Source organism: Chryseolinea sp. H1M3-3 (genome assembly GCF_029360725.1).
In the GTDB taxonomy this organism is placed as follows: domain Bacteria; phylum Bacteroidota; class Bacteroidia; order Cytophagales; family Cyclobacteriaceae; genus Chryseolinea.
Genome location: NZ_JARKMY010000002.1, coordinates 230,686 through 288,356, shown reverse-complemented (window position 1 = coordinate 288,356; position 57,671 = coordinate 230,686). Strand labels below are relative to the sequence as shown.

The following is a 57,671-nucleotide window of genomic DNA, read 5'->3' as shown; positions in this document are numbered from 1 at the left end:
TTTAACAAGGGTCTGTGGCCAAGCGTCTTTGACCACATTGTAGTACCAATCCCAATGGGGTCCGTACTGGTAGCCGTTTTGAACGACCGTTAACGTAGTGCCTATATCTTCTGGCGTGGTCAGAACCATTAATTCCATGGGCCCGAAAACGGGCCGATAGGGGTTAAAGTAAGCTACGTTCTCAAGTTTCAATTGGCACTCGGGTAAATATTCAGCAACGATTCCTGTAGAAACAAAATCCATGGCATTGTTGGATTGCCAAACCAACGCATAAAGGCCACCTTTCTTTAAGTCGATCAAAGACCGTTCAACACCCCACCAGTTTTTAAGATGGTACTGATTCGTAAAAGCACTGAGCACCATACCCGGTGACTTATTGATGACAATCGAAGATTCGACAAAACGCATTTTTTGATTTACCGGTCGAGGTTTGAGTACTGAAGCAAAATTTAACATTATCGAGGGGTGTTTTACTTCCACGCGGCAATAATCGCTCCCATCACGGTCAATGCGACGATGCTATATCCCGCATTGATTAAGAATAATTTAAATGATTTTCGTTCGAACAAATAATGCGTTCCAACGAATGTTGCAACCCAGCCAAAGCCTGCAAGAAATCCCCAGAGTGCACCCATGAATGGCTTATTCTCGGGCCCCATAAACATGGCCAGGTTCACGGCAGCGATTAATCCCAAGAAGAATGTCAGCCCGAAAATTTTAGCCATGTTGCCTCCTTTCATGCTTTCTTCTGTAAATCCATTTTCACGCATCCAGGCCTTGCCGAAGACTGCAGGAGAATACCAGACTCCGCCAATAAGAAAAGTTGAAAGCGCCGCGACGAAGATGGCAAGAAAGTTTAGCTGAACGTCCATAGTGACTCGTTTGTTGTTGCTATTTTATACTTATGAGAAGCATCCCATCCATTTTTTTATTACACGGGATCTCTTTCACGTCCATCAAATTGCGAACTTTGTTGATACGAAACCTGGCAGCTTTACCGAAGCGGAAAAATTTCATCCTGAACCACCATCATGTCCGATGTAACAAACCAATATTCTCATGATGTCAAATTGAACGATAATCTCATGAGATTAATTGGCATTCCGTTGTTCGGTATGGTGATTCCTAACCTCACCGGGCTCTTCGGAAACCTGAGATTTACAGATGGCTTGTACTGGGGAGGCTATCTCTACTTTATCGCATTAGCTACCCTGATATGGCAAGGCAACCGATACTTGTTATTCAGAACACGGCGGCGTTTTACATGGTTCGACAAGCCAATCGAAAAGTTGATCTTGCTCTGTCTGAACAATGTATTTTACACTTCGCCGCTGACGGTAGCATGGCTTTGCGTGTGGTATCAATGGGCCAACTTTGATAGTATAAAATGGGATACCATTTTAATCGTCACGCTGGTGAACGTGATTTGTGTTTTGTTTGTCACCCATGTTTACGAGACTGTGTTCATGATGAAGGAACAGCAAAGTGAGCAACTAAAAAATGCCCAACTCTTAAGAGCAAAAGCAGAAGCTGAACTTTCTGCGTTAAAAAACCAAATCGATCCTCACTTTATGTTTAACTCTCTCAATACGCTTACCTATCTCATTACAAATGATAGCTCGAAAGCGTCTTCCTTTACGGAAAATTTGGCGGAAGTTTACAGGTATATACTCGCACAAAAGGAACAGAGTTTAGTCTTACTGGAGGACGAACTCTCGTTTACGCATAAATATACAGACCTGCTACACCTTCGTTTTGGTGAGGCCCTGCATATCAGAAAACATTTCAACGGCAGCATTGAAAAAGAATATTTAATTCCTCCGACCTCAGTTTTCGTAGCGTTTGAAAATGCCGTAAAACATAATGAGCTGAGCGAACAATCACCGCTCGAAATAGATATGGATGTTCGCGATGGAAATTTGTTTATTGCCAACACGATCCAGCAAAGACGAACGCTTCAGCGATCCTCCAAAATTGGTCTTAAAAACCTCGAAGAGCGATTTAAGATTCTAACAGGCAAGTGTATCAGCGCCGGCGTCCAGGAAAATAAATTTATAATTTCGATTCCGTTAATCCCTATTCACTCGTGACTATGCGCGTACTTATCATTGAAGACGAACTACCCGCCCGCGCTAAGCTTGAGGACATGATCAAAAAGTTACAACCTGATGCGTCGATCGTTGCAAGACTTGGAAGTGTAAAAGATAGTATTCAATGGTTCAATAGCCATAAACATCCCGATGTGGCGTTTGTAGATATTCAGCTCTCTGACGACTATTCATTTGAGATTTTCAGGATACTTCCAGTGAAATTTCCCGTGATCTTTACCACTGCATACGACAAGTATTTGCTGGAGAGTTTTGAATTTAATTCTATCGATTACCTGTTAAAACCCGTCACCGAAGAGAAGCTAAAACGATCTTTAGAAAAAATAAAAAATTTGCAAAATCATTTTTTACATGGTAACGATTTGAATGTGATTCACCCAGAACAACACAAGCAGCGTATCATTGGAAAAAAGGGAACTGAATTTATTGCTTTTGACACTGACGAAGCCGCCTACTTTTTCACAGAACACAAGATTGTTTTCGTTCGCGATTTCTCCGGCCGGCAACTGATTCTCGATAAGACATTAACCGAGATGGAAGGGATATTAGATAAAGCAAAATTTTTCCGTATCAATCGCAAGTTCATTGCACAGTTGAAAGCCATCGATCGTTTTAAATCAGACAATGGTAAAATACGGATATTTTTAAAACCCGAAATGAAAGAAGAAATTCACGTTAGCAAAGAAACAGCACCCGAGTTTAGATTGTGGATCGGCAGGTAAAAAAAGTTATGTAATTAAGTTAATACCGCTACCCTACCCGCTTCACTTTGTAGCCCTCTTTCTGTAAGATCTGAACGATTTTATCCCGATGATCACCTTGAATAAGAACTTCTCCATCTTTGACAGAGCCCCCAACACCACATTTTGATTTCAACATTTTTCCTAGTTTCTCCAGGTCGTCAGGTGTTCCAATAAAACCAGTCACGAGCGTTACTTGCTTACCTGCCCGCATGCTCTTATCGAGCAACACTTTAAAATTCTGCTGCTGTGGCGGTAGCGTAGAGGAGTGATCAGGTTGCCCATAATTAAATTGAAATTCTGAACTTGTAGAGTAAACTACTCCTTCTCTTTTTTTCCAGTCGTTAGATTTCGCCATAACTACAGCATTAGAATTAATATACCTGTAAAAATCAAAATTAAGCAACTCACTACACTAAGATTGAATCCGACTTCAATATTTTTTCGAAAGAACAGTCCAATGGTTGAAAAAAAAAGCAATGCAATTGGCGCAAAAAGAAAATTGCCATAAATAGATTTTTTAAGTCGGACGGCCAATGTCTCGGATTCTACCTTTCGCGGAACATCAAATAGTCGGGTGGTGGATATATCCACTTCCCGGCCAGTAGCAAAGTGATCTGAAAATTCGTACGGAAGATCAATTGTGTGTCCCCCATCCGTTTTCATTATCCACCACGTTGTAGCATAATTTCGAGAGTATGTTCTGCGCACGTTTGTCTCAATAATTTTATGATGTGCAATTTTTAGCGGTAAGACAAAGTCGACCAAAATCAATAGCGAAAAACCAAAAGAAATTTGAGTAATCCGCTTTGCCCACGGCATATACATCTTCATCAAGTCTTTCAACCGTTCCCGGTCGCTCTTGTGATAAACTTTTGGACGGGTTGCCCGATAAGCGGGGTCGCGGGGTCGCGGCGGCGGTTCTTCATAGGTGGGCTCGGAAAATGAGGACTGAAAACGTTGATCGTACCTGCTCTTCTTCGCTGGATCGCTCAATACATCGTAAGCTTCATTTATATTTTTAAAGATGTTTTCCGCCGCTGGATCGGGATTTTTATCAGGGTGGTATATTACTGCTAGCTTCCTGTATGCGCGCTTTATTTCCTGTTGACTGGCAGCATACGTTACACCTAAAATTTGATAATAATCCATTACCGAAAAATAAAAATAAAAAGCCCAGCTTGTACTGGGCTCTGTCTTTAAAATATTGGTTTATAAATCGCGATTATTTTTTGTGCTGCGTTACAAAGGTAAGCACCGGCCGTTTCGAGTGGCTTACTACATCTTCTGCAATACTGCCAGCCAGCACATGGGCAAACCCTGTACGACCATGGGTTGCCATGGCTATAAGATCGGCATTAATGCTATCTGCAAAATAAATTATACCTTCCTCCTCGCTTACATCATTGAATACATTAATGGTAAAATTCTTTAGTTGCAGCTTCCTGGCAAAATCCTGCATATATTTTTTTACCACCACATCGCGCTGAAAGTTACCGGGCGTGTTAATCCGCACAAGGTGTATTGTTGAATCGTATAGCTTTTGCGTGGTTCGGACAATGCGAGAAAAGACTTCCTCGTCTTTATCCATTGAGGTTGCGTAAACAATGTCTTTAAAATCTTTGCTGGCTGGTTTGGAGTGCATGGTCAACACAGGGCAGTGAGACATCCGAACTACCTTCTCTGTATTTGAACCGATGATCATTTGCTCCAAGTCTGAACGTCCCGCTGTGCCCATTACCACCAAATCAACTTTCTTTTCGGTAATGATCGTGTTCATTCCATGATATGGCGAACCAAGACGAAGCTCCTGTTTTACTTTTACCCCCTCGAATTTTGTATCTTCCACAAGCTTAGCCATTTGTTTTTTGGCTTTTTCAATGAGCTTCATCGTATAGAGTTTTTCTTCCCAACCGCTACCGGCTGTAACCTGACCTTCAACATTCATCGAATTTCCAACAGCCTCTTCAGCCACATGAAGGAAGATCAATTCAGCATTTGCTTTCCTCGCAATGTCTGCAGCTACCTCAGCAGCAATCATCGCAGGTTTAGAAAAATCAGTAGGAACTAAGATTTTTTTCATGGTTGGTAATTATTTTTAACGTATCAAAGTAATCATCTCGAATAAAATTAAAACAAATCCCCAACAATCAAACAGTCAAATGTCATTTTGAAACATGAGAAAACACAGAAGCAGCCCAACCTGACGTTATCGTATTTGAAAAGCATTTGCAAGGTTGATTTTCCAATTCCAAAAAAACTCATAATTGCCTGAGAACTGACATGGTCATGATATCAATAGCCCCTAAGATCGAAAAATTCCTATCCGCAGACCTTGAAGCTGTGCCCGGCTTACAGCCCGAAGGTTGGCCGGATATTTTTCCTTCTATCCAATACTATTGTGCTGCTGATTTTTGCTTCCCATTAAAAGCGACCGTGAATGGAACAACTGCAGGAATGGGGACAGCCATTATTCTGGGGAATACGGCATGGTTAGCACACATTATTGTAAGCCCCCAATATAGAAACGCCGGTATTGGTACCGCACTCACTAAAGCTTTGGTGGAACTTGTACAACATACCCCGTGCAAAACAATTCTACTTATAGCTACTGCGCTCGGAGAACCGGTTTATAAAAAGTTGGGCTTCGAAGTGCAAACACAATATGTATTTTTCGACGAAGGAGCTTTGCCTAAACCAGGCCTCGACGTTCAAGAAATCAAACCGTTTGAAAAACAAAAAGAAAAAGATCTGTTACAACTAGACAGACGCGTTTCAGGCGAGAATAGGAAAAAACTATTAGAACAACATTATGAAAGTTGCCTTGTGTTTCTTGAGGACCGTGCATTAAAAGGTTTTTATATGCCGACATTAGGAGAAGGACTAGTGGTTGCCGATACCCATACCGCCGGATTTGAATTGATGAAGTATAGAACTGCTGAAGCCAAAAAAATTTGTATTCCCGCTGACAATCTTCATGGTGTCGACTTATTAACCAATCATGGTTTTAAAGAGGTTAGAAAAGCATCGCGAATGGTTTTAGGAGAAAAACTTGAATGGCATGGCAGCAAGATATATAGCCGCATTGGTGGAAACCTGGGTTAGAAAAGCTACAAAGCAGCCCTGACGGAACATAAACACCCCAACACGTAAACACATAAACACTTTCCTCTTAAATGTAAACCTGTTGCACGTGCTTGTCGCTTAACTTTGCTGCTGCTAAAGCGACCACGATGCACAACCATAGCCACGATTATCATCCTCATCATCACACGCATGCGTTGGATCTTTCGCAGGTAAATAGATCTTTAATTGTAGGTATCATTCTAAATATACTTTTCGTCGTCGCTGAATTTGCGGCGGGATTTTTCTCAAATTCTCTGGCATTAATTTCAGATGCCGGTCATAATTTAAGTGACGTAGCGAGCCTGGCCCTTGCGTTGTTAGCATTTAAACTTTTGAAAATCAAACCTACGGAGAAGTTTACTTATGGCTATCGCAAAGCCTCTATTCTCATTTCCTTGTTGAACGCGGTTATTTTATTAATTGCCATTGGCAGTATCGGATTCGAATCCCTTCAACGCTTTTTTAATCCTCAACCAGTCGTCGCAAATATTGTGATTTACGTGGCTGCCATTGGAATTGTCATCAATGGAATCTCCGCTTTGCTTTTTTTTAGAGATCGAAAAAAAGATTTGAACCTTAAAGGCGCCTATCTTCACCTGCTGGTGGATGCTTTGGTTTCGATAGGCGTCGTTGCCGGAGGGATTTTGATGAACGTCACCCAATGGCTGTGGCTCGATCCTTTGATCAGTGTCATTATCATGGTCGTTATCCTAACTAGTACCTGGAATCTTTTACGTGATAGTTTATCATTGTCTCTGGATGCTGTACCGGCCAATATTAAGATCGAGCGTATTCGCGAAGCTGCCATGAAACTTTCTGGTATAAACGACATTCATCATATTCATGTTTGGGCAATGAGTACGGCAGAAAATGCAATGACTGCCCACTTGGTTTTCTCCGATTCTGTAACCCACGAAGAGGCATTGGCATTAAAAAATAAATTCAAGCATACCTTGGCACACTTGGGAATTCAGCACGCCACCCTTGAGACGGAAGTTGTGGGCTATGACGACGAAAAACATGATGATAAAAATTGTAAGCGGTAAACGATCAGAAGTTTGAATACGAACAACGGCTTATGACGGACGATCTACCCGCACTAACCTGTTTGATCGATTACGTTTAAATAACGTTTCGCCTTTTTACTGAGGGGAAAGCGATAAACATAATTAAACCTGAAATTACCTGTATTGAGAATAATTTGTCGTTCAATGCTTTCGGTCGCCAAGCGTACGCCGTTCGTAACATAGATCAAACTAATGGCCCATGTCTTGGAATTGTACCCCCCAAACAATCTAAAAAAAGTATTGGGACTAACACCTGTAGTCTTTTTTTGCCCATCCCGATCCGAAATCGTATTCTCACCATAATCCAGACTGATTGAAGCCGAGCCCGTCAGGAAAAAATGCTTTTTAACGACCAGGGTATATGCATACCCAGCATTGGGTCCAAATTCAAAAAAGCGAAGCAATTTAATATTACGGTCAGCTTCTTCACCATTAACGATTGTGGGAATGATCGTGCTGTCGGCGTCTACCTTTCCGCTATATGCTTCCAATCCAAAAATGAATGTTCCAGCAGATTTCTTCTGCCACTCATTCTGAAGAAACGCTGCTCTATAAGAGAACTTTTTGTGATTTAGAATATATTGTACAGATGTACCTATGTACCTGACGCGAAGATCAGGTCTGAAATAATATTCTTTAGCCTTGATGTTTGTACTGTTAGATGATAAGAAGAACCCTCTGTAAAATTGCCCAAATACATCGGTAATAAATTTTCGCCCGTAGGAATGAAATTGCAGATCGAGATATTTGGTTTTTCCCCGTCCCCGGTCCGGGTTCAAGAAACCAAAGCCGTAAGCCAGGTTTAAGGTTGCCCATTTGTAGGTAGCACCCACCCCCATGTTCAGCGTGGTGTTGGGTCGGAAAGTAAGACTATACTTTTCATCTGCGATCGTTAATTCGGTGTACTTCTTCGAAAAATAAAACCGGCTGGTGACTTGATCGGCGTATGAAACATAATAGGTCGAGTCATGCTGCGCACTTGCAATATTACTTATCAAGCTTACGATAATGATTGTTAAATGTAAGGCTATCTTCATGCCTATTCCAGAGTTCAAAAAATGGTATGGTTCGATCCCTAAAAAATTAACATGCCACAGTCAACAATGTTATAAGGGAAAAATTTTTAGTTATTAAAACTAACAAATTATGACTTATGATGCCATTATTTTTTTTTACCCATGATCTTTTCCCGATGCTTTCTACCCCATGATTCTAACTCAACAATTACCTTTTTGAGTGTTTTTCCATAGGGTGTTAGCGAATATTCCACCGTAACAGGGATGGTATCGTATACCGTTCGTTTTACCAATTGGTTAACTTCCAATTCCTTCAATTCTTTCGACAACATCTTAGCGGTGATTCCGGCAATACGTCGCTGCATTTCCTTAAAGCGCAAATCTCCAAATGTTAAAGCGAGTATTATTTGAAGTTTCCATTTACCATTTAATACATCTAATGCATCGCGAACCGGTAGAAGAGCTTTCTCGCATTTACTGTGTTCCATAAGGCGGTTTCATTAAGTAAACCGGTATCCATTGGGATACTGGTATATTTTGGATATCAAATCTATGTAAGCTTGCAGTGTTAAACAATTAAAGATATGAATACAATACTTTGGATCGCCCAATCACTTCTTGCCGCTATGTTTACTTCAGGCGGATTGCTAAAAATTTTTGTGCCGAAAGAAAAGATGATCGCGAAACAGCCCTTTGTTCAGGATTACTCATCAATTCAAATAAGACTCATCGGACTTGCGGAGATTCTTGGCGCTATAGGAATAATCGTACCGTTTGCTACCGGAATCATGCCTATACTTACACCGATCGCGGCCATGGGATTGTGTACTATTATGATATTAGCAATACGCATTCACGTGCAAACAAAAGAAACTGCAAAAGTTGTAATCATTGTGGCTATGGTGATCATAACTTCATTTATCGCTTACGCGAGATTTAATAGTTTATGAATTTGGATCACCATTAAAATTACCTTCCAAATGATGAATGGTCTAAGCCAGACATTGCCAATATTCAGCCGTGCTTTATTCTGCTTTTTACATTGAAAATCCTCTTTTTACAACCATTCTCATAGAATTTTTTTTCAGGTTCCAGGATTAGAATCCTCTAGTAGAAACGGAAAGGATTTCGCAATCTTTACTACCTTTGAACCAACATTCACGTGAGTTTTGTTGTTTGGGATAAATCAAGCTCAATACCCGCCTGATCAATAACAATTAACAACACAACTATGCAGATTACGAAACATAAGGTAGCCGGGATCCATTACACTTTACGAGACAATACAGGTACTGTAATTGACACAAGCGATGGACGGGAACCGCTCTATTATTTACACGGAGCCGGAAATTTAATTATCGGCATGGAGGAAGGTCTTGAAGGAAAATCAAAAGGAGACAAATTTCAATTGAAGATTTCTCCAGACAGGGGCTATGGTGAAAAAGATCCTTCCATGACACAGAAAGTTCCCCGTTCAGCATTCGGAGATCAAGAGGTAAAGAAAGGGATGAAGTTTTCTACAGACCGCGGAGCAGTTGTTACGGTAACTGAAGTCGGTCTTGATTCGATAACTGTCGATGCCAATCATCCGCTTGCAGGCGTTGAATTAAATTTCGCGGTAGAAGTAATGGAAGTTAGAAATGCCACGGAGGAAGAAATAACACACGGACACGTTCATGGTCCAGGTGGTCACCACCATTAATCAATAAGTGCACAAAGCAAAAAGTATTCGTTTATATTTTTTGCTTTATGCATTTACCGTTTTAAAAATCAGGGCAAGGAATCATCAACTTATCTTTCGGGGGTTTTCTCGGATTGCGCATGGGCCAGGTGTAGACCAGGCTGAATTCATGCGCACCGCCGCTACCTGTTCCTAATTTTGAGATAGTATAGTCGAAACTATATCCAATGTTAATCGCGTCTTTAGCGCCGAGTTTTACAAAGCCAAGCAGGAGGACTATAGATTCGTTATTCACAAAATCTCCTACATTTTTAAACGGCACCCCTCTGTACCATGTACCGAGCACGATGGGTTCAGCGGTGAAATAAAGGCCAATATCCATCTGGTCAAATTTTCCCTGGTGTCTGTACTGAAACGCCGGGGCTATACTTCGTTCACCTTTTCTTGCGTAAACACCACTACCTACTGTGTTGGGTCTCAAATAAAACTTGAATCCACCATGCACCGAAAGTTTTACTGGAAGTGGGCTGTCTTCATCAATAATGCTTTGGTTTGGTTGCGTTAAATGCCATCCCGAGACACCCAGCCATGCCGTGCGCGTAAAGAATACACCGCCGAAAGAAATATCCACGAAGGTTTTGCTGAAATTTGTTCTGAAAGTTTCTGCAGTGGGTTGGTCGAGAAAGTTTCCGGTAGTGGGATCGAACTGATCTCCGAAAGTCAGTTTACCAAAATTGATGTCACGGTTATAAAGTGCGACTTGTACACCCGGTCTGAAGCCCAGGTTTTCGTTGATTTGAATTTCATAGGCGTACTGCAAACCAACACTTAATGAGCGCAAACCGGCAAGTCCCTCTGTGTCCCTTGTTATAATGAGACCAACGGAACTGTTATAATCTTCAATAAAATAATCAAAATAAGCCGACAGCGTAGTAAAATTTGCATCTATGGCTGGCCATTGATTTCGGTAATTAATTCCAGCACGCGCCTGGCCTGTCGCGCCGGCCATCGCAGGATTCAAATACAAGGGTGCAGCATAAAACTGAGAAAATTGAGGATCTTGTGCAGTTACCGAACTATCCAGCGCCAGCATCAACACACAAAAGAGCAGGAGTATCCTGTACATTAACATCCGGGTAATTTAAATTACGCAAATAAAGCAAATATAGCCTTTGTCGGAAATCCGTTATAGCTTATCCGTTAATAGTTATTAGTTATTGGTCAAAAGTCAATAGTAAGTCGTCGAAGTTGGATTGTGTCCCAAAGCTGAACATGTAAATTTCAATAGCATCACCATCCAATTGTTTATTACTATCAACTATTCCCTTTTAACCAACTACGAACAACAGACAACGGAATACATAACGGAAAATTTACCCAAATTGTATACTTTACATAAACTTGAGCGTTTTAGATTTGTCCCAGAATAATTCTTGAGAGTATGCTGATCCGTGTTTCGAGTATGAAAATGCTGAGCCCTACATTATTACGGTCCCTTTTATCTTTTCTAATCTTACTTCCTTCCCTTTCACTTGCACAAAGCTACTCCGGTTATAACTGGTATTTTGGAGGAAGTCAGTTTGGCATCCGTTTCAGTCGCTCTGATGGATCGGCAACACTTGTCACCAATCAAGCTCCCGCTTTTGGAAATGGCGGAAGTGCCGTAGCCAGTGATGCAGCCAATGGCGACCTCTTATTTTATACAGATGGCAACAATATTTACGATCGTAGCCATACCGTAATGCCAAATGGGACTGGCCTGGGAGCGAACACGGCGGGTAACCAGCCTGTCGCTATTGCCAAGGTACCCGGCCAAGACAATCAATACTATGTTTTCACAAACTCGGCAAATGGGACTACAGCCGGCTCCATTTCATACAGAATCGTAGACATATCGTTGGGTGGAAATGCAGCATTCCCCCTTCCGCCCGCTGGAGAAGCAACAACAGCAGGAAATACAGCGGTGCCCGGACATGCTTCCACATCGGAAGCAATGATGGTAATACCACATGCTAATGGAGACGATTTCTGGTTGATCACACACGCCAACGGAACACCCGACTATACCGTAACACAATTCACGCCGTCAGGTCCAACAACTACAACAACCTTTACAGGTCTTGGGCTGATTGAAACGGTTGAAAACTTTTCTTACCACCCAGGAACCGGACGCATTGCTGTTTCGCCTCACGAGGGTACCCGCGATGTGGAGATAATAAATTTTGATCCGGCAACGGGTGGGTTAACATTTCAACAGACCGTGCTCAATTCCGGAGTAGCCAGCACCACGAACCCTGCGGTGTACGACACCGAATGGAGTGCTAACGGCCAATATCTTTACATCTCCAGAACAGGCGAAGCTGGTATTCCTGCCGATGTGCTGCAGTATGATCTGAATAATCCTTCCAATACATTGGCGTCTATTCTTCCGGCATCCCCAGCTATTACCAATAGCTATGGATTGCAAATGGGACCCGACAGTACCATTTATCATATTTACCAAACAGCTCCAGGCACGTTTCTGGTCGGACAAATAAGCGATACTGATTCTGTTTCAAACCTGGTGCAATATGATCCTCAACCATTCGGAACACCTCCACCTAATTTCAACGGCACACAATTTCCTTCCTTTGCGCCACGGGATACCGTTGATATGGCCGTTTCTTTTACCTCTGAAGGGCTATGCGCAAATGCACCAACCTCATTTTTTCCAACGGTTTCGCCAACTGCGGACAGCCTGAGATGGGATTTTGGTGATGGGTCATTTTCTAGCGACTGGAGCCCCGTTTATACCTATCAGGCCGGTGGAGCCTTTAATGTATCTGTAACAGCTTTTTTGAATGGCCAAACCGAGACAGCGACTAACATTCTGAATATTACTGACTTCGATACACAGATTAACCTGGTGCAGGACACAACGGCTTGTAGCTGCGAATTGCCCTTCTCCAAAAAGACAAATCCGCCATCTCCTCCTCCAAATCCGTGTACAAGGTTCACCGTTCAGGCTCAGGTGAATGGGAGCGGCACTCCCCAGTTGCAGTGGTATGGACCTTCCGGACTCTTAGCCGGCCAAACTACCAATACCCTTTCGCCCGATTCAGCTGGATATTATTATCTCGTTGCAACAGTGGGTGGCTGTTCTACATATGCGGGCGTAAACATCAAAGAATATACGATACAAGATCAGCGCGCCAACATATGGTACTTTGGAAATAATGCAGGCATTGATTTTAATCCTCTGCCCGATGATCCCGCCAAAGCGATTTCAAATCCCGTCATGAATGCACCGGAGGGCACGGCTACAATCAGTGATCGCAACGGGCAGGTTATTTTCTTCACGGATGGTGATAAAGTATGGGACCGATCGAACACAGAAATCGCTACCGGGATAGGTGGCGAACCAGGGGCATCTCAATCAGCTTTGATTATTCCTGTACCCGGCGACGAAACACTCTTTTACATCTTTACAACGAAGGAAGTCTACGGAACGGGCACTTACGAAGTGCGTTATTCACTTTTTGATTTAAAATTAAACAACGGAACCGGTGGCTTGGTCGAACAGAATGTATTGTTGTTTGCCAGAAGTACGGAACGCCTCACCGGCAATGCGAACTGGCTGATCGCACATGAATATGGTAATAATTCCTTTAGGGCGTATCGTATCACACAACAAGGAATAAGTAATCCCGTGATTTCAAGTATTGGTTCGGACCATGCTTATGCCTATGCCGAGAACGGGCAAGGTTACATGAAGCTCGGATCACAAAATCGCTTAGCCGTAGCGTTATCTACACCAGGTGTTTCGAATGTTGTTGAAGTTTTCGATTTCACCGACTCAACCGGTGTGGTTTCAAATTTCAGAACGGCCAATTTGAATGAGCCGAATGGGCAGGTGTACGGTGTTGAAGTATCGCCTGGTGGAAATAAACTTTTCGCTACTCTTCAAAATGGTGGCACTTCTCGATTAGTAGAATTCGCTTTTGATAGTCTTGGTATCCCGTATCTCAAGAAACCACCCGTTGCACCAGTAACGGAAAAGCTGGGCGCCATACAGGTGGGGCCGGACGGACAACTTTACGTTGCATCAGATGGGCAGCAATATTTAAAAGTGATTCAAGTGGTGGAAGACACAACACAGGTTTCCGTTTTCCAGCCCACGAATTTTGATTTACTCGGAGGGACCAACAGTAACTTAGGCCTTCCTAATTTTATTCAAACCATTGCTGATCCGATTCAAGGTCCTGGCATTTCTGTTTCAGGTGCCTGTATCCGCGATTCGGTGACATTCGCTGGCGCAGCAACCGATCCGATTGACGAATTTTTCTGGCAATTAAGTCAGGCAGGTTCGGTCCTTACGACATCGGATCAGGAGACATTCGCTTATGTTTTCAATACACCAGGGAATTACAGCGTATCCTTACGATTAACCAATCGTTGCGGTTTAGACACCACAATGACCCAGAATTTTATTATAAATGATGTTCCTCCGAATCCCACTGCATCAGTAGTCCTTTGTACAGGCTCTCAGACATTAGATGCTAACCCAGGAAATTTGCCGGGCTTGACCTACGTGTGGTCTACTGGTGATTCAACGGAGACGATCACTGTGAACAGGCAAGCCATTTATAGAGTCACTGTTACTAATGCAGCGGGCTGTGTTACCAATGGCGACATCAGAGCAGTGGATAATCGACCCATTGTAAATCTTGGTAATGATATTACGATATGTCAAAATACACCGATAGCTCCATTGAATGCACAGAATCCTGGTGCAACTTATGCGTGGGAGTATAATGATGTTCCAAATGGAAATACCAGCCGGACACAAAGTGTAAACACTTCGTTAGTAAGTCCTCCTACTTCAGAGTATAAGGTGACTATTACTGATCCTATTACATCTTGTTTTGTAAAGGACTCGGTGGTATATACGATCAATCCATCACCTGTTATCACTCCTCCAGTTGTTGGACATACATCTGATTGTGCACTCAGTGATGGTAGCATTAGTTTTACAATTACCGGACCACCGAGTAGCCTTTTCACGTACTCCATTACTGGTCCTTCAACAGCATCAGATATTGATCAGCCTACCGGGACAAATGTGGCTGCGGGCGGTTTGGATGCTGGTACGTATGGGATTACCGTTGCGGATCAGGTCACCGGATGTGCGTTGATAAATACAGCAACCATTAATGACGGAACCTTTACAGCAACTACTAACCAAGTTGGAACTTGCGATCCGCTTGCAATTCAAGTAACGCCTGCGGGTGGCGTAGTTTATCCTGTTACATACCGCGTGATTAATGCGGCAACAGCACTGCAAGTTGGCAACGGGTCGGTTCCCGCGGGACCCAATTTTAATACGCAGGGGTTACCAAGTGGTAATTATGTTGTTGAAATAACTGCAAACAATGGCTGTAGATTCTCTGCACCTGCGACCCTGACCCAAAATCCTCCGCTGGTCGTAACATTTGATGATACAGACATTTGTAATGGAACGATAACGGCTATTGCTGCAGGAGCAACAACTTTTAATTGGTCGGCTTCAGATGCAGGAAGCTTAACTAATCCTGGCTCGTCAGCCATGGTAACCGTAAATGAAGGTACGTACACGTTGAGGGTAACAACCGATGCGCCTCCCGGTAGCTGTCCAGGTACAGATTCAACAACGGTAACAATAGATAACTTTATCCCTACATTTAGCCAAACAGATGCATGCCAGGATCAGGTAACACTGACAGCGACGCCGGCATCAGGTCCATACACTTACAGATGGTATCGAAATGGTGTGTTGGTTAACGGCGGCGGTGGAAGGCAAATCGTAGCCTATAATCCTTTAGATGACAATGTTCCTTATTACGTACAGGTGGTCAGTTCGCTTAATGGATGTGCCAAAACAACACCACCTGTTCCCGTCCAGGTAGATGGTGAACTTACTGTCTCCCTTGTAACCACAACACCGTGCGAAGGATCGCCATTTACACTAACTGCAACTCCGAATCGATCTGCGTCCTTCCAATGGTCTATTGACGGCGCATTAATTTCCGGTGAGATCGGTCCGACATTAAATGAAAATCGTGCAGGTACCTACACCGTTACTGCAACCAGTGCGAGTTGTACCGCCACTGCCGATCTGGATATTATCCTCGCCCCTGTAACGCCCGGCTTACTGCGAGAAGAAGCATTCATCTGTCCTGACCCAGCAAATCCAAATCCTGAAACCCGGCAGATCGTATTAGATCCAGGCGATTTCACCAGTTATGATTGGTATAGAAACGGCGTGTCCCTTAGCTGGACAGATCCGACGTATACAGCCGCAGAGCCGGGAATATTTTCGGTGAACCTCATTAACGCATTCGGATGCGCGAGCAATGACAAAACTGAAGTATTTGAAGAATGTGATCCGGTCATCGTTGGTCCCAACGCTTTCCGACCTACGAGTAACGTAACAGGTATGGGAGGTGACAAGGTCAATCAGTCCTTCAGGCTTTTCACTTTCTTTATCGACGATGAGGACTTCCAGGTGTTCATTTTTAATCGTTGGGGTGAAATGATTTACCAGTCGCCCGAACGGGATTTCAAATGGAACGGAGGTTATAATAACAACTTAGGTCAATTGTTGCCACCGGGTACGTACTCATATGTTGTACGATATAAAAGCTCATATCGACCAGAAGAAGGTATTCAAGAAAAACGGGGAGGGGTCGTGCTCTTGAGGTAATAATATGTTTAATGGATTGGCGAATTAGAGGATTGGAAAAATTCGGAAGATGGTAGATTATTTCATTCAACTGTTTTGATCTTTCATCGATAATTTTTCCAATCTTTAATACTACAATTTCAATTCAAGACGCTTACACCATAATATAAACACATGAAATCAGCCACCCAAATATTCATTACACTAGTCCTATTGGTGTCGCTGCAAAGCTTCCAGATAATCAAAACCACACTCCACTTAACCGTAAGAGACGAAGTTGGAAACACAGTAGAGGGTGCAACCGTACAGCTATTCGAAACCGAGGAAGATTACAATGCTGAAAAAAATGTTGCTGTAGAAGGTGTGACGGATGCGAAGGGAATCCTGAAGTTGAAAGATCTTAAGGCGATGTCTTACTTTGTTATTGTTCGCAAGGATGATAAGGATAATTCGGGTGGAGGAGAGCGTACCGGTAAGCTGGAGGAGAAACGAATCAACAAGGTAACGATTGTAATACAATAGTTCCTTCCACCTTTTGCGCGTCGTTCGCGTGCCAGTTCTAGCAACATTGTTGAATGGCGTTAAACAACTCACCGACGAACAAATCCAATGAAAAAAAACATACTTATCACAGGCGCCTCCGGAAATTTAGGCAAAGCTACAACTGACCGATTTTTAAAAGATGGTTATAACGTTATAGCAACAGTAACACCCGGGCGACCTTTAAAATATAAACCTGAAGGACTTCAATGGTATGAGGCAGATCTCACAGATGAAAAATCAGTAGAGGGTATTGTCAAGCAAATTATTGCAGACCATTCCACCCTTGACGCAGCATTGTTGTTGGTTGGTGGATATGCTTTTGGAAATATTCAAAATACGGACGGCGCGCAAATAAAAAAAATGATTGAACTGAATTTTGAAACAGCCTATTATGTAGCCAGACCAGTATTCCAACATATGCTTACCCAACCCAAAGGCGGTAAAATAATTCTTGTCGGTTCACGTCCGGCCCTTGTTGCAAAAGATGGAAAGAATTCACTGGGGTATGCGTTATCAAAATCTTTGATTTTCAAATTGGCCGACATCCTGAATGCCGAGGGATCGTCTAGAAATGTAACAACATGTGTTGTGGTTCCGAGTATTATTGATACGGATGAGAACAGGAAAGCAATGCCCGATAAAGACTTCACAACATGGGTAAAGCCAGAACAAATTGCTGATGCCATGGCATTCCTTTGCTCTCCTGAAGGAGAACCATTGCGGGATACAGTGCTTAAAGTTTATAACCGGAGTTGAAGATTACTCAAGATCAAGAAGGAGACCTAAAGCAAATCAAAAGGTAATTTTTATCAGATACCACACCATCACCACGCATGCTATCAATTTCAGCAGTGTACCAAACAGAAAACCTACAAACGATCCCCATGCAGCTTTTAAGGCGCGTTCAGAATTATTGTTAGCAAGCATCTCTCCGATAAAGGCTCCAACAAATGGACCAATGATGATCCCCAAGGGCCCTAACCAAAAACCTGCGATTAAACCTAACGTACACCCCCAAATACCATATTTGCTTCCTCCATACCTTCGGGTGCCATACAACGGAATTACATAATCCAGCACGGTTACCGCCACCGTAATGCCGGCCCATATCCAGAGAAATTTTGCAGTGAAAGGCGGATCCGATCTTAGCTGTTGTAAGAGTAATGCGACGTAACACAAAGGAGGCCCAGGTAGCAAAGGAAGTATGCAACCCATAACTCCAACGATCATAATAATTATCCCAAGCACTAACCAGAATGTATCCATACAATAAGGATGTCAACGAAATTACATAATTTGGGAGATGATTAAATTAAATGCTATCCACCACATTGCTATCATTTGTTCTAACTATGCGGTGTCTAAAAAGTTTTACACCGAGGTATTAGGGTTCAACGTTCAGGCTGAATATTATCGTGAAAAGAGAGACTCGTATAAACTTGATTTAAAATTAGGCGATCGATATTGCATTGAATTGTTTTCCTTCCCAAATCCGCCAGCGCGTACCTCCCGGCCGGAAGCGTGTGGACTAAGACACCTTGCTTTTGAAGTAACAAATCTTGACCTGGCGGTCCGTTGGCTAAATGAAAATAAAGTAGTTACAGAACCTATCCGCACAGATGAGTACACCGGAAAAAGATTCACTTTTTTTGCGGACCCTGATGATTTACCGTTAGAACTTTACGAACAATGACCATGATTAAATACGCGTCGTACCTAAAACACTTTCTGATAAACTTCCCAGAGTTAGAAAGTGAACTACCCTGGAATATTGTGGCCGCCCTTCCAAACACCATACATCAAAAAATGAAATCGCTGCCAGCCGATTATAAAATCAATAACGATGTGGCTATTCATAAAGGCGCCCAGATAGAAGAACACGTTACCTTGAAAGGACCAATCATAATATCAAATGGTTGTTTTATCGGCGCACATGCATACCTCCGAGGTGGTGTATACCTGGGAGACAAATCCGTGATTGGCCCAGGCTGTGAAGTCAAATCAAGTTTAATCATGTCGGGTAGTGCTCTTGCTCATTTTAACTTCGTCGGTGATTCGCTGGTGGGGTCCTATGTTAATATGGAAGCGGGAAGCATCATCGCCAATCATTACAACGAGCGGCTGGATAAAACTATTTTTGTTATGCTTGACAAAAAGAAAATCGAAACCAGCGCTACAAAGTTTGGTGCCCTTGTCGGAGATCACACAAAAATCGGCGCCAATGCTGTTTTATCTCCCGGAACAATTTTAAAACCTCAAAGCATTGTTAAACGCCTGGAATTGATTGAACAGTGTTAGTTGTAAGTAATAAAAAAAGCCCTCGCATCGAAGGCTTTTAATAATGACCGGAAGATAACAGCTTATTAAAACTTAACGGTTTTAACACGACCTTCATTATCAGTAACTTCAAAGGTACAAGCCCCACTTAAATTCTTTACAGTGTATACTTGTGCAAAGTCACCGCTTACACTCTTAACCTCATTATGCAATAGATTATTAGCATTATCAAATATCCTTACAGTCACTTTTTCGCCGCTGGTTTTCACCACAGAGACGATGAACTTTCCTTCGCTTGAAAGCTTAGCGATACGGATATTCTCAACGGGTGCAGCAGGTTGATATACAATTTTTTCTACTTGTTTACCATTTGCATCGGTGAGTTCCACCGTATATTCGCCAAAGCTCATCTGGCTAAAATTTAATGGAAGAATAAACCCATCAGTGTTATTTATCGATTCTGAATACACCAGTTCAGACTTTACATTATATACGTTAATTTTTACTTTGCCAGTAGTTTCATTCTGGTAGATCACTTTAAATACTTCCGTACCTTTTCCATGTAACACCGCTACACCAGCCTTTTTAGGCTCGTCATTTCCAAACGTTGCAACCGCGCTCAATAATAATACTGCTACGAGGTAAATTGATTTTGTTTTCATAATCATTTATAATTTTAATTATGATCAAATATACGGCGTGGTTACGCGCAGAGTCGAAACTTGTAAGGAAAGTGTATTTTAAAAGTGAAACAACGTTTGCATAAAAAGTAAAAAAAAATTTTATCAAATAAGATGGTTTTCAGCCATTAGAAATCGATATCTCTCAAAGAAATTCTAATACAACGTTTGCACTATACTCATGAAGAGAAAGGTGATATCCAAGCGCACAGTCTGCCAAATGACAGCACATTCCGTTGAATAACCGTTTTAGTGGTTAGGTTAAAACTCTTGGACGATTCCCATTTTTTGAGAAAATAATAATCCTAAAAGGTGGTTACCTTTTACCAGTTCACTTTGACTATTTTGACCAAAACTAAAGGCAGCATGCATAGCCATGCTGCCTTCACCTGTGATCATACTACCAGCTGTCCTTCGTAACAAAACTGGTACTTCCACTACTATCTTTTACCATAAAAGTAACTTTGCCATAATAGTCTTTCAGATTATAGATTTTGGCAAAATCCCCGTCAATCTTTTCTTGACTGCTATGCAAAACGATATTTTGATCATTGTAAATCGAAATCAAAATTTCATCGTTTCCCTTATTTGGAATTGATAACATAAATCTGTCGGTCGAACCTTTTAGATGCATTACGTGCAATAATCTTTCTCCTTTAACCGCCTGTTCTTTTCTATAACTAACATACTCGACTTTCTGGCCATTGTCATCGGTTAATTGAAAACGGTAATTACCCTCTGGAAGCTGAGAAAAGTTGTAAGGTCGAACGAAACCGTCGGTGTTTTTAATCTTCTCCGTAAAAACAATTTCATTAACATCATTCAAGATTAAAACTTTAACATTGGTTTGTTCAATACCTTTGTAGAAAAGTTTAATCGTTGATCCATTCTTCAATACCGCCACGCTTGCGCTGGGGTTATCAGAAGCAGTTGCGAGTGTTGCAGCACCCGCGACTAACAACAGTGTCCAAATAAAAAATGACTTTTTCATAATATTTTTTTTTATAGGACTAAACACGACGGATGTCGTCCGGAGGTTTCGAGGAAATTCCTAATGAATTGTTAAAAAAATAACAATAGCCATATAGTTATATGATAAATGAAAAATGCCTTAAACGGTAAGAAAGCCCTGGTGGTTAGTGAAATGCTTAAGATGTTTGGCCAACGATTAAAACCTGCAAAGGTTACCCGTATTTTTTTTTAATTTAAATGAAAGCTGTCTTTAGTTTTTTCCTCCTGTTCCGCAAGATGAATTTGGAAACGAAGGCGACCAAGCAAGAATACTTCGCGCCTGTCCTCATTAATTGTTAAAAACTTATAACGGTCAACAGCATCCAAGTTCAATTCATTTGCAATTTGATATAAATTAAATGGCGTCAGGTTGTGAGCAATATTTCGAAGTTTCAAATATTGGATAAAGAGATCATATAACGCCGGACCAGGAAAGGCGTCCATCATTACTTTCCACAAACGAACATTCCCACCGGGATATAGTTTGGACTTGTATGTTCGTAAAAGCAAATCCATATTAAATATGTCGTCGCACTTTACAATAATATCTGTCTCCCCGCCAGGATATCGTTTTATTATACTTTCCAATTTCATCAATGAGCCGATCTTCCTTTCGTTCACCTCATGACTAAAATAAACACCGAAAGGGATGTCATTAATTTCAGCATCTTGCAGCAATTGCCTATAACGGGGCTCAAAAATATGCAGTGGTACAAGTTCCCCCGGCAATGGCAAAATCGATAAGGGAAACATGGGTATGTGTAGAACATCAGACATATTGTGAATAAACACTGTTTGCCTGATAAAGTTAATAGCTTACAAGAAAATGTGATTTCACGCCAAAACGCTTTTCTAAGGTTTCAGCGCCTGGCAAAAAACTTAGATTGATAATAAATGAAAATCCGGCAACAATTCCGTTGGAATGTTTGATCAATTCAGCCGCAGCACCCGCCGTGCCTCCTGTTGCTAATAAATCATCATGGACGAGCACGCGCCAGCCAGGTTGTACCGCATCAATGTGCATTTCGACTTTTGCCGTTCCGTATTCAAGATCATACTCCTGAGATCTCGTTTCGTAAGGTAGTTTCCCTGCCTTTCTAATTAAGATAAATGGACACCCTAGCTCATAGGCCAAAATAGAACCAAAAATAAAGCCTCGTGCCTCGGTAGAGGCGATCGCGTCAATTTGTTGAGGTTTAAATTCCGTTATCAAAGATGAAACAATCTCCTTTCGCAAAGCCGGGTTTGCTAAAATCGGTGTGATGTCTTTAAATACAATTCCCGGCTTAGGATAGTCTTTCACATCGCGTATTGATCGTTTGATTTTTTCGGAGAGCTGCATAGTTGATTGAGATTGGTTTAGAATAAACACTACATATTGCATCAAATATATGCGTTTTAGTCCGCGTGTAAAGAATCATAAGTTTTGCTTTACAGTACCGATATGTAAAATGGGTTGCAAAATTTTTGTGCCGCAGAGAATACGATCGCTTAACAGAAAAAGCCCTTCCATAAGTTTATAGCTTCTGGAAGGGCTTTAAGAAGTTGTTAAGTAATTATTTGCCGAAAGATTCCACCTTATAATCCAGGTTGGTTCCGAAGACGGGAAAACTAATTTTAAACATGGCATAAAAAGATCTTCCTTCCAGACTCGGCCGGTATCCAATCTCTGCGCCATAGGCCCAACTGAACATTCTGTTGAACCGGCCATCCATACCTACTCGGAAGCCCAGCATTTTAGTTTTTAGGGGACTTACATCATAGGTCTGGGTTCCCGCATTCGGGCTCGATGGATTAGTATCTGTATAAACGACGTTATCAACGTCAACCCAGGGAGACACTATCAGGTCAACGTATGCAGTAAAAATCAAATCATCAATACCTTCTTCAAACTTATCAAAATTTACCGCGACATTTTTGATCCAAGTCATGGATCCACCGGCATATATACTTTTAGAAGAAATATTACTGAATACATCGAGCGATTCATTTCTACCACCAACAAAAATTGTTGTGGGAAGTGAGACGCCTTCAGTAGTTTTCAAATCAGCATTGGTGAGGCCTTGCTTTTCTAAAGCCCGACCCAGGTCAGTTGAGCTGTCCCAAAGAATGCCACCTAACCGGGCGCCGTAAATTTTTCTGACTTTACATGGCACTTCTGCACTCAATGGAACACGTGCCGCCCATCGATGTCCCTTATAGCTATTTTTATAAAGGAACATTTTAGTTTTAGAGCTCTCTTCAAAATCACGGACGTGATACGTTCCGCCTATTTCAAAATAGTTAAAAACTTCTGCCCTGTTTTCAACATCGCTTTTCTTAATCGCAAGATCGCGCGCGAGATCGAAAAATTGCTGGCTATAAGTTTTTCTAAAGTGCGCTCTGAAATCCATTTTATCTTTGTGATAATACACAACTTCAGCACCGAATCCTGCGTTCACGTTCGATGAAAATAATTCACCATAAAGCGGTTGAATACCAACAAAGAGCTTGTTAACTGATGAAGGCTCATCGTATAACTCTTCGTATGTAACTGCCGTTTTATCTTTGCGATCGCCCTGCGCAAAAAGAACAGGTGATAACGCCATGAACGCAGCTATAAAGATTAAAAAACGATGGTTCATAACCAGGTTTAAAGTTGGGGTATATGGATAAAAATAAGCAATTCCAAAGATTAAAATGATTTACACCCGAATACGCGTAGCCAATGGGATGTAATAACTTATCAAAAAATTCCTCAATTATTCTGCTTTTCAATGCGCCTTTTAAGGTCTTCCAACTCCTGCAGTTTGGACGATATGTCAGCCTCCCTCAGTTTCCTTTCGGTGATGTCTTCAAACATGCCCAATACAGCCACAATTTCCCCATGTTTATTCATAATGGGCACTTTTGTAGTCAGTACCCACGATACCTTCCCGTCATTATTGACATTCTTTTCTTCCATATCCACACGTGCTTTTCTGCTGTTCATTACAGCAAGATCATCAGCCCGATAGGCGTCGCCATGCTCTTTCCAGGGCATATCGTAATCTGTGCGACCAACCAGGTCATGGTAAGATTTTAATCCCGCCACTTGTGCGAAAATTTTGTTACATCCCTGAAATCTCAAGTCTTTGCCTTTCCAGAATACCGCCCGTGGAATGTTGTCTATAATCGTCTGCATGGTTTCCTGATCATCACTCAGCTTCTCAACCATCGTTTTAATTCTTCGATTATTAAAAGTTAATGTAACGAGGTCTGCACATGATTTTAGGAACTCTACGTCTTCTTCCGTCCATTCTTTCTGTTCAAAATTCTCACAACAAATGATACCGGTTATCTTACCTTCATTAAAGAAAGGAACTACAAGAACAGATTGGATACCGTGCTTGATAAGGTACTTTTCGGAAAGTTCGCGTGTAGCCGGATGGGTATGCGCATCGATAGCTTTAATTATTTCTTCGCCGGTGATGGCTTCAAAATATCCCGGATAATCTTTTCCAAACCAGTCCGGTTCAACCTCAAATTTTCTACTCGAGTTATCAAAGAGTTTCTCACAGGCAAGCCTTTGTTCCGTACGATTAAATGACCAAACACCACATCGCGATATCGTTAATTGTTTTGTGATGGTGATTGTCATTTTTTCTAGTGCCCCATCCCAATTACCTTCTTGAATATCGGATTTCTTTGACAACTCCATGCTCGCCTGCCTGTTTTTATTGGCGATCTCATTACGTCTCTTTTCGTTGTCCAGCATCGTTTGGATATGCTTTTCTTTACGGCGCATTTCTTCCTGCGTAGCCTCAAGCTCCTCCATATTTTGCCGCATCTCTTCCTCCTGTGCCCTCATTTCCTCAGTCTGTTGCTGAGTTTTCTCCAGCAGAATTCTGGTACTCTCGTTGATACGCACCGTAGAAATTGTTGAAGCAATGCTTTCGGCAAGTTTTTCGACCAACTCAATTTCGTGTGGATCATATTTACCAAAAGTGGCCAACTCGAGAATACCAAAGACTTTACCATTTACCTTCAACGGAACTAACATCAACGCATTCGGAGAAGCACCGCCAAGTGATGAACTTATGGAAATATAATCCTCCGGAACTTCAACCAGATAAATCGTTTCGGCTTCAAGGAAGCTCTGGCCAACCAAACCTTCGCCAATTTCAATATGCTTGGCAAGGAATTTTTTTCGTTCGTAAGCATAACACCCTACCAACTCCAAAAACTTACGACTCGTCTCTTCTTCATTTAAAAGAAAAAGTCCGCCTTGCGTGCTTTTAGTGTATTTAACAACGAACTTGATGATGTGATCGAATAGATCCTGCGTTGTACTATATGATGTTCTCAGCAGTTCCCCAATCTGTGCCAACCCTGAAGTAGACCAGTTGCGTTTTCGATCCTCTTCGGCGTTTGCCTTAAGCTTATCTCTCATGGTGATAAGCGTAGTACCCATCGCGCCGTGATTTACTTCCTGGCTTAAATCGGCGCTGTAATTGCCTGCAGAAATTGCCTCCATGAAATTGGACAACGAATTAGCAGCTTGCTCCTGCCGTTGAGTCGTGACATTTTTTTCCTCCTCCAGATTTTCAGTCTTTTGAAATAATCTGTACTGAACGATTCCGAAGCCCGCCAAAGATATCATAAGAAAAAAGATTGAAATCCAAGACAACGCACTTAGTTGTGTCGCGTTTGCCAGGATTTCGGCGTCGATATAATCCACTAACCGTTCGGATACACGCTGAAAGTCTTTTAAAGATGCGTCCAGTTGAAGGTTCAGAATATCAAACGATTTTGTATCAACGATTTCAGCTGTGCTGTCGGTCGCAGGCGTAATGACTGTAGGTTTTGCTCCCCACCTCGCCTGACTTGCATCTAACAGACTTTGAATATTATAAATGCTTTCTTTTAAAATGGCCCTACCCTCTTCTTCTTCAACTTCTTCAAACTCTCCAAATTCACTTACTTTTCCCTCATACATCGCCTCCATCAACAACTTTCCAGCCGCTAAGGGCGTTTGCACGTCCCTTTCAAAATTTAAGTTGGGATCACCCTTTTTCACTTGCTCTGCCCAAAGATTCGCTTGCGCAATTTGGCTTCGCAGGTGGTCATTTAACTTTACATAAGGAAGACTATGGTCATAAGAATTAATTGCTCCACGTTGAACAAAAATAATCAGGGTAATAATGACAAGACTAACGATGGCAAATGCAAGCGTGAATTTCAACGCACGGTTCCTCATGATCTGATGATGGAAGTTTAAAAAATATGCTAATTGCGAAAATTATAAAGATTCGCCTGAATAATAAAAGTTTGAGTCCTGCAGGTCAATGAGCGGACATAAGATGGACGTAATAAAATCCGGCGATTTAAAATTTTTCGTGGTATGCAAAGAGGTTTGGCATCTAGCTCCCCTCTTCAAATTTAAAAAATAGGCCCAAATGCAGTCTTAAACAGATACTATGACATTTTTCAAAACCTTCTTACTTGCCTGTAAAATCCGGTCTATTATAGAATCATTAATGGCGGTTGAGATAAACATTGCCTCAAATTGCGAGGGCGCCAGGTAAATACCTTCATGAAGCATTCCTTGAAAATAGCTAGCAAAACGTGTTGTGTCGGCAGTTTTAGCTGACTCAAAGTCAAAGACCGGCTGATCGGTAAAAAACAAAGTAAACATTGACCCGACCTGGTTGATCGTGTAGTTAAATCCTTGCTCTTCATACTGCTGCTTAATTCCGGTCACTAGTTTCGTTGTCTGCGAATTCAACTGTTGGTATACGTCGGGATTTTGTTTCAAATATGTCAGCATAGCAAGCCCGGCCGCCATAGCCAAAGGGTTGCCCGAGAGTGTTCCAGCCTGATAGATAGGACCCACAGGTGAGATTGACTCCATGATTTCTTTTCGTCCACCATATGCACCGACAGGCAATCCCCCACCAATAATTTTTCCCAGCGTGGTCATATCCGGTTTCACTCCATACAATTCCTGTGCTCCGCCCAGCGACAACCGAAAGCCTGTCATTACTTCATCAAAGATCAGTATGATGCTGTGTCGATCACAAAGCTTGCGGAGTCCATGCAGATAGCCAGACTGCGGTATTACAGTACCCATATTGCCAACCACCGGTTCAAGGATGATCGCTGCAATTTCATTTTCATTACGTGCAATAATTTCTTCGATAGCCTGCAAATTATTGAAAGGAGCAATGAGTGTATCCTTAGCTGTGCCACTCGTAACGCCTGGGCTATCCGGTGAACCAAATGTGAGCGCACCGCTGCCTGCCGCAATCAAAAAAGAATCTCCATGCCCGTGATAACATCCTTCAATCTTGATAAATTTATCTTTACCTGTAAATCCCCGTGCCACCCTGATGGCAGACATTGTTGCTTCCGTTCCGGAATTTACCATACGCACCTTCTCAACTGAAGGAAGAATCGAACAAATCAATTCTGCCATTTCCACTTCACGAAATGTAGGTGCTCCAAATGACGGAGAATTAACAAGGGCTTCTTTTATCGCTTCTTCAATGATAGGGTGTGCATGGCCCAAAATCATGGGGCCCCATGAGTTAATTAGATCAACATATTCATTTCCGTCCTCATCATAGAGATAAGCACCTTTCGCTCTGCGTATAAACACAGGGTTACCCCCTACCGCGCGAAACGCGCGAACAGGAGAGTTCACACCGCCAGGAATAAATTGTTTTGCCCTATCAAATAAGGATTTACTTTTTGAAAGATCCATGAATGTTGAATTTTCGTATTGACGATAAAAAAATATTTACCGTTTTTCAATAACGGCCATTTTCCCTTCTGAGAATTTGACAAAGGGTACGAGCGCATTACTTCGGCCTTGCTGATAGTTGACACCTTCAGAAAGAAAGCCGGGAACAGGCGCTTTCAATAAAGCCTCCTGAAAATAAACGCCATTCTTTTTCAGCTGATTCCCCAAGATCAATACCAATTCATACCCCATAGCAGCATAGTCGGAAGGAACGCGACCATGCGTTCTCATAAACTTTTTATTAAAGGCAACAGTGGCTGGCCTTCGAGGAATAATAAAATTAGGAGCAGTTAAAACAATAGGAAGTGTTTGAAATTTTTCAAGGTCAATGGCGGATTGATCAACCCACCTTTCAGATCCCAAAACAACAATTTGGTCCCGGCGTGTTTCTATGCTACTGACCACCTTTGCATAAATCAAAGCATCGTCGGAAGCAACGAATATGCTTCCAAGACTATCCTTGTTCAAAGTAAATTGCTTAGGGTATCTGAATTCATCGAACTCCGTTGGCGTGGTTAAAATGTCAAATATCATCTTCGACCCATCCTTCGGAACTTTATGAGCTGCCATAATTTTTAATCCATTCTGATGCGCCGTTTGAATAAAATTCGCCGCGAGCAGAGAATCCCTTTTAGAAGTACCATAAAAGACCATGCAATTCTTTTTCTTTGCATACGCCGCTAAGAACTCTCCGGATTTTTTTCCAAGAGTTTCAATAGTGGGCTGATACAAGAAAGCAAAAGGATTGGCTCCCAAAAGTTCACTGTTATTGTGGACGGGGTTAAATGTATTTATTCCATTGGCCAACGAAAATTCATAAATAGGTTTGGCTTCATCCTGGAAAAATGGGCCAATAATCAAATCTGTATTTCTTATTTCTTCGGTGTTTAGTATAGTTTTTATTTTCTCGGCCTTCCATTCTGTGTCGTAAGCTCTTAGACTTAACTTTATTCCTTGTTTGTCCAATGTATCTACGGCGAGCTTCATGCCTTCATACAGATCCAAGACACTTTGATTCCGCTTGGGTGCCGGTGAGGGATCCAACGTATTTACCATGAAAGGAAGCATTACGGAAACGGCGTATACATCTTTAAAATATGACGCAGGCGCTTCGGCAATAAAATCGCTTTTCTTCAAATTAAATTTTGCAATGAGTCCCTGAAGAAAAGTCTTGTCATCAGGATTGGATTGATCTTTTGCTAACAAAGTGGCCAACGCCCGGGCTATCACTACATCCTTTGGATATTCTTCATGCATCATTTTCAAAGTTTCAACGTCTGCGATGGAGCTGAGGGCAGTTTTCTTGATTGCTTCAAGATCAGGCTGCATTTTCGGATCTTTGATCGTTGAAAATACTTTTAGTCCTTGGAAATAGTCGCGGTCGTCAAAGTGAATTTTTCCAATCCAAAAGTTTGCTTCATCCATTTTATTCCAGGTTGGATGTGTGATCTTAAGCTGGTTCAGGGCATTCTTTGCAACAGCCTTGAATCCCTGATTGTAAGCAGCCAAGGCATAGTAAAAAGAGGCATACGCCGAAAAATTGTTCTTTGCGTCGTATGGCATCAAAGGCTTAAATGTCTCCATGGCAAGATTGTACTTGCCTTCACGGAATAACGTCTTGCCGTTGAAATATTGTTTGTTATAATCAATCTGTCCGAACGTTGATTGCATTGTGAACGCCAACAGACTGCAAACGAAAACTATTTTTCTAACCATACTTGAAGTCAAGTTAGGGATTTATAAGTTGTGATTACAAAACATGCTACTACACGCAAAAGTTATTCCCATTCTATGGTCGCGGGTGGTTTGCTGCTGATATCATATACTACCCGGTTAACACCTTTCACTTTATTAATGATGTCGCTGGAAACGGTGGCCAGAAAATCATACGGTAGATGGGCCCAGTCGGCTGTCATTCCATCCGTGCTAGTAACTGCCCTGAGATTGACGACACGCTCGTACGTTCTCTCATCTCCCATTACTCCGACAGATTGAACTGGCAACAACATGGCTCCAGCCTGCCAGACTTTGTCGTATAACCCATGTTCTTTCAATCCCGATATAAAAATGTTATCAACCTCCTGCAGGATGCGCACTTTATCAGGCGTTATATCGCCCAGGATTCGGATACCCAAACCCGGCCCGGGAAACGGATGCCTACCGAGAATCAATGGATCGATCCCTAACGATTTTCCAATAACACGGACTTCATCTTTGAAAAGTGTGTTGAGGGGCTCCACGACTTTCATCTTCATTTTAGCCGGAAGTCCACCGACATTATGGTGAGATTTTATTGTTTGAGAGGGACCCTTAACAGAAACAGATTCAATAACGTCGGGATAAATGGTTCCTTGACCCAGCCATTTTACATCCTGGATCCTGTGGGCTTCTTCATCAAAAACATCAATAAAAGTTTTGCCTATTGCCTTGCGTTTTGCCTCGGGATCAGTTAAATCTTTTAGTGCGCTATAAAATTTCTCTTTTGATTCTACTCCCTTGATATTTAGCCCCATGTGTTGATATGAATCAAGCACCTGCTGAAACTCATTTTTCCGTAACAACCCATTATCTACAAAGATGCAATGCAAATTCTTCCCGATGGCGCGGTGTATCAATGTTGCTGCCACTGTTGAATCGACTCCGCCGGATAGCGCCATCACCACCTGATCGTTTCCAAGTGTTCTTTTCAAACCCGCTATGGTACTTTCTATAAATTGATCAGGCGTCCAATCCTGTGAACATTCACAAATGTGCAGTACAAAATTCCGCAGCAGGTTTTTCCCTTCTGTTGTATGCGTTACTTCAGGATGAAATTGAATTCCATAAATAGGTTTATGCTTTACTTTGAAAGCCGCAATCGCAACTGACGGGGTGCTGGCAATTATCTCAAACTCGTCTGGGACTTTCGCAATGGTATCTGCATGCGACATCCACACCTGTGTATCCAACGAAATCTCTTTTAACAGTTCGTTATGATGATCGACCGTGGTAAGTCTCGCTCTGCCATATTCACGGGAATGGGATGGTAACACATCTCCACCATGTTGCTGGGCAATAAGCTGGGCTCCGTAACAAACACCCAGAACCGGCACCTTCTCAAAAGGTTTAAGGTCAACTGTGGGAGCTCCGTTATCACGAACCGAACAAGGACTTCCAGATAAAATTACCCCCTTAATATTGGGTGTAATAGCAGGCACTTTGTTAAACGGATGAATTTCACAATAAACATTCAACTCCCGAACCCGACGGGCGATCAATTGAGTATACTGAGAACCAAAATCTAAGATGAGTATCTGTTGTAACATCCCGCAAAGATAACAGAAGCGGGCAGGCATGAACACCTGTCCAATAAAAAATTCTGTTACCTAACAATGAGGAAGTTAGGCTACCATTGCAGCATCATAATACCCAGTTGGAAGCCTACTGTGGAAAAATTTTTGTAGTCGAGTTCATCACTTTTGTTGGTTGAGTAATCATAATGCACAGCGGCCATAACACCCATTCTTCTGCGCTCTCCAATTCTCACCAAAATTCCCGCTTCCGGGCGTGCAAGAAACCCAAATGCCTTGTCGCTATCGGTGTAAATATTATAATATACATTGTATTCGTTACGGTTCACGCCAAGACCTAATCCCACGTACGGGAAAAACCGGTCCTTTTCACCTAGCGGAAAATAATACTGGCTGCTGGCGGTCAAACCATATTGATAGATATAGTTGAAGTAATCGGTAGTAATGGCACCACTTTCGGTTTCAAACGTTTCCTTTGGCTTGTATTGATCATACTGAGCCCAGTTAAAGTCCACGCCGGCTGAAAATCTTCTATCGCGACCAAAAAAGAAGCGATAGCCGATCTTGGCACCACGCCCACTGGCATTATCAATGTATTCTTTACTGGATAATGGAATGTTTCCGTTCCAGTTTATATAAAAAAAATTTTCTTGCGCCTCTGCTCTTACAATCAAAAGCATGAAAGCTATACTAAGGATATATTTAGTTTTCATGAACGAGGTAGTTAGATTGAATAAATGCCTGATCAATTGCCTTCGTAGACTGATCAATTAAATCTATCGTACTGTATACATCGCCCATATAAGCATTCCAGATCACCTTTACTTTATTGTCGGGGGTAACATTTTTCAAATCCACGATTTCCACAACCAAGGCTCCCGTGTTGTAGGCGTAGGTATTCACATATGGGTACGAATAATAGGATCCATATCCATAATAATATGGGTAATAGTAATTAGGATAAACCACTTGCTGGAAAAGGTTAAAATCCTTCACCACATAAACATTCACACCCAAGTCAGGATTTTCATTTCGTCCAACGCGGGTGTATTCGCGGTCGTTCATGTTTGACATTACACGTTCCAAAACTCGGCGAGGATAATAATCATTATCAGCACGCGAGACCAATATGGTATCATTTGGATTTGTATTCGAAACGAAACCGATTGTATCTGTCGGAATCGCATAGGTAGTATAGGCACCGAAGACTGCTTTTGTATCATAATTGGTGGATACTACCAACTCATCAAACAATTTCAGACTATCAGGTTCACTTTGGCAGCCGACCAGGGTCACCACAATTACCAACACAAAAAATAATCTCTTCATAATTTTAGCTATACAGGATAAACGAATTGACTTTCCAGAAAATTGTCAAACAATTTCCCATTCATAAGACACAGGAAAGCGCATTTAGGTTTAAAGCTTTTCCGATAAAATTAAGCCGGCTCCAAAAAGAAGCACAAATATTAACGTAGCTAGAGCCATTTGCTTAAGATACGGATCAAGTTGTGCCGATGGTTTTGTACTGACTGCAACACCATTGATAATAAATAGCGGCGTGCTTAAAAGAAATAACCACTGCCAGATGGCTTGCGAGGTCAAAAACGTGAAGACAATAGCTGATAATATTCCTGCACAAATTAAAAACCAATGGTACCTAATTGCGTTTGTGCGTCCAATCCTGACTGGGATAGAAAATTTTCCGGCATTGCGATCCGATTCAATATCACGAATGTTGTTTACGTTTAATACCCCGATTGAAAAAAATCCACAGCTTAAAGCAGGTAACAATTGGTATCCTGAAATTTCCTTCGTGAAGAGATAATAAGATCCCATTACACCCACAAGTCCAAAAAAAATAAGCACAGAGAAATCTCCAAGTCCCGCATATCCATAAGGTTTTTTCCCAACGGTGTAGGCGATCGCAGCGATGATACTCAGCAGCCCGAGACCAAGAAAAAACAGAATTGCTTTCCAATCCAGTCCGAATGAAACAATAAGCAATGTGACACCACTGGCAAGACAAAGCAGAACAAAAACAATTACTGCTGCCTTCATTTGCTGTGCTGAAATAGCGCCGCTTTGTACAGCGCGCTTCGGACCTTTTCGATCATGGCTATCGGCGCCATGCACGGAATCGCCGTAGTCGTTTGCCAAGTTTGAAAGAATTTGTAAGAGGATTGTGGTTGAAATACAAAGTAAAAAAATATCCCACCGAAAGGCATTAGCTGAAGCTGCGAGAAAACCACCCATCGCAATGCACGAGAGGGCTAGTGGTAAAGTACGAAGACGAAATGCTTGAAGCCAGACTTTTACATTCATACTAGAAGTGTTGAAGTGCGGGGTTCGGAGTGTGGAAGTTTCATACTGGAATGCTCAGCTTATGATTTGAGAAGACCCTAAAACACGAATATAAACATTCGAATAATTATAAAATTTTGACGATGGTGATCTTTTCCTTATTAAAGACGAGCTTGTCGTTTAATTTTAGTCCCATTAATGCTTGGCCTAAAGGAGCACCAGGCGCCACTACCAGAAACTCGTTTTCATTCAACATTACTTTGCCAATTCCGATGCAAAGAAAAATCTTATTTTTATTCGTAATTACTAAACTACCTAATCCAATTTTTTCGTGTTGCGCATCCAACGAAAGGTGATCCAATATGCCTTTCAGTTTAGTTGCTTCATTTAATTGTTGCGCAGCTTTATCCCGTTCAATTTGCGCCATAGCGCGGCCTGTTTCGTACTTATCACCAGCACTGCTTTTACCTTCTTCGTTTGCCGCATGTTGTGCATCATCCATAGCTTGTTTAGCTGTAGAAATCCGCGACTCAACATATTGCACGCAGTAATTGAACAGGTTTTGTTTTAAAGAACTTAAATCCAATTTTCTGATGATCTATTTTGAAATTTCACTCAGAATTTGCGGGTCAAGGGGGTGCATATCGGAAGAATAAAATTTGACTTCGTTTCCATCTTCGTTCACCAGATATTTGCAAAAATTCCAACTCGGGGTTTTGCCGGTTTTTCCTTGAAGCCACTGATATAGCGGATGCTGGTCTTTTCCTTTAACGGAAACCTTACAGAACATCTTAAATGTTACACCATAATTTTTCTGACAAAAAGCCGCGATCTCCTGATCCGACCCGGGTTCCTGCCATAAAAAATTATTAGCAGGAAACCCGAGGACCGTTATCCTATTGCCATATTCCTCATGAAGTTTCTCTAATTCGGAATATTGGGGCGTGTAACCACATTTAGACGCTGTATTGACAACTAAAAGTTTTTTTCCCTTGAAGATATTAAAGTCAACCGTGTTGCCTTCGATATCTTTCATCTGCAAATCATAAAGGTTTCCCACCGGGGCCTGCGTTTTGCCCGATCGTGATAATTTGTTGTATAAAAATGCGACCAGACCCATGCGGTGATTGCGTCAATACTTAAACACCAATTTCATCAAGAATTTCTTTATCCATGGGTTTTACTTTGGATGGATAAAATTTGATCGTACCGTCGGGTTTAACGAGATACTTACAGAAATTCCAGCTGGGCTCCTGGCCGGTTTTTTCTTTCAGGAATTGATATAACGGATGCTGATCACTTCCCTTAACAGAAATTTTTTCAAACATCTGAAAAGTAACACCGTAGTTCTTTTGACAAAACTCGGCAATCTGAAGGCTTGATCCCGGTTCCTGCCCTCCGAAATTGTTAGCCGGAAATCCGAGGATAACAACCTTGCCACCGTATTGATCCTGCATTTGTTGCAGGTCAGCATACTGGGGTGTAAAACCGCACTTAGACGCCACGTTGACAATCAGTAAAGTCTTTCCTTTGTAGTTCGCAAAATCAATCAATTCACCTTCAAGCGAATTCATTTTAAAATCATAAATGGTTGTCATGGGTGAGATGAAGATTAGTAGGGCTAGTAGAAATTTCATTTTATTCTTATTGTTTAATGTTTACATATGATGCAAGATGCGTTTTGCTTATCGCTTACTGTAATGAATCGTTTGTCAACTACAATTCCAAATGCTACATCTTCTCCGGAACCGTTATACCCAGCAACAACATTGCCCGCTTTAAAGTGCCTGCAACGGCTTCGGATAAAGCGATCCGGAATTTTAGTTTTGATGTATCCTCTTCATTGAAAATAGGAATGCTCTGGTAAAATTGGTTGTACTGCTTTGCCAAATCAAAAGCATAGTTCGCAATAACAGACGGAGAATACTCCTTTGCGGCGTCACGAATTTTGTTCTCAAACAGGCTCAATACCTTCAATACATCCCGTTCTGCCGATTCAAGGGAAGTAAGTAATTGCAGATCCGCAACATTCACTGAAATATCAATGCTTTCCGCCTTCCTTATGATGGCCCTGATTCTGGCATGCGTATATTGAATAAACGGTCCGGTGAATCCTTGTAGCTGGATCGATTCGTTTGGATCGAACAACATACGCTTTTTAGGGTCTACTTTAAGCAAAAAAAATTTTAAGGCGCCCAGGCCAATCATGTCAAACAATTTTACAGCATCAGTTTCCGAAACGCCTTCCAGCTTTCCCAACTCCCGTGTTTGTTTCTCTGCCTCTTCAACCATCTCGTTCATAAGATCGTCGGCATCTACCACTGTACCCTCCCGCGATTTCATTTTTCCGCTGGGAAGGTCCACCATACCATACGACAAATGATAACATTTTTTTGCCCAGTCGTAACCAAGTTTGCTAAGGATCAGGAACAAAACCTTAAAGTGATATTCTTGTTCATTGCCAACCGTGTAAATCTGACCGGTGATTTTTGGAAAATCCCTAAATCGTAGTATAGCCGTACCGATGTCCTGTGTCATATAAACAGAAGTGCCGTCAGCCCTGAGCAAAACCTTCTGATCCAGCCCATCGGAAGTCAAATCAACCCATACTGATCCGTCCGGTTTCTTAAAAAATACGCCACGTTCTACGCCTCTCAGGACTTCTTCCTTTCCTAAAAGATAGGTATCCGATTCATAGTACAACTTTTCAAAATCCACACCCATGCGCTTATAGGTAGCGTTAAACCCACTATACACCCAACTATTCATTGTCTTCCAAAGTTGTGTGGTTTCGGGGTCATGCTGCTCCCATTTTCTCAACATATCAACAGCCATTTGCATGATCGGCGCTTGCTTTTCGGCCTCCTCCTGACTAATGCCCTTGTCGGTCAAGTCAGCGATTTGTTCTTTATATGCTCTATCAAAAGCGACATAGTATTTACCCACCAGATGATCGCCCTTAATTCCACTGGTTTCGGGTGTTTCTCCGTTTCCGAAAAGTTTCCATGCTGCCATGGACTTACAGATGTGAATACCCCGGTCGTTGATGATTTGAACTTTATGGACTTTATAACCATTTGCCTTGAAAATTTCAGCAACGCTGTAACCCAGAAAGTTATTTCGGAGGTGACCCAAGTGTAAGGGTTTGTTGGTATTAGGTGAAGAATATTCTACCATAATCTCCAATCCATTAGCAGGAAGATGTCCGTAGTTTTTGTTTCCATAAATGGATTTAAAAACATCGACCCATGCTTTGTCTTCAACCACGAGGTTAAGAAAACCTTTTACCACATTATATTTACTTACAATGCCAGCATGTTGCTGGAGATACTCTCCGAGTATCCTTGCTGTTTCTTCAGGGCTTTTTTTCGAAAGCTTTGTCAATGGAAAACAGACCACGGTATGAGAACCTTCGAACTCCTGGTTGGTCGGCTGAAGTTGAAGATTATCTGTCTGCTGATGAAATAAAGATGAAACAGCCTCTTCAACTTTGGCACGGAGAACTAAATCAAGATTCATGTATTCTTGTAAATCAATTTTAATCGTTGATGAACGTATCGCTGTTAAATGTCTCACCAACGATTCGTCTACCATAAATATGTTGTTGTAAGATTGAAGTAGTGCACAAGTGCCCTCAAAAACACGCTAACTAACTACCACCCCAGCACGTAAGCAAATACCAATGGTGCAACGATCGTCGCGTCACTTTCAATAATGAACTTTGGCGTTTCGATGCTTAATTTCCCCCACGTGATTTTTTCATTAGGCACTGCTCCCGAATAAGAGCCGTAGCTCGTAGTCGAATCGCTTATTTGACAGAAGTAACTCCAAAAAGGAACATTGTCTTTTTCCAAATCCTGGTGCAACATGGGCACGACACAAATAGGAAAATCTCCGGCAATGCCTCCACCTATCTGAAAGAATCCAATGCCGTCCTTGCCTGAATTTTTTATGTACCAGTCTGCTAACCATGTCATGTATTCGATACCGCTCTTCATGGTTGACGCCTTCAATTCACCGGTGAATACATAAGAAGCAAAGATATTTCCCATGGTAGAGTCTTCCCATCCGGGAACAACCATTGGCATATTCTTTTCCGCGGCCGCAATCATCCACGAGTTTTTTGGGTCAATTTCATAGTACTGCTTTAGATCGCCGCTGTTGAGAAGTCTGAACATAAATTCATGCGGGAAAAGACGTTCACCCTTATCCTCAGCAGTTTTCCAAACATTGAAAAGATGTTTCTGCAATTTTCGAAATGCTTCCTCTTCAGGAATGCAGGTATCCGTTACACGGTTCAAATGATTTTTAAGCAAATCCCATTCTTGTTCAGGTGTTAGGTCCCTGTAATTGGGAATGCGTTTATAATGTGAATGAGCCACCAGGTTCATGATATCTTCTTCGAGGTTCGCACCAGTACATGAAATGATTTGTACTTTGTTCTGACGAATCATTTCAGCAAAGCTAATTCCCAGCTCACCGGTACTCATTGCACCTGCTAGCGTAACCATCATTTTTTTGCCATCAGCGATGTGCTTTTTATACGATTTAGCTGCGTCTACCAATGCGGCCGCATTGAAGTGTAAATAATGCTTTTCAATAAAGCTAGAAATTGGTCCGTTTTGACTCATGGTCCTCGTAATTGGTTGAATGTTGTATTTCGGGCGAAATTAACTAAAAAGGCGGATGTTTATGTTGTATTTTTATAGACTGGAATTGAGAGAAAAAAAGAACGCATGAGCGGAATTAAATTAAGCTTGCTATTAGGTCTTCAACTATTGGGAATTATCTTTTCACATGGTCAGGATAATGATGGCTTCATATTGGTAAAAAAGGACGGCACCACGGCGATCTATGAGCGCTGGATCACCTTCCCAAATTCAGATCCGCCCATCGAAGCCAGGGAAGTGAAAGGTGAATTTTACTTTTACAACACCATGTTCGCCGGACTTAATCTTATACAAGATCAAAGCAAAATCCAGTTATGGCAGAAACACGTGAGTGAGTTTAAAGTTTACCCGCAATCGGATACCATGACGTGGTTAGAGTACTCGTATCATGATATCCCATGGCCTGTGAGCGATCAGGATCATCTATTGAAGTATACCATAGTAGAAGTGATTCCCGGAAAATCTGTGTTCCTGGCGTTTGAATCGCGGGAAAATAAAACGCTTGCACCAGTCCGCAAAGGTGTTACTCGAATGGAGCTTTCTGGAAGCTGGAAATGGGAACAAATCAGCCCTGGAAAAACAAAAGCCACTTATCGTATTTTGTCGAAGCCCATAGGGATACCGAAATGGTTAACGGATCCCATTATACGCAGCAATATCATGACCACCATTGAAGAATACGTTTCCCTGCTGCAGCCTGAGGCCAGCGCAAAATAATCCCTCGTAAATGCTTTTTAACTCTTAGCCTATGCTGCTACATATTGGTAGCATCCAAAAACTATTCCGCCAAAACTGGCCTGTTCACAATTGATTTTGCAGTCGCCTCAAGAATCTCAAAAGCGCTTTCCGCCATTCTGTTTTCGGTATCCAAGGTAGGATTGACCTCTACGATTTCCCAGGCACAAACTTTTGTATTCTTGGCCAGCTCAGCATTTAATATTTTTGCTTCCTCTACGGTCAATCCGTTGGGAACGGGTGTACCAGTACCGGTTGATATGCGTGAGTCAAGCGTATCCACATCAAAGGAAACATAAATCTGGTCACAGTGATCCAGCATTTGCAATGCTTTCTCTGCAATTTTTGCGGCCCCGAGTTTTTTGATATCCTCGGTTTCAATAAAGTTGATGTTGTATTTATTGATCAGGTAATTTTCTGGCTTCTCCAGATCGCGTACCCCTATATATACGATGTCTTCGGGATATACTTTAGGTCCGGGAATACCGACATTTTTTATTTGCTCCCAATATTCCAAAGTTTCGCCGCGGGGATCATTCACCTTGCACTCCAGATTGTCGATGCCGCATGCCATCGAAAGCGCCATGCCATGCATGTTGCCGGATGGTGTAGTAAAAGGGGTATGGATATCGGCGTGCGCGTCAATCCATATCACGCCTAATCGCACTTTAGGGTCGGCTTTTTTTATACCGGCGATAGTTCCGTAGGCGGTACAATGATCACCTGCTATGATCAGTGGAAAATTTTCTTCCCAAATGGTCTCATAAACTTCGAGGCAAACGCGCTCTTCCATTATCATGACACCGTCAATAAACTTGGCATAAGAATGTTTTGCACCATCAAAGAGCAATTCATTAACATTTTCGACTTCTACCGACTCGTATTGCTTAAAAAAGTCGGAATTTAAATCCAGGCTGGCAATTTTTATTGCTTCAACGCCAAGACTAGCGCCGCGTGTACCAGCTCCAATCTCTGACTTCACTTCTATTATCTTCAACTCTTTCACAAAGAATAAAATTAGTTTTTTGAATAAATGGTTAAAAATGAAACACAGCTTTTCCCACAGCCCTTAGAGGTCGGGCAATGCCTTCGTACCGATAAATTTCGGGACAAATGAAAGGGTGGAAAAACGATTAACCATGCGTTCTACGTGTGTATTGCAAAGATGGCAAATTTATCACAATATTGCACCTCTTTCGCCAGCAGCCTAATTGTTTATTGACTGTTAATAGAATAGAAAGAGGATCAAAAAAAGAAACCTTATTTACCAGAAAAAGTTATTGACGGTTAACTAATGATTAACGTCCAAATGATTCAATGAAGAGTTACCGCGAGCTGATTGAGCAGACCTTCGAGTTTCCACAGCGAGAATTTAAGGTTCGAGACCACGAATTGCTGTTTAATGATGTGCCGTTAATGGATATCATTAAACAATATGGCACCCCCCTGAAACTTACGTATCTACCCAGAATAAGCGAAAATATACGTTTTGTACAGGCTACTTTTAACAATGCCATAGAGCGATTTAAGTACAATGGGAAATATACGTACTGTTATTGTACGAAATCTTCTCATTTCGCCTTTGTCATGGAGGAGGCCTTGAAAAACAAGGATGTTCACATGGAAACGTCTTCTTCCTTTGATATTCCCATTGTGCGTGCCCTGTATGAGAAAGGAAAGATTACGAAGGATACCTATGTGATCTGTAACGGATTCAAAATGCCGTTGTATCGTCAATATATCAGCGAAATGCTGAATGACGGATTTCATAACTGCATACCGATCCTGGATAATTTAGGTGAAATTGACTACTATGAAGAAAATGTCAATGTCCCTTATCGGGTAGGAATCAGGGTTGCAGCTGATGAAGAACCAAAGTTTGAATTTTATACCTCAAGACTCGGAATTCGTTATAACGACATCAACTCTTTTTACAAAGAAAAGATAGCCAGCAGCCAAAAAGCAACACTAAAGATGTTGCACTTTTTCATCAATACCGGAATTAAAGACACTGCTTACTACTGGAGTGAATTAAGCCGTTTTATTTTCAAATACTGCGATTTAAAAAAGATCTGCCCTACGCTGGATTCCATCGATATTGGCGGAGGTTTCCCCATTAAAACTTCGCTTACATTCCATTACGACTATAAGTACATGATCGAACAGATCGTTGAAAATATCAAATGGATTTGTGATAAAAACAATGTGCCTGTTCCCAACATTTTTACTGAGTTTGGCAGCTACACTGTTGGAGAAAGTGGTGCAGTTCTATATTCATTGGTTGATCAAAAACTGCAGAACGACAAAGAGCTGTGGTATATGATTGATGGTTCTTTTATAACGCACCTGCCAGACGCATGGGGGTTAAACCAGAAATACATATTGTTAGCCCTCAATAAATGGGACGATCCGTATCATAAAGTAAACATCGGAGGATTAACCTGCGATAGCATGGATTACTACAATTCCGAGGCCCATACGGGAGAAGTATTCCTTCCGATGATCACAGATGAAGAAAAACTTTACATCGGGTTTTTCCATACAGGTGCTTACCAGGAATCGCTGGGAGGTTATGGGGGCATTCAACACTGCCTTATTCCTGCACCAAAACATGTACTGATCGATCGCAATGAAGATGGGGAGATAACGACCAAACTTTTTGCGGACGAACAGACGAGTGAGAGCATGTTAAAAGTGCTCGGCTACAACAAATAATATCAAAGCCTTAATTTGACGTTGAAGGTCTAACGCGCGCTAAGGCGGTTATTTTACTTCTTTATAACCTGCAGGGATCGCAAAATCTGAAGCTGGTAACGACTGCTTCTTGACTTCCGTGGCTTCCATAATCATGGTCATCTCAGGTTGTTTCATTTCCATTTTCAAAGGAACTCCTTCAATCTTGCTGTAAAATAACGCATGCTGGTTTTTATTACCTGCCTGTTGCTGGGCCAGGCTTTTCATATCAAGTCCCTTGATGTCTTTTGTTGTCCAGAAAAACTGTTGGACTTTACGACCTTGAATCGTTGATTCAGCAATATATTTGGTGCATGTATAGTTTAATATCTTAGCAGTCTCGCCAGTCTTAGTTACTTTAACATCTGAGACTTTTACCGTATCCATCCCTTCTAATGACATGACTGAGTATGTTTTGGCTTCACGGTCAATTCTGTAAGAGGTATTCTTATTTTTCAGATACAATACTTCAAAATTAGCCATCATACCGCCCTCCATTTTAGTAAGGGTATTTTGATCTTTCATCTTGAGTACGAATCCTGTTGGCATCATTGAATTGATGTTCCCCCCTTCCGTCATTTTCAGCATTTGTTCCATTTGTGCCTTCATTTGAGGATTCGACTCCATCATTTGTTTAAATTGAGGATCGTTCATCTTTTCCTTCATGGCTTTAATCTGCGCCTGCGTTTCAGGATCATTCATTTTCTTTTGAGCTTCGTCCATTTGCGCTTTAGTGGCTGCGTCCATCTCTGTGGTGACTTTCCAAATAATAGTTCCTTCGAAATTCTGACTCAGAGCGCCGGCTCCGGTTATAATGACGAGTAATAATGCCAGCAGGATAGTTTTCATGTGTCGCAAAAGTTTAATAAGTACTAGAAACAGAATTGGCACAAAATAAATCACTTCATGCAGAACAACCAGCCGGATACGAATTTTAATTGTACATCCATCAACAGGCAGGTGGAATGATTGATATTAAAAAGAGGCATGCCTCCTTAGGCCCCCAATGATGAGTGCCATTAGCCGCGAGACGTGCTAATAACATAGATTGGATGACTTAGGAAGATAAGACCCGCCGTTCTTATTTGCCGAAGGTGTTATCAAAAAGGTTGTTGCTGAATGCAAAGGAAAAATCTATACGAAGTTCCGGATACGAAACTGTTCTACCCATGTATTGCTGAATATGATAACTTCCATCAAGTTTGATGGCAACATTAGTTAAGGGCCTGTATACCAAACCCGCGGAAGGCTTCCAGAAAATTCCATCGTCAGCAAGACCCGCCTCTTCATCGCCGCCATATGTTTTACTTTGTATTGCTTCCGGATGACGCATCCAATCCAGGAACAAATATGGAACGAATTGACCGACGCTGGTTTGAATATTGTAACCTAACCTGATATACCAGGTCTGCACATCGTACTGAATATTGGTTGCAACATCAGCCGTCGTTAGCTCTTCATTCGGAATGTTTTCATTTGATATTAAAAACCTGTCCCGCTGTGTTGCATTTAATTTCGTATTCTGAATCACTGTCAGCACGGCTTCCGGGTCACGAACTGCACTGTGCGAAGCGATATAGTATTCCGTTTGAATAAGAAGTTTTTTACCCAGTTGTTTTTCTAAGAAAAAACCAACAACTGAAAACCGATCGCCTTTCATCCAGGGTAAGATTCCGCCCCTCGGCGACCCATCTCCTAATGCAACCGTTGAAGTGCTTTTCTCATTACTAATGCTAGAGGAATATCCGGAGAAACCCGTAATTAAGGAATTGGTAAAGGATTTATAACGGAGGTCCCACCCGATGGGTATTACTTGCTTTTGAGCTCCACCTTCGCCATTTTCAGTCATTAACGCATAAGAAATCTCTCGTGTTGAATTGCTGAAATTTCCATGAATCATTGCCGATGTTGTCCGTGTCAAAAACAAATGATCCGTATCAAGCATTTCCGGAGCCTCTATCCCAATAAATGTTGGAATTTGATCGAGCCGTTCATTATACAATCCGAATTTTCGATACATTTTTCCGACACGGATTTGGAATGCCTCCTGGATTGAAAAATTTCCCCACGCATTTCTCACCTCAATATGGTCCTCGCTTCCTGAAAGATTAAAGAGATAACTAATCTTATCAGAGAAATTCCCCTTGCCATAAATATGAAAGTTGCGGACGGGTGCCCATTCCACGGGGTCGGAAACACGCCTCACCGATCCGTCATCAAGGGTAGTAGGATAGGCAAAGGTTTTTTGAAGATTGGAATTAATATAGCCGTAGAGGTAAAAATTCCGATCCACGATTTCCAGCTTGAGAAGGTCTTCAAGTGACATATCGAAAAGATCATCACCATCACTCACGTTCGCAGCAGTGGAGTCAACTTGAGCATTGGCAAAAAAGCCATACAGGCATAAAAAGAACAGGGCCACACATTTCTTCATCACATTACCGGTTGAAAAGGCATACGAAAATATGAGACTGGAATCGAACTGAGATTTTATTCCTTTTGATTTCCTTACACCTGTATACTGGGATAACCTTCTGGCAATTTTTGAACATTGATCATGCTTTGAGGTTTACTTTGATATGATTTTTGGTTACTTTCATTTCAGGTTGCCTTCCGTTTAGTCCTCAATTCACTTCGCCTATGAAATGCATCAAGTTTTCATTAAGCGGACTAACCCATTCGTTTTCCAAGACCTCTCTGTCTCGGCCACCATACTTATGCTTGCAACCTCCGGTTCAGAAGGGTTCAATCGTTCACCCTCTTAAACATAAAGCAGTATGAAAATCTACGACGAAAAACACATTAAGAACATTGTTCTGTTAGGGGCGCCAAAGGCCGGCAAAACTTTGCTGGCCGAGGATATGGTTTTTGAAGCTGGTATCACTCATCGGAGAGGTACCATCGACGGAAAGAATACCGTTTCGGATTTCCATGAAATTGAACAAGAGCGAGGCAACTCTGTATTCGCTTCGTCCATGCACACCGAGTGGAGAGATTACAAAATAAATATTATTGACACACCTGGTTTTGATGATTTCATTGGCGAAATCATCACAGCTGTGCGTGTAGCCGACACGTGCGTTATGGTTATTAACGCACAATATGGAGTGGAAGTAGGCACAGCGTTAATTTGGAATTACATTGACCAATTCCAAAAACCGGTAATCTTTGCCATCAACCAGGTTGATCACCCAAAATCAGATTTTGATTCTTCGCTCGCTGCATTGAAAGAACGGTTCGGCAGCGCCGTAGTGCAAATGCAGTACCCCGTAGATCAAGGCGAGAACTTTAATGCAATCATCGATCTTCTAAAAATGGTGATGTATAAATTTCCAGCAGAAGGTGGCAAACCCGAAAAGCTGCCCATTCCTGAATCCGAAAAAGAACGAGCTGAAAGGCTTCATAATGAATTGGTGGAAAAGGCAGCGGAAAATGATGAGAAGCTAATGGAAAAATATTTTGAGCAGGGTACATTAGATGAAGATGAAATGCGGGAGGGCTTAAAACTCGGCATGATCCATCATGATGTTTTTCCTGTATTTGTCATGTCAGCGAAGAAAAACATGGGAAGCGGACGAATGATGGGCTTTATTGATAATGTCGCACCTGCCCCTATTGAAGCGAAACCTGAAATCAAAAATGACGGGACTGAAATAACGATTGATCCAACCAAGCCCACCGTGTTGTTTGTTTTTAAAACTCACCTTGAACCTAATTTGGGGAAACTTTCATTTTTCAAAGTTATCTCCGGAGAAGTAACTACCAATGCCGAGTTGATCAATCATCAAACGGGTACCATTGAACGGTTTCATCAGCTTTTCATTATGGATGGCAAGACCCGAAACCCTGTGGATAAACTTGTTGCAGGTGATATTGGCGCAACCCTTAAGTTAAAAGATACCTATACCAATCAAACGCTTCATGCAAAAGGGTATGATGTGGCCTTAAAGGAAATTGAATTTCCCAAACCAAGGATACGCACCGCGGTCGTAGCGTTAAGTAAAAACGATGATGAAAAAATTGGTGAAGTCTTGCAAAAAATTCATCAGGAAGATCCGACACTCCAAGTTGAATACTCCAAGGACGTAAAGCAGCTTATTGTATCGGGTCAGGGCGAATTACATCTTGCCGTCTGCAAGTGGTTTTTAGAAAATCATTACAAGCTTCATGTATCGTTTAACTCACCACGGATATCCTATCGGGAAACGATTCGAAAATCAGGAACTGCGTCGTATCGACATAAAAAACAATCGGGGGGCGCCGGACAATTTGCAGAGGTACATTTAAAGATTGAACCCTATTATGAAGGTATGCCCGAACCTACAGAGTTTCCCGTGAGAGGGAAAGAAGTTGTCGATCTCGACTGGGGCGGAAAACTCGTGTTCTACAATTGCATCGTGGGAGGCGTTATCGACGCGCGATTTATTCCCTCGATCCTTAAAGGTATTATGGAAAAAATGGAAGAGGGTCCGATCACAGGCTCTTATGTTCGCGATGTAAGGGTAATGGTGTATGATGGAAAAATGCACCCCGTGGATTCAAATGACATATCGTTTAAGATTGCAGGCATGATGGCTTTTAAAGATGCTTTTATGAAATCAGAACCACAACTGCTTGAACCCATTTATGACCTGGAAATTATGGTACCTGAAGATGTGATGGGTGAAGTGATGGGCGACCTGCAAACGCGAAGGTCACTGATCATGGGAATTGACAGCAAAGGAAGTTTTCAAGTCATCAAAGCTAAAACGCCACTTGCGGAACTAGACAAATACTCTACAACTTTAAGATCATTATCACAAGGACGGGCAAATTTCAATCAACGTTTTGCTGAGTTCAGCACAGTGCCGTACGATCTTCAAAATAAATTAGAGAGACAAGCGCATGAACCTGCACTTGTGTAAGGTAAAGATGAGACCCGACCTGCAATAATTCGGGTTTCATTCTTCATGTTAAAGAGAGGCTTTTAAAGACTTGTCAGGGGAATATTCTCTCAGTTTTAGCCTTAAGTGTGCGTGTGTTTTTAGTTTCTTGTTTGTACTTGTAAGCAAATGAAGGGGCAAAAAAATCTATAAGCTTAAAAATCATATTTTCCAAACCATGAAAACGATTGTTTAAAAGATGACTTTTTATAGATTTGTTATAACCCCGCTATTTCTTTGAGTAACGCGATCGTAATTATTCCGACTTACAAAGAGCGCGAAAATATTCGCGCTATCATCGATACCGTCTTTGGGTTAGCAAAAGACTTTCATATTCTTATTGTGGACGACAGTTCTCCTGATGGAACTCCGGAGATTGTCGAGCAAATGCAAAAAGAATACAACACCGACACTGAAACAAAACTTCATTTAGTTAAACGGCCCGGCAAGCTTGGATTAGGCACTGCCTATATTACAGGCTTTAAATATGCCATGGAGAAGGGGTATGATTATATTTTGGAGATGGATGCAGATTTCTCACACGATCCAAAAGACCTTGTTAATTTATACCTCGCGTGCTCCGAACGTGGAAGCGATGTCGCGATTGGATCGCGTTACGCTACAGGTGTGAATGTTGTGAATTGGCCGATTGGCAGAGTTTTGCTTTCATATTTTGCTAGCAGCTATGTTCGTTTGATTACGAGCATGCCTATTCACGATACAACAGCTGGTTTTGTTTGTTACCGCCGAAAAGTTTTAGAAACGATACCGTTAGACAGTGTAAAGTTTGTTGGCTATGCATTTCAGATCGAAATGAAGTTTTTAGCCTGGAAATTTGGATTTATCTTAAAAGAAATACCCATAATTTTTACTGACCGCACTTTAGGCGAGTCGAAAATGTCTCCTGGAATATTTAAAGAAGCTTTCTTTGGTGTCCTTCAAATGACCATTCAAAGTTGGTTTAAGAAGTATATCCCGTTAGGACAATCTTCTTAAACCAAAATTTTTTAACGGTTACTCCTGATACCCGATAAATGTTACGGGCCCAACGTGTGACTTCACAAGCTCAAGATCAGGCTCAGTGATTTCAGCTTCATAGCCGTCTTCTTTTAGCATGTTCAAAATGTCTTCTGCAGCTTCGCGTTGTTTGTAGATATGATAGTCCTCACGTGCAAAAACGGGATAACGTCCCAATTTCTGTTCGCGATCTACAAAATTGAAACCGCACAAGAACAATTTGCTTGAACTGTGTTGAATTCGAAACAAAGGCATTTGCGGATAAGTTTGTATCCACTCTACCACTTCTTCACGCGTTCCTTGAATGATTTCAGTGAGCTTATAGATTTTCATAACTTCACCTTGGTTGGGTTTATCCAACAACCGAAGATCGAAATTGTGAACATAAGCTGACAAGCCTACACATCCACACAATACCATGAGCGGATTTTGAGCATCACCGTGCAATCTCACATCCAGATTCTTTGCACTAAAAAACGCCTGAAGTCTTCTGTTTCGCTTCTGGATCGTGTTGGTTAGATCTGGCCTAACCGGATTTTTGAATTTTAATTGCATAACAATGTAACATTTCGAATAAGGTGGGCTCCTTATAAGAACAAAAATATAAAATTATTTTAAGTTTAAATGATTATTATCAATCAAAACGGATTGCTTTAATCGGATTTATTCTGGCAATAACCATCGTTGGTAACAATAACACGAATGAAACGATAAGAAACGTGAAAATGTTTAACACACCTACGATCTGCCACTCCCAACTGATTGGAACAAAGCTCATGTAGTAGTCATGTGGGTTTAGTTTTACAAGTCTGAATCGGTATTGAAGATAACATAAACCTAATCCAACAATATTTCCCAGAAGCAAACCTTTTGTTATAAGGTTTATGCCGTTGTAAATGAAAATCGAACGGATAAATTTATTACCACCACCTAAAGCTTTCAGCAACCCGATCATCTGGGTACGTTCCATGACCAGTATCAACACAATGGATACAATATTTACAGATACGACAACAAGTATGATGCCTAATAAGATATTCACCTGTCTGCTTAGCAGATTTAACCATTCAAACACCTGAATGTATTTATCATTCACACTTTCGATGTTGAGATCAAAATCCATTGTCTCGCCGATGGCATAGCCAGCTTCCTCGATATCCGAAGGGTTTTTTAAAAAAATCTCTAAACCGCCGGCAAGACTGTCGGACCAGTCATTAAGTCGTTGAATCATGCGTAAATCACCAAGAATAACGTTACTATCAAAATATTCAGCGAGGTTGGTTTCGTATATACCCGATATCGCAAGTTTTCTGACACGCGGCGGATTCTGAAAAAAGTGAACTGTAATTTCATCTCCAACTTTTGCCTGTAGTTTGTTCGATATAATTCTGCTAATGACTACCTGGTTCGAATAACTGGAATCTGGAAAATCAACAAATTTCCCTTCCACCATATTTTCCTGGAAAGCATTTACATCGTAACTCCTTCCTACGCCCTTAACAATAATACCCAGCACTTCATCATCTCCGGTTTTTACCAACCCTGGCTTGTGGGCATATTCCTGCGCATGTTTGATGAAAGGATATTGCTGCGGATTTTTATACAAGTCAACGTAATAATTCATGGGTTGCTCTTCCCTCGAATAGTTCATGGTATACTTCGTTACCGTGAGGTGACCATTGAAACTGTAAATTTTATTCTTAACAGTTTCCTGAAAACCGCGCATGATCAAAAACGAAACTATAACGGCTGCCAATCCTACACCGACAATGATAATGGCGATGGTATGAATGGATGAGGCAAATCCTTGCTTCTGCTCCCGACTGATTCTTTTGGATATGAAATATGAAAGGTTCAAGGGTTATTGCTAACTTTTCAGCAGTAATGATTCTTCGCAAAATAGGATAACATTAGTGTACAACCAACTCTATGAGGAGTCTAATTTGAACGTAAAAAAGAGACATGCAGAGATTGTTTTTCGTTTTGCTGGTTCTGATAAGCTTCATTCAATGCAGTAATAGTAAAAAATCGCCAACCAAAATTTCGGACCCCACAGCTAAGGAGCCTGGAGCTCCGGTACAAGTCGTGGTAGGCGCTGAACAGCTTGACCTGCTGCTTCCAAAAATTAAAGGCAAGAATGTTGCGTTGGTTGTTAACTATACAGCTACTGTAGGAAATACACATTTGGCGGATACGCTAAAAAGCCGGGGCGTCACTATAAAAAAGATTCTAGCTCCTGAACATGGGTTTCGCGGTAATGCTGCCAATGGCGAACATGTTAAAGACGGATTCGATACAAAAACTGGTCTTGCAGTAATATCGCTCTACGGCAACAACCGAAAGCCTACTGCTGAACAGCTGGCGGATGTCGATGTTATCATTTATGATATCCAGGATGTAGGCGTACGTTTTTTTACGTACATCAGCACCTTGCACTACGTGATGGAGGCCTGCGCAGAAAATGGAAAAAAATTGATTGTGCTTGATAGGCCAAATCCCAATGGAAGTTACATCGATGGTCCGGTGCTTTCGCCTGAACAAAAGTCGTTTGTAGGCATGCATCCGGTTCCAGTAGTTCATGGGATGACCGTGGGCGAGTTTGCACAAATGATTACTGGCGAAGGCTGGTTGGAAGGCAAAAAGAAGTGTGAACTCGAAATAATACCACTCCAGAATTGGAGACATAGCGACGAATATTCGCTGCCACTAAGACCTTCTCCTAACCTTCCCAACGATCAGGCTGTAAAATTATATCCTTCAATTTGTTTTTTTGAAGGTACTGTGTTGAGCTTAGGAAGAGGAACGCAATTTCCTTTTCAAGTGATTGGACATCCAGATCTAAAAAATTTCGACTTTCAATTCACACCCGTTACTATTGAAGGCATGGCAAAAAATCCGCCGCAGGAAAATAAGTTATGCTACGGTTTGGATCTGCGACAAGTTGCAGTACCGAAAAAAATTGAACTACGTTACCTGCTGGACATGTACAAGGCCTTTCCGGATAAAGAAAAATTTTTTATTCCATTTTTTGAACGTCTTGCGGGTAACAAAATCTTGCGCCAGCAAATAAAAGACGGCCTCACTGAAGATCAAATCCGGCAGACATGGCAAAAAGATCTGGATGCGTACAAGGAAATGAGAACCAAATATCTGTTATACGAATAAAAAGTTCGCGTTTCTATTAATACCATTCACGGCCGAACATCAGAGTTCATATGACGAAGGCAGAAAAAGTTAATGACATCTTAAATATCCTGGAAAAACATTTTCCTGATCCCGAAATCCCACTTCATCACAAAGACGCGTATACACTGCTTATCTCGGTTCTTCTATCCGCACAATGTACGGACGTGATGGTGAACAAAACAACGCCGAAGCTTTTTAAACAAGCAGACAATCCCTACGATATGTTGAAGATGAGTGTCGATGAAATCCGTGACATCATCCGGCCCTGTGGATTGTCGCCGATGAAATCAAAAGGAATTCATGGCCTGTCAAAAATTTTAGTTGAAAAATATAATGGTGAAGTTCCCAATACTTTTGAACAACTGGAAGAGCTTCCTGCCGTCGGACACAAAACGGCTTCGGTCGTTTTGACGCAATGGTTTGGTCTGCCCACGTTCCCCGTGGACACCCACATTCATCGCCTAGCCTACCGTTGGGGACTTAGCAAGGGTAAAAGCGTAGAACAAACGGAAAAAGATTTGAAACGCTTAATTCCAAAAGAGAAGTGGAACAAAGCCCACCTTCAAATTATTTACTTTGGGCGAAAATTTTGTCCCGCGCGTAATCACAACTGGCGGGAATGTCCCATCTGTTCAAAATATATGCGAAAGGAACTCCGGGATTAACGACGTTATGCACCGTAGTTTAAATCATGATGGCAGATTTATGTCTTATGAATTATACGGTTCACAATGTATTTTTCTTCCTGGGTCTGTTTTAGAACGGACCTACATCTGTTAATGTGCCAACTATTCTGCATTAACATTGCTATATATCAAAGCCCTATGTGTGATGAATTTTCAATAAATGCTTTACTTCGCAACCTATGCACGATCTTCGAATCATTTTTATGGGCACCCCGGAGTTTGCTGTGCCCAGCCTCGAAATATTGGTAGAGAATAAATACAACGTAGTTGCTGTTGTCACGGCGCCTGATAAGCCGCAAGGCCGTGGTCAAAAAATTACTTATTCTCCCGTTAAAGAATGCGCGTTAAAATATAACATACCTGTTCTACAGCCCGACAAATTAAAAGCACCGGAATTTATATCAGCGCTTAAAAGTTATCAAGCAAATCTGCAGATTGTCGTCGCCTTTCGCATGCTTCCGGAATCGGTTTGGTCGATGCCATCCATCGGAACATTTAATCTGCATGCTTCCCTCCTGCCACAATACAGAGGTGCTGCGCCAATCAATTGGGCGATTATTAACGGTGAAAAAGAGACTGGCGCTACTACTTTTTTTTTGAAACACGAAATTGACACGGGCAGCATAATTTTTCAAGTAAAAGAACCTATCTATGAAGACGACAATGTGGGGACGCTGTATGAACGCTTAATGAAAAAAGGTGCTGAATTAGTATTAAAAACTGTTCGGGCAATCGAACAAAATAATTATCCATTAGTGCCACAGCCTGAACGTGGGGCATTGAAGCATGCACCAAAAATTTTTAAAGAGACGTGCGAGATCCAATGGAATAAAAAAAGTGAAGAGGTACGAAATTTTGTCCGGGGTTTGAGTCCGTATCCTGCCGCCTGGACTCATTTCGGAGAAAAGATTTTTAAGATCTTTAAAGTATCTATTCCACCTGCAACCGATGCTCAATTGTCTACGGAGCCTATTCGGACCGACCATAAAAACTATCTACATATCAGAACTTCTGACGGATGGGTTGCCATTGATGAGCTTCAGCCAGAAGGTAAAAAGAGAATGTCTATTCAGGAATTTTTCCGGGGAAATAAACTTTAACCTGGTGATACATCGCGTGGTCAACTGAGTTTACTAACTTTCGAATTCTTACTTCTCGATATATGATAATCTCAATGATAGCAGCACTTTCCCGAAATCAGGTAATTGGGAAAAATAATGACCTCCCCTGGAAATTGCCCGACGACATGAAATATTTCATGGAAACAACCAAAGGCCATCACACCATTATGGGCCGAAAAAATTATGACTCGATTCCACAAAAGTTTAAACCACTTCCACAGCGAACTAACATCGTAGTAACCCACCAGCAAAATTTTAATGCTCCTGGATGCATTGTCGTTAATTCGGTAGAGAAAGGTTTGCAACTTGCTGAAAGAAGCAATGAATCTGAAGCGTTTATTATTGGGGGCGCAGAAATTTACAAGCTAGGCTTGCCACACGCCAACAGACTCTACCTTACAGAAATTGCAGCTGAGATAGAAGGCGATACTTTTTTCCCAACGTTTGATCGGAATCAATGGAAAGAGACATCTCGAAAGCATCATGATAAAGACGATCGTCACGCTTACAGTTTCGATTTTGTTGTTTATGATAAAAAGTAAAAATCGATGAGACAAAAATTAAATTTAATAACACTCGGCGTAAACGATTTTGGTAGATCCGTTGCCTTCTTCGAAGGACTCGGATGGAAAAAATCTTCGGCAAGCATGGACGGCCTTGCACTTTTTCCCCTGGGAGGAATGGTATTGGCACTCCATCCGAGGCAAGATCTGGCAGATGATGCTACGATAAATGTTGAAGGTTCTGGTTTCTCCGGAATAACAATTTCCTACAATGCGAAGTCTGAGAAAGAAGTTGATGACGTTCTGCAAACAGTAAAAGAATTAGGTGCAACAATCATCAAGCCTGCGCAAAAAGTATATTGGGGTGGATACAGTGGATACTTCAAGGATTTGGATGGGCATCTTTTTGAAGTGGCATACAATCCATTCTGGCCTTTAGACGAGCACGATAATATCGTTTTACCTTAACGTGGCGTCCACACGGCTAAAAAAGACGTCACATTCGCGTATGTCGAATCTTACCGATAAAATCATTTGGATTACCGGCGCATCTTCGGGTATTGGTGAGGCATTAACCTATGAATTCGCCAATCAGAATGCAAAAGTGATTCTGTCCGCGAGAAGAAAAGAAGAGCTGGAACGTGTCAAAGCAAATTGTCCCGTGTCCGTGCAAAACAATATATTCATTTTGCCACTAGATCTCGCCCATACAGCAATGCTTCAAAATATCACTGCGCAAGCGATTCGATTATTTGGTCATATTGATATACTGGTGAACAATGGCGGCGTCGGTCAACGGAGTTTGATTCTTGAAACATCACTCGAAGTTGATAAACAAATCATGGAAGTAAATTTTTTTGGAACGATTACGCTAACTAAATCGTTGCTCCCACACTTTATCCAGCGCCAACAAGGTCATTATGTAACCGTCACCAGCCTTACAGGGAAATTTGGAACACCGTTCCGTTCTGCATACGCAGCATCAAAACATGCACTCCATGGGTTCTTCGATGCACTTCGCGCTGAACACTGGAAGGATAATATTAAGGTTACGATGATCTGTCCGGGTTTTATTCAGACAAACTTGTCCGTTAAAGCGCTAACCGGCGAACGTACTCAAAACGACAAAACGCTGACACACTACAAAAAGAAATCCGCCGAATGGTGCGCCCGAAAAATCGTTGTCGCCATTGAAAGGCAGCAAGAGGAAGTCTACATCGGCGGCAAAGAAGTTTTTGCTGTTTACCTCAAGCGATTTTTTCCTACAGTCTTTTCAAAAATTATTCGTAAAGTGCCTGTGCGATGACTTGAATTTCTCCAAGCCGCTCTTAAGGCCTTGGTTGGCACGTCGTATTGATGACGTCTACCCATTTGGTTGTAAATCAAAATGAATCTGGGACTATTCATTATCTTTATTTACTATGAAGCAACGTGTGGTTTTCCTTTTTTATCATGGCATGGGTCACATTCTTGCGGTGTTAAAAATCGCACGCATTTTAGAAGAAGCGAATTATGAAGTTTACTTTGCCGGAACAGCATTCTTTCAATCGCACGTTCTCACGTTAGGATTCAAATTCTATTTATTGAAAAGTTATCCATTCGGATATGGTTTCGAAAAATGGGTTAACACGGTCGAAAAAAGAAAACACGTGACGCTTGCGTCCCTCCGCGATAGGATCAGCGACCGTTTATACCATGAACGCGAAGTCGATCTGTTCTGGATGATCGAAGAATTAAAGCCAAACACAATTCTCATCGACTCACGCCAAGCTACGGATTTCATTGTCATGTATAATCAGGTTAAAAAACGTGAGATAAGAGTGGGTATTGTCCATCCGATGCTCCCTTTGCATTTTGTTCCCGGCAGGCCGCCATTAAACAGTGATGCATTTCCCAACGACAAGGCAGCTGTAAAAAAAGCCGAACGACAAATGAAATGGAATCAATTCAAAAGTACCTTCAAAAAAAAATTAATATGGCTCGGCTTTGATGAACGCTATATTATTCAGAGGAGATTAAAGAGAAATTCAACACCTGAAAAATATATTTCGAAGCACCGTGGACTATTGAATTTTGCGCTCCGGGAGATTGACCAGTTCATCATTTCACCCAAAGAATTTGATTTTCCCGACTTTGAACCAGAGCCAAATCAACATTATGTAGGCTTCATGACTTTTGAAAATCGTAATGTTGAATTGGAAAAAGATTTTAAAGATTCACTTTCACACATTTTGGCAATCAAAGAAAAGGAGAAGTCAAAGCTCATTTATTGTTCTTTTGGTACAATTGAACCAAAAGAAAAAGTTGTGATGTCCTCTTTTTTGAGAAAGGTGGTCGCCGTCACATCCCAAGAACAGTTTATTCTCATCCTTTCACTAAGGGCTAACGACGAGGACATTAGTGAATTTAAGCTTGCCAAGAATGTTTTTACTTTCAAATCAGTCCCGCAGCTTGAGGTTTTAAAATACAGTGACGTATTTATTACGCACTGCGGGATGAATTCAATTAAAGAGGCTGTCTTGCACGAAGTACCCATGCTCGCATACCCGATTCATCCCGAATTTGATCCTTACGGAAACGCCGCACGCATTGCCTATAATAAGTTGGGCCTTCGAGGGAACGCCATGGCCGACACACCGAATGAAATTCGGTTGAAGATCAAAGAGATCCTGTCGAATCCAATCTATAGAAAAAATATTCAAGCATTGAAAAGACATGACATGCTATACACCGCGTCAAATTTTATGAAGAAATTTCTTTCTATTAAAGCGCCGTCGTAAAAAATAGAATGTCATGATAAACGAAATCTATGTAAAGTCAGTACTTAATAAAACGAAGCGTCGCGATACCTGGTTTTTAGATGACTATACCATCAATCCATACAGCGCTTGCTCATTCAATTGTCTTTACTGCTATATCCGCGGAAGCAAGTATGGCGCGAACATGGAAGAAAAACTTAGCGTAAAAGTAAACGCAGTTGAAATTCTTGAACGCCAATTGCATAATCGCGCGAAAAAGAACCAGCACGGAATTATAGTACTATCATCCGCAACGGATCCGTACTTACCTATTGAAAAAAAATATCAGTTAACCCGACAAATACTGGAAAGAATACACCATTATAAATTTCCCGTTCATATTCTTACCAAGTCCGACCTTGTTGTTCGTGATTTTGACTTATTGGAAAAAATAAATCGCGACGCAATTTTGCCGCATGATTTGCAGCCATTACTCAGCCATAAGGTATTTGTCACATTTTCCTTTTCGACCATTGATAATACGGTTGGAAAAATCTTTGAACCCGGTGCACCACTCCCCGGCAGACGTATAGAAGCCCTAAAAGAAACACTTGCTGCCGGATTTCATAGTGGCGTTAGTCTGATGCCCTTGCTTCCGTACATTACCGATACTGAGGAACACCTGAACGCAATGTTCGCTGCCTTCAGCAACCTCCAAGTCCGATATTTATTTCCCGCATCGATCACGTTGTTTGGCAATAAACCGTCAGACAGTATGACCCTTATGTTTCAGGCCATTCATAAATATTATCCAGCTCTCGAGGAAAAATATATAAAGTTGTTTGCCTATGGGCACCAGCCACCTTCCTGGTATCGAAATGAATTTTATCGAAGGGTTGCGCCCTTGAGAGAAAAATACCATCTGAAAGATAGTATTGGTTCAGCGATATCTCAGAATCCTACGCATCCATCGTAGACCATGTGGAAAATAGTCTTCAATCTAACCCACAATGTGTATTAGCATTCTTTAAGAGGTGTAAAATTGAAATTTTTTATCGCCATATGAAGCGTTTAAGCTTTCGCTAATTTGATTTTCTTACAAGGTGTCTTTGGCATGGCTTTTACCATTCTGTAAAGAAATAATCTCAATCCAATCATCATGAAAAAATTAAAACTAGTTCTCGCTAGCGCACTATGCATGGGTGCTGTTGCCTTGTATGCGCAAGACACGACCGGGGTGTCCGGTTCGCAGGGTAAAGCCGGCGCTGCAAAGCAGGATAAAGCCGGGCCCGGAGTTGGAGCACAATATCAAGATGTAAATCCATCTCAATCGCAAGATTATCGGAAAGACATGACGGTTATGCAGGCGGCTGATGTACCATCATCTTTGCGATCTACATTACAAGGGGAGCAGTACAAAGGCTGGGAAAACAACTCAACCATTTACCGCAGCAAAAACAACGACAGCTATATTGTTGAAATGCGCGAAGGAACCGGTACCAGGATACATCGCTTTGATCAAAATGGAAAACCGGTAAAAGACTATTAACCTACCAAAGAAAGCCAGGCAACTTCTGGCTTTCATTTAGTTTGCAGGACCTTTCAGATCCCAATGATCTTTAACAATAGCTCCGTGTAAATCCTTTTGCAGAGTTCTGACAAAGCGATCCCCTTTAATTTTTCCATCACCAAGTTTTTTACCCACAAACAAAAGGATTGGGTTACCCTCATGATCAGTTTTGAAGGCGATGTCCAAACCTTTAAACTTGCTCTCTATAAATGAATTCGAATCATAGTGTTTCTTTAACTTTCGCTGCAAATCATTACTTAATTTCATCTCAGGTACGATTTTTAATGACGCGTAATTTTAATGCGCTGATGTTATTATAGCACAAATAATTCCAATTACTAATGGCAAATATTGCGTCAGGGCTACTGATGTGTCGGGAAAACAAAAGAGAGATTGAATTTTTTTTAGTTCATCCTGGCGGCCCGTTTTATATTAAAAAGAACGAAGGTGTATGGAGCATTCCCAAAGGCCTTCCCGAAAACGG

At 41.6% G+C, this 57,671-nt stretch carries 56 protein-coding genes and 1 pseudogene (2 of these 57 only partly in view); 25 read left to right on the top strand and 32 right to left on the bottom strand.

What is annotated here, in order from left to right:
- Together P2W71_RS08670 and P2W71_RS08665 are read right to left on the bottom strand one after the other, a co-directional pair.
- Positions 1-408: the 5' portion of an SRPBCC domain-containing protein gene (locus P2W71_RS08670; protein ID WP_276369705.1), read on the bottom strand. Its footprint begins 33 nt before the window's first position; 408 of the gene's 441 nt are visible here — the first part of the coding sequence; it begins with the start codon at positions 406-408; its stop codon lies beyond the left edge, outside the window.
- A 62-nt stretch (positions 409-470) separates the two neighbouring features.
- Positions 471-872, bottom strand: coding sequence for a DUF1761 domain-containing protein (locus P2W71_RS08665; protein ID WP_276369703.1), 402 nt, complete (start codon positions 870-872; stop codon positions 471-473).
- Between the two features lie 213 nt (positions 873-1,085).
- On the opposite strand from P2W71_RS08665, the gene P2W71_RS08660 reads away from it, so the two are divergent.
- Positions 1,086-2,090 carry a sensor histidine kinase gene (locus P2W71_RS08660; protein WP_276369700.1) on the top strand — a complete coding sequence of 335 codons (1,005 nt, stop codon included), beginning with the start codon at positions 1,086-1,088 and terminating at the stop codon, positions 2,088-2,090.
- Between the two features lie 2 nt (positions 2,091-2,092).
- Positions 2,093-2,830 (top strand): LytTR family DNA-binding domain-containing protein, encoded by a 738-nt coding sequence (locus P2W71_RS08655; RefSeq protein ID WP_276369697.1) that lies wholly within the window; start codon positions 2,093-2,095, stop codon positions 2,828-2,830.
- Between the two features lie 28 nt (positions 2,831-2,858).
- Here P2W71_RS08655 and P2W71_RS08650 read toward each other — a convergent pair whose 3' ends face one another.
- The 3 genes and pseudogenes from P2W71_RS08650 to P2W71_RS08640 form a co-directional block, all read right to left on the bottom strand.
- Positions 2,859-3,206 (bottom strand): translation initiation factor, encoded by a 348-nt coding sequence (locus P2W71_RS08650; protein WP_276369694.1) that lies wholly within the window; start codon positions 3,204-3,206, stop codon positions 2,859-2,861.
- A gap of 602 nt (positions 3,207-3,808) precedes the next feature.
- Positions 3,809-4,000, bottom strand: a pseudogene (locus P2W71_RS08645) (DnaJ domain-containing protein); the annotation flags it as partial.
- A gap of 73 nt (positions 4,001-4,073) precedes the next feature.
- A complete protein-coding gene (locus P2W71_RS08640; protein WP_276369691.1) occupies positions 4,074-4,931 on the bottom strand; it encodes a universal stress protein in 858 nt (285 codons plus the stop codon).
- 206 nt (positions 4,932-5,137) lie between these two features.
- Between P2W71_RS08640 and P2W71_RS08635 the strand changes: the two genes are divergently transcribed.
- Both P2W71_RS08635 and P2W71_RS08630 read left to right on the top strand, forming a co-directional pair.
- A complete protein-coding gene (locus P2W71_RS08635; RefSeq protein WP_276369689.1) occupies positions 5,138-5,953 on the top strand; it encodes a GNAT family N-acetyltransferase in 816 nt (271 codons plus the stop codon).
- A gap of 92 nt (positions 5,954-6,045) precedes the next feature.
- Positions 6,046-7,020, top strand: a complete 975-nt coding sequence (locus P2W71_RS08630; protein WP_276369687.1) for a cation diffusion facilitator family transporter — start codon at positions 6,046-6,048, stop codon at positions 7,018-7,020.
- A gap of 53 nt (positions 7,021-7,073) precedes the next feature.
- Here the strand turns inward: P2W71_RS08630 and P2W71_RS08625 are convergent, their stop codons facing one another.
- Positions 7,074-8,078 (bottom strand): DUF4421 domain-containing protein, encoded by a 1,005-nt coding sequence (locus P2W71_RS08625; RefSeq protein ID WP_276369684.1) that lies wholly within the window; start codon positions 8,076-8,078, stop codon positions 7,074-7,076.
- 125 nt (positions 8,079-8,203) lie between these two features.
- Positions 8,204-8,545: a helix-turn-helix domain-containing protein gene (locus tag P2W71_RS08620; protein ID WP_276369681.1), complete on the bottom strand. Its 342-nt coding sequence runs from the start codon at positions 8,543-8,545 to the stop codon at positions 8,204-8,206.
- Between the two features lie 96 nt (positions 8,546-8,641).
- Here P2W71_RS08620 and P2W71_RS08615 point away from each other — a divergent pair, with 96 nt between their 5' ends.
- Positions 8,642-9,007, top strand: a complete 366-nt coding sequence (locus tag P2W71_RS08615; RefSeq protein ID WP_276369678.1) for a DoxX family protein — start codon at positions 8,642-8,644, stop codon at positions 9,005-9,007.
- Between the two features lie 281 nt (positions 9,008-9,288).
- Positions 9,289-9,759 carry a peptidylprolyl isomerase gene (locus tag P2W71_RS08610; protein ID WP_276369674.1) on the top strand — a complete coding sequence of 157 codons (471 nt, stop codon included), beginning with the start codon at positions 9,289-9,291 and terminating at the stop codon, positions 9,757-9,759.
- A 61-nt stretch (positions 9,760-9,820) separates the two neighbouring features.
- On the opposite strand, the gene P2W71_RS08605 is transcribed toward P2W71_RS08610, so the two are convergent.
- A complete protein-coding gene (locus P2W71_RS08605; RefSeq protein WP_276369669.1) occupies positions 9,821-10,864 on the bottom strand; it encodes a type IX secretion system membrane protein PorP/SprF in 1,044 nt (347 codons plus the stop codon).
- Positions 10,865-11,179: 315 nt separating this feature from the next.
- Between P2W71_RS08605 and P2W71_RS08600 the strand changes: the two genes are divergently transcribed.
- The 3 genes from P2W71_RS08600 (at position 11,180) to P2W71_RS08590 (ending at position 17,737) form a co-directional block, all read left to right on the top strand.
- Positions 11,180-16,459: a PKD domain-containing protein gene (locus tag P2W71_RS08600; protein ID WP_276369666.1), complete on the top strand. Its 5,280-nt coding sequence runs from the start codon at positions 11,180-11,182 to the stop codon at positions 16,457-16,459.
- A gap of 153 nt (positions 16,460-16,612) precedes the next feature.
- Complete coding sequence (locus tag P2W71_RS08595; protein ID WP_276369663.1) at positions 16,613-16,960, top strand: carboxypeptidase regulatory-like domain-containing protein; 348 nt, start codon at positions 16,613-16,615, stop codon at positions 16,958-16,960.
- An 87-nt stretch (positions 16,961-17,047) separates the two neighbouring features.
- Positions 17,048-17,737, top strand: coding sequence for an SDR family NAD(P)-dependent oxidoreductase (locus P2W71_RS08590; RefSeq protein ID WP_276369660.1), 690 nt, complete (start codon positions 17,048-17,050; stop codon positions 17,735-17,737).
- Positions 17,738-17,773: 36 nt separating this feature from the next.
- On the opposite strand, the gene P2W71_RS08585 is transcribed toward P2W71_RS08590, so the two are convergent.
- Entirely contained in the window at positions 17,774-18,247 is a 474-nt protein-coding gene (locus P2W71_RS08585) for a DUF456 domain-containing protein (RefSeq protein ID WP_276369658.1), read from the bottom strand.
- Positions 18,248-18,284: 37 nt separating this feature from the next.
- On the opposite strand from P2W71_RS08585, the gene P2W71_RS08580 reads away from it, so the two are divergent.
- Positions 18,285-18,674: a VOC family protein gene (locus P2W71_RS08580; RefSeq protein WP_276369656.1), complete on the top strand. Its 390-nt coding sequence runs from the start codon at positions 18,285-18,287 to the stop codon at positions 18,672-18,674.
- Positions 18,671-19,279, top strand: coding sequence for a DapH/DapD/GlmU-related protein (locus P2W71_RS08575; RefSeq protein WP_276369653.1), 609 nt, complete (start codon positions 18,671-18,673; stop codon positions 19,277-19,279). The genes P2W71_RS08580 and P2W71_RS08575 overlap by 4 nt, the downstream gene beginning before the upstream one ends.
- A 65-nt stretch (positions 19,280-19,344) precedes the next feature.
- On the opposite strand, the gene P2W71_RS08570 is transcribed toward P2W71_RS08575, so the two are convergent.
- The 17 genes from P2W71_RS08570 to P2W71_RS08490 form a co-directional block, all read right to left on the bottom strand.
- Positions 19,345-19,920: a hypothetical protein gene (locus P2W71_RS08570; protein WP_276369651.1), complete on the bottom strand. Its 576-nt coding sequence runs from the start codon at positions 19,918-19,920 to the stop codon at positions 19,345-19,347.
- 418 nt (positions 19,921-20,338) lie between these two features.
- The gene (locus P2W71_RS08565; RefSeq protein ID WP_276369649.1) at positions 20,339-20,929 is read right to left on the bottom strand and encodes a hypothetical protein; all 591 of its coding nucleotides are present in this window, start codon (positions 20,927-20,929) and stop codon (positions 20,339-20,341) included.
- 209 nt (positions 20,930-21,138) lie between these two features.
- The gene (locus P2W71_RS08560; protein ID WP_276369646.1) at positions 21,139-21,702 is read right to left on the bottom strand and encodes a hypothetical protein; all 564 of its coding nucleotides are present in this window, start codon (positions 21,700-21,702) and stop codon (positions 21,139-21,141) included.
- A 55-nt stretch (positions 21,703-21,757) separates the two neighbouring features.
- Positions 21,758-22,291, bottom strand: a complete 534-nt coding sequence (locus P2W71_RS08555; RefSeq protein WP_276369643.1) for an adenine phosphoribosyltransferase — start codon at positions 22,289-22,291, stop codon at positions 21,758-21,760.
- Between the two features lie 214 nt (positions 22,292-22,505).
- Positions 22,506-23,573 carry a hypothetical protein gene (locus P2W71_RS08550; protein WP_276369641.1) on the bottom strand — a complete coding sequence of 356 codons (1,068 nt, stop codon included), beginning with the start codon at positions 23,571-23,573 and terminating at the stop codon, positions 22,506-22,508.
- Positions 23,574-23,686: 113 nt separating this feature from the next.
- Positions 23,687-26,167 (bottom strand): GAF domain-containing protein, encoded by a 2,481-nt coding sequence (locus tag P2W71_RS08545; RefSeq protein WP_276369638.1) that lies wholly within the window; start codon positions 26,165-26,167, stop codon positions 23,687-23,689.
- Positions 26,168-26,374: 207 nt separating this feature from the next.
- On the bottom strand, positions 26,375-27,673 hold the full coding sequence (gene hemL / locus P2W71_RS08540; protein WP_276369635.1) for a glutamate-1-semialdehyde 2,1-aminomutase: 1,299 nt from the start codon (positions 27,671-27,673) through the stop codon (positions 26,375-26,377).
- A 36-nt stretch (positions 27,674-27,709) separates the two neighbouring features.
- Complete coding sequence (locus P2W71_RS08535; protein ID WP_276369633.1) at positions 27,710-29,428, bottom strand: ABC transporter substrate-binding protein; 1,719 nt, start codon at positions 29,426-29,428, stop codon at positions 27,710-27,712.
- Between the two features lie 62 nt (positions 29,429-29,490).
- Positions 29,491-31,017 carry a glutamine-hydrolyzing GMP synthase gene (gene guaA, locus P2W71_RS08530; protein WP_276369630.1) on the bottom strand — a complete coding sequence of 509 codons (1,527 nt, stop codon included), beginning with the start codon at positions 31,015-31,017 and terminating at the stop codon, positions 29,491-29,493.
- 80 nt (positions 31,018-31,097) lie between these two features.
- Entirely contained in the window at positions 31,098-31,715 is a 618-nt protein-coding gene (locus P2W71_RS08525) for an outer membrane beta-barrel protein (protein WP_276369627.1), read from the bottom strand.
- Positions 31,705-32,331 carry a DUF4136 domain-containing protein gene (locus tag P2W71_RS08520; protein ID WP_276369625.1) on the bottom strand — a complete coding sequence of 209 codons (627 nt, stop codon included), beginning with the start codon at positions 32,329-32,331 and terminating at the stop codon, positions 31,705-31,707. Before P2W71_RS08520 ends, P2W71_RS08525 begins: the two co-directional genes overlap by 11 nt.
- A 90-nt stretch (positions 32,332-32,421) precedes the next feature.
- On the bottom strand, positions 32,422-33,327 hold the full coding sequence (locus tag P2W71_RS08515; protein ID WP_276369622.1) for a 1,4-dihydroxy-2-naphthoate polyprenyltransferase: 906 nt from the start codon (positions 33,325-33,327) through the stop codon (positions 32,422-32,424).
- Positions 33,328-33,433: 106 nt separating this feature from the next.
- Entirely contained in the window at positions 33,434-33,808 is a 375-nt protein-coding gene (locus P2W71_RS08510) for a 3-oxoacyl-ACP synthase (protein WP_276369619.1), read from the bottom strand.
- A gap of 96 nt (positions 33,809-33,904) precedes the next feature.
- Positions 33,905-34,366: a glutathione peroxidase gene (locus tag P2W71_RS08505; protein WP_276369616.1), complete on the bottom strand. Its 462-nt coding sequence runs from the start codon at positions 34,364-34,366 to the stop codon at positions 33,905-33,907.
- 79 nt (positions 34,367-34,445) lie between these two features.
- Positions 34,446-34,943, bottom strand: coding sequence for a glutathione peroxidase (locus P2W71_RS08500; RefSeq protein ID WP_276369613.1), 498 nt, complete (start codon positions 34,941-34,943; stop codon positions 34,446-34,448).
- Between the two features lie 94 nt (positions 34,944-35,037).
- Positions 35,038-36,825 carry an arginine--tRNA ligase gene (gene argS, locus P2W71_RS08495; protein ID WP_276371724.1) on the bottom strand — a complete coding sequence of 596 codons (1,788 nt, stop codon included), beginning with the start codon at positions 36,823-36,825 and terminating at the stop codon, positions 35,038-35,040.
- A 134-nt stretch (positions 36,826-36,959) separates the two neighbouring features.
- A complete protein-coding gene (locus P2W71_RS08490; protein ID WP_276369610.1) occupies positions 36,960-37,937 on the bottom strand; it encodes a deoxyhypusine synthase family protein in 978 nt (325 codons plus the stop codon).
- 105 nt (positions 37,938-38,042) lie between these two features.
- Between P2W71_RS08490 and P2W71_RS08485 the strand changes: the two genes are divergently transcribed.
- Complete coding sequence (locus P2W71_RS08485) at positions 38,043-38,693, top strand: hypothetical protein (protein ID WP_276369607.1); 651 nt, start codon at positions 38,043-38,045, stop codon at positions 38,691-38,693.
- A 61-nt stretch (positions 38,694-38,754) separates the two neighbouring features.
- On the opposite strand, the gene rocF is transcribed toward P2W71_RS08485, so the two are convergent.
- Positions 38,755-39,717 (bottom strand): arginase, encoded by a 963-nt coding sequence (gene rocF, locus P2W71_RS08480; RefSeq protein WP_276369604.1) that lies wholly within the window; start codon positions 39,715-39,717, stop codon positions 38,755-38,757.
- Positions 39,718-40,028: 311 nt separating this feature from the next.
- On the opposite strand from rocF, the gene P2W71_RS08475 reads away from it, so the two are divergent.
- Positions 40,029-41,426: an arginine decarboxylase gene (locus P2W71_RS08475; protein WP_276369602.1), complete on the top strand. Its 1,398-nt coding sequence runs from the start codon at positions 40,029-40,031 to the stop codon at positions 41,424-41,426.
- A 48-nt stretch (positions 41,427-41,474) separates the two neighbouring features.
- Here the strand turns inward: P2W71_RS08475 and P2W71_RS08470 are convergent, their stop codons facing one another.
- Positions 41,475-42,293 carry a DUF4412 domain-containing protein gene (locus P2W71_RS08470; protein ID WP_276369599.1) on the bottom strand — a complete coding sequence of 273 codons (819 nt, stop codon included), beginning with the start codon at positions 42,291-42,293 and terminating at the stop codon, positions 41,475-41,477.
- A gap of 232 nt (positions 42,294-42,525) precedes the next feature.
- Entirely contained in the window at positions 42,526-43,878 is a 1,353-nt protein-coding gene (locus tag P2W71_RS08465; protein WP_276369596.1) for a hypothetical protein, read from the bottom strand.
- 343 nt (positions 43,879-44,221) lie between these two features.
- Here P2W71_RS08465 and P2W71_RS08460 point away from each other — a divergent pair, with 343 nt between their 5' ends.
- Together P2W71_RS08460 and P2W71_RS08455 are read left to right on the top strand one after the other, a co-directional pair.
- The gene (locus P2W71_RS08460; RefSeq protein ID WP_276369593.1) at positions 44,222-46,348 is read left to right on the top strand and encodes an elongation factor G; all 2,127 of its coding nucleotides are present in this window, start codon (positions 44,222-44,224) and stop codon (positions 46,346-46,348) included.
- Between the two features lie 255 nt (positions 46,349-46,603).
- Complete coding sequence (locus P2W71_RS08455) at positions 46,604-47,362, top strand: polyprenol monophosphomannose synthase (protein ID WP_276369591.1); 759 nt, start codon at positions 46,604-46,606, stop codon at positions 47,360-47,362.
- An 18-nt stretch (positions 47,363-47,380) separates the two neighbouring features.
- Here the strand turns inward: P2W71_RS08455 and P2W71_RS08450 are convergent, their stop codons facing one another.
- Both P2W71_RS08450 and P2W71_RS08445 read right to left on the bottom strand, forming a co-directional pair.
- The gene (locus tag P2W71_RS08450; protein WP_276369589.1) at positions 47,381-47,938 is read right to left on the bottom strand and encodes a hypothetical protein; all 558 of its coding nucleotides are present in this window, start codon (positions 47,936-47,938) and stop codon (positions 47,381-47,383) included.
- Positions 47,939-48,017: 79 nt separating this feature from the next.
- A complete protein-coding gene (locus tag P2W71_RS08445; RefSeq protein ID WP_276369587.1) occupies positions 48,018-49,241 on the bottom strand; it encodes an ABC transporter permease in 1,224 nt (407 codons plus the stop codon).
- 104 nt (positions 49,242-49,345) lie between these two features.
- Between P2W71_RS08445 and P2W71_RS08440 the strand changes: the two genes are divergently transcribed.
- The 9 genes from P2W71_RS08440 (at position 49,346) to P2W71_RS08400 (ending at position 57,166) form a co-directional block, all read left to right on the top strand.
- Positions 49,346-50,548 carry a DUF1343 domain-containing protein gene (locus tag P2W71_RS08440; protein ID WP_276369585.1) on the top strand — a complete coding sequence of 401 codons (1,203 nt, stop codon included), beginning with the start codon at positions 49,346-49,348 and terminating at the stop codon, positions 50,546-50,548.
- Between the two features lie 50 nt (positions 50,549-50,598).
- Positions 50,599-51,234: an endonuclease III gene (nth, locus tag P2W71_RS08435; RefSeq protein WP_276369583.1), complete on the top strand. Its 636-nt coding sequence runs from the start codon at positions 50,599-50,601 to the stop codon at positions 51,232-51,234.
- Positions 51,235-51,434: 200 nt separating this feature from the next.
- The gene (gene fmt / locus P2W71_RS08430; protein WP_276369581.1) at positions 51,435-52,355 is read left to right on the top strand and encodes a methionyl-tRNA formyltransferase; all 921 of its coding nucleotides are present in this window, start codon (positions 51,435-51,437) and stop codon (positions 52,353-52,355) included.
- 62 nt (positions 52,356-52,417) lie between these two features.
- On the top strand, positions 52,418-52,918 hold the full coding sequence (locus P2W71_RS08425; RefSeq protein ID WP_276369579.1) for a dihydrofolate reductase: 501 nt from the start codon (positions 52,418-52,420) through the stop codon (positions 52,916-52,918).
- Between the two features lie 6 nt (positions 52,919-52,924).
- Positions 52,925-53,347, top strand: a complete 423-nt coding sequence (locus P2W71_RS08420) for a VOC family protein (RefSeq protein WP_276369577.1) — start codon at positions 52,925-52,927, stop codon at positions 53,345-53,347.
- A 40-nt stretch (positions 53,348-53,387) separates the two neighbouring features.
- Positions 53,388-54,185 (top strand): SDR family oxidoreductase, encoded by a 798-nt coding sequence (locus tag P2W71_RS08415; RefSeq protein WP_276369575.1) that lies wholly within the window; start codon positions 53,388-53,390, stop codon positions 54,183-54,185.
- Positions 54,186-54,300: 115 nt separating this feature from the next.
- Positions 54,301-55,659, top strand: coding sequence for a glycosyltransferase (locus P2W71_RS08410; protein WP_276369573.1), 1,359 nt, complete (start codon positions 54,301-54,303; stop codon positions 55,657-55,659).
- A gap of 13 nt (positions 55,660-55,672) precedes the next feature.
- Positions 55,673-56,593, top strand: coding sequence for a radical SAM protein (locus P2W71_RS08405; RefSeq protein WP_276369571.1), 921 nt, complete (start codon positions 55,673-55,675; stop codon positions 56,591-56,593).
- 183 nt (positions 56,594-56,776) lie between these two features.
- On the top strand, positions 56,777-57,166 hold the full coding sequence (locus tag P2W71_RS08400) for a hypothetical protein (RefSeq protein WP_276369569.1): 390 nt from the start codon (positions 56,777-56,779) through the stop codon (positions 57,164-57,166).
- 36 nt (positions 57,167-57,202) lie between these two features.
- Here the strand turns inward: P2W71_RS08400 and P2W71_RS08395 are convergent, their stop codons facing one another.
- A complete protein-coding gene (locus P2W71_RS08395; RefSeq protein ID WP_276369567.1) occupies positions 57,203-57,454 on the bottom strand; it encodes a hypothetical protein in 252 nt (83 codons plus the stop codon).
- 74 nt (positions 57,455-57,528) lie between these two features.
- Between P2W71_RS08395 and P2W71_RS08390 the strand changes: the two genes are divergently transcribed.
- A protein-coding gene (locus P2W71_RS08390; protein ID WP_276369565.1) for an NUDIX domain-containing protein crosses the window boundary here: on the top strand, positions 57,529-57,671 show its start. 334 nt of this gene lie beyond the right edge of the window; 143 of the gene's 477 nt are visible here — the first part of the coding sequence; its start codon is at positions 57,529-57,531; the stop codon falls past the right edge of the window.

Coding starts and splice junctions, on each gene's coding strand:
- P2W71_RS08415 (WP_276369575.1), top strand. CDS start 53,388: ATGTCGAATCTTACCGATAAAATCATTTGGATTACCGGCGCATCTTCG.
- P2W71_RS08610 (WP_276369674.1), top strand. CDS start 9,289: ATGCAGATTACGAAACATAAGGTAGCCGGGATCCATTACACTTTACGA.
- P2W71_RS08650 (WP_276369694.1), bottom strand. CDS start 3,206: ATGGCGAAATCTAACGACTGGAAAAAAAGAGAAGGAGTAGTTTACTCT.
- P2W71_RS08485 (WP_276369607.1), top strand. CDS start 38,043: ATGAGCGGAATTAAATTAAGCTTGCTATTAGGTCTTCAACTATTGGGA.
- P2W71_RS08635 (WP_276369689.1), top strand. CDS start 5,138: ATGATATCAATAGCCCCTAAGATCGAAAAATTCCTATCCGCAGACCTT.
- P2W71_RS08605 (WP_276369669.1), bottom strand. CDS start 10,864: ATGTACAGGATACTCCTGCTCTTTTGTGTGTTGATGCTGGCGCTGGAT.
- nth (WP_276369583.1), top strand. CDS start 50,599: ATGACGAAGGCAGAAAAAGTTAATGACATCTTAAATATCCTGGAAAAA.
- P2W71_RS08620 (WP_276369681.1), bottom strand. CDS start 8,545: ATGGAACACAGTAAATGCGAGAAAGCTCTTCTACCGGTTCGCGATGCA.
- P2W71_RS08595 (WP_276369663.1), top strand. CDS start 16,613: ATGAAATCAGCCACCCAAATATTCATTACACTAGTCCTATTGGTGTCG.
- P2W71_RS08560 (WP_276369646.1), bottom strand. CDS start 21,702: ATGTTTCCCTTATCGATTTTGCCATTGCCGGGGGAACTTGTACCACTG.
- hemL (WP_276369635.1), bottom strand. CDS start 27,673: ATGGATCTTTCAAAAAGTAAATCCTTATTTGATAGGGCAAAACAATTT.
- P2W71_RS08660 (WP_276369700.1), top strand. CDS start 1,086: ATGAGATTAATTGGCATTCCGTTGTTCGGTATGGTGATTCCTAACCTC.
- P2W71_RS08460 (WP_276369593.1), top strand. CDS start 44,222: ATGAAAATCTACGACGAAAAACACATTAAGAACATTGTTCTGTTAGGG.
- P2W71_RS08535 (WP_276369633.1), bottom strand. CDS start 29,428: ATGGTTAGAAAAATAGTTTTCGTTTGCAGTCTGTTGGCGTTCACAATG.
- P2W71_RS08420 (WP_276369577.1), top strand. CDS start 52,925: ATGAGACAAAAATTAAATTTAATAACACTCGGCGTAAACGATTTTGGT.
- P2W71_RS08550 (WP_276369641.1), bottom strand. CDS start 23,573: ATGAACCATCGTTTTTTAATCTTTATAGCTGCGTTCATGGCGTTATCA.
- P2W71_RS08425 (WP_276369579.1), top strand. CDS start 52,418: ATGATAATCTCAATGATAGCAGCACTTTCCCGAAATCAGGTAATTGGG.
- fmt (WP_276369581.1), top strand. CDS start 51,435: ATGCACGATCTTCGAATCATTTTTATGGGCACCCCGGAGTTTGCTGTG.
- P2W71_RS08515 (WP_276369622.1), bottom strand. CDS start 33,327: ATGAATGTAAAAGTCTGGCTTCAAGCATTTCGTCTTCGTACTTTACCA.
- P2W71_RS08565 (WP_276369649.1), bottom strand. CDS start 20,929: ATGAAAAAGTCATTTTTTATTTGGACACTGTTGTTAGTCGCGGGTGCT.
- P2W71_RS08580 (WP_276369656.1), top strand. CDS start 18,285: ATGATTAAATTAAATGCTATCCACCACATTGCTATCATTTGTTCTAAC.
- P2W71_RS08490 (WP_276369610.1), bottom strand. CDS start 37,937: ATGAGTCAAAACGGACCAATTTCTAGCTTTATTGAAAAGCATTATTTA.
- P2W71_RS08615 (WP_276369678.1), top strand. CDS start 8,642: ATGAATACAATACTTTGGATCGCCCAATCACTTCTTGCCGCTATGTTT.
- P2W71_RS08665 (WP_276369703.1), bottom strand. CDS start 872: ATGGACGTTCAGCTAAACTTTCTTGCCATCTTCGTCGCGGCGCTTTCA.
- P2W71_RS08655 (WP_276369697.1), top strand. CDS start 2,093: ATGCGCGTACTTATCATTGAAGACGAACTACCCGCCCGCGCTAAGCTT.
- P2W71_RS08440 (WP_276369585.1), top strand. CDS start 49,346: ATGCAGAGATTGTTTTTCGTTTTGCTGGTTCTGATAAGCTTCATTCAA.
- P2W71_RS08475 (WP_276369602.1), top strand. CDS start 40,029: ATGAAGAGTTACCGCGAGCTGATTGAGCAGACCTTCGAGTTTCCACAG.
- P2W71_RS08520 (WP_276369625.1), bottom strand. CDS start 32,331: ATGAAGAGATTATTTTTTGTGTTGGTAATTGTGGTGACCCTGGTCGGC.
- P2W71_RS08410 (WP_276369573.1), top strand. CDS start 54,301: ATGAAGCAACGTGTGGTTTTCCTTTTTTATCATGGCATGGGTCACATT.
- P2W71_RS08510 (WP_276369619.1), bottom strand. CDS start 33,808: ATGGATGATGCACAACATGCGGCAAACGAAGAAGGTAAAAGCAGTGCT.
- P2W71_RS08465 (WP_276369596.1), bottom strand. CDS start 43,878: ATGAAGAAATGTGTGGCCCTGTTCTTTTTATGCCTGTATGGCTTTTTT.
- P2W71_RS08405 (WP_276369571.1), top strand. CDS start 55,673: ATGATAAACGAAATCTATGTAAAGTCAGTACTTAATAAAACGAAGCGT.
- P2W71_RS08575 (WP_276369653.1), top strand. CDS start 18,671: ATGACCATGATTAAATACGCGTCGTACCTAAAACACTTTCTGATAAAC.
- guaA (WP_276369630.1), bottom strand. CDS start 31,017: ATGTTACAACAGATACTCATCTTAGATTTTGGTTCTCAGTATACTCAA.
- P2W71_RS08570 (WP_276369651.1), bottom strand. CDS start 19,920: ATGAAAACAAAATCAATTTACCTCGTAGCAGTATTATTATTGAGCGCG.
- P2W71_RS08555 (WP_276369643.1), bottom strand. CDS start 22,291: ATGCAGCTCTCCGAAAAAATCAAACGATCAATACGCGATGTGAAAGAC.
- P2W71_RS08470 (WP_276369599.1), bottom strand. CDS start 42,293: ATGAAAACTATCCTGCTGGCATTATTACTCGTCATTATAACCGGAGCC.
- P2W71_RS08450 (WP_276369589.1), bottom strand. CDS start 47,938: ATGCAATTAAAATTCAAAAATCCGGTTAGGCCAGATCTAACCAACACG.
- P2W71_RS08500 (WP_276369613.1), bottom strand. CDS start 34,943: ATGAAATTTCTACTAGCCCTACTAATCTTCATCTCACCCATGACAACC.
- P2W71_RS08590 (WP_276369660.1), top strand. CDS start 17,048: ATGAAAAAAAACATACTTATCACAGGCGCCTCCGGAAATTTAGGCAAA.
- P2W71_RS08600 (WP_276369666.1), top strand. CDS start 11,180: ATGCTGATCCGTGTTTCGAGTATGAAAATGCTGAGCCCTACATTATTA.
- P2W71_RS08640 (WP_276369691.1), bottom strand. CDS start 4,931: ATGAAAAAAATCTTAGTTCCTACTGATTTTTCTAAACCTGCGATGATT.
- P2W71_RS08545 (WP_276369638.1), bottom strand. CDS start 26,167: ATGAGGAACCGTGCGTTGAAATTCACGCTTGCATTTGCCATCGTTAGT.
- argS (WP_276371724.1), bottom strand. CDS start 36,825: ATGAATCTTGATTTAGTTCTCCGTGCCAAAGTTGAAGAGGCTGTTTCA.
- P2W71_RS08585 (WP_276369658.1), bottom strand. CDS start 18,247: ATGGATACATTCTGGTTAGTGCTTGGGATAATTATTATGATCGTTGGA.
- P2W71_RS08525 (WP_276369627.1), bottom strand. CDS start 31,715: ATGAAAACTAAATATATCCTTAGTATAGCTTTCATGCTTTTGATTGTA.
- P2W71_RS08400 (WP_276369569.1), top strand. CDS start 56,777: ATGAAAAAATTAAAACTAGTTCTCGCTAGCGCACTATGCATGGGTGCT.
- P2W71_RS08625 (WP_276369684.1), bottom strand. CDS start 8,078: ATGAAGATAGCCTTACATTTAACAATCATTATCGTAAGCTTGATAAGT.
- P2W71_RS08395 (WP_276369567.1), bottom strand. CDS start 57,454: ATGAAATTAAGTAATGATTTGCAGCGAAAGTTAAAGAAACACTATGAT.